This is a genomic window from Comamonas sp. BIGb0152, assembly GCF_024809975.1.
Classification (GTDB): Bacteria; Pseudomonadota; Gammaproteobacteria; order Burkholderiales; family Burkholderiaceae_C; genus Comamonas.
Window position 1 is genome coordinate 1 of record NZ_JANUDY010000012.1, and the last position, 57,671, is coordinate 57,671.

A 57,671-nucleotide genomic window follows, 5' to 3' on the forward strand; every position below is an offset into this window, starting at 1 on the left:
GATTCCTCTGAGTTGCTGAAGCGTGGTAACTCCAGTTTCCCAGACCTGTCCGGTTGAACAACCTATTGAAACATCACACCTAGGGATCCTCTGCATAACCCTCGCCAAGCGGGATGGATGCGGATCGGGATGAGCCGCAAGGCGTCTTTTGCAGTCAATAGCAGGCTATTGACAAGAAAGACAACGTAGCGGATCGCCCGAGCCCGCGTTCAGACCACGGCAGGGAGTTTTGCAGAGGGTCCCTAGAGGCGCTAACAGCGGTTATTCCACTGGCAGGCCGGCACCGGTTGGCCGTCAGCGCCGCGCCACTGCAGCGGGCTGTCATGCTCGCCAGACGGGTTGGGCGGGTTGGCCACGCCGGGCACCACCACCCCGGGCTGCGCGGATGGTGCAGCCGGTGCTGGCGCAGCCGGGTCATACAGCACTGTGCCGGTGCCCATGCCCACCCCCACCTGGGCGCCGCCCACCGAAGTGCCCACACCGACACCCGCATTGCCGCTGACCTGGCCGCGCTGGTTGACGCCCACACCCACACCGACGGGGCCGACGCCCGTGCCCACACCGGCGCTGACGCCGCCACTGCCCACACCCACCCCGACCGAGAACGGCCCGACCGGTACGCCCACCCCCACATAGGGTGAGCAAGCCGACAACGCGGCAACCGACAAAGCCGCCATGGCCGCCATAGCTGCCGCGCGGCAACGCGCCTGGATGGCGGAAGAAAGAAGGGGTAGAGGCATTCGGGTCATCGCTATTTTTAACAGCGATTGCCCCAGCAACCCCAGTTGCAAGGGCATTGCAGGCGCGGAGCTCGGCGATGTCCGACGGCCAGCCATGGGCACCGGGCCAGGGCGGCGACATACCAGACCCCCACTGCCTACAATCCCCAGCACCGCCATCCGCCTCTATCGGCCCCTATCCGCCGCTCCCCCGCTGCCCACTGCTAACCGCCGCTGGCCTGCTGCAGCCGCTGCAGCCCCGATTCAAGTTCCGATCATGAAATACCAATGGCCTCCCTACCTCTGGGTGTGCTTCTCGATGTGCGTCGGCGTCATGGGCACGGCGCTGGCCAGCCCGCTTTATCCGCTCTACCAGGCCCAGTGGCAGCTGCCGCCCAGCGCCATCACCCAGGTGTTTGTGCTCTACATGGCTGCGGCACTCACCAGCCTGATGCTGCTGGGCGCGATCACGACGCGCTATGGTTTTTTCCAGGTGCTGCGCGCCGGGCTGATGCTGATGACCGCTGGCGTGCTGCTCTCGGCACTGGCCTGGAACATGCAGGTCTTTGGCCTGAGCCGCATCCTCATTGGCCTGGCCTCGGGGATGATCACCACCTCGGCCTCGCTGGGGCTCACCCAGCTCAACACCAGCGGTGACACCCAGCGCGCCGCCGCCACCACCAGTTTGACGATTGCCTTTGGCTTTGGCCTGGGGCCCATCGTCGGCGGCCTGGTGGCGCAATGGGCGCCGTTTCCGCTGCGCAGCGCCTATGTGCCCTCGCTGCTGCTGAGCGCCTTGGCCATTTATTCGCTGTTCCAGGTGCAGTTGCCGGCCCATTTGCAGCCAGCACCGTCCACCACAAGTTTCCACCTGCGCCAGCTGATGCCGCGCCTCACCTTTCCCGAGCGCGCCGCGCTGCGCCGCTACGGCCTGGCCTCCATGGGTGCATTCTGCGGTTTTGGCATGTTCAGCCTGTTTGCCTCGCTGGCGCCCAGCTTTATGCAAAGCATGCTGCCCTGGCATGGGCCGGCCATCAGCGGGCCGTCAATCGGATTGATTCTGCTGCTGTCGGCCGCCTCGCAGTTTGTGGCCAAGGGCTTTGCCACCCGCAAGGTGCTGATCACCGGCTATGCGGCGCTGGCGCTGTGCAATCTGCTGCTGATTGCCAATGTATTTGCCAGCTCGGCACTGCTGTTTTTGCTCTGCGTGATGACTGCCGCGCTGGGCCATGGCCTGTGCAACCTGGGCGGTATCTCGGTGGTCAACCGGGTGGCGCGGGCCGACAACCGCGCCGGACTGCTGGCCACCTACCTGGTGATTGGCTATGTGGGCACCATCCTGCCCATCCTGGGCGTCGGCTGGCTGTCCGACCATGCAGGGCTGTCGCGCGCGCTGCTGGCCTTTTGCGCCGTGTTTGCGCTGCTGGCAGCGGCGCTGGCGCTGGCCACCTGGCGCACGCCAGCGCCGGCCCCCCAAAACTAAAAGCCCCTGGGCCTTATTTGCGCGGCGGCAAGGTGATGCTGATCTCGTGCGAAATCTCGGGCCCGCTCTCGGCCGGGCGAATCACCTGCTCAGGCGGAGGTGGTGGAGGTGGCCGCAGCACCGCAGGGCGCGGCGCCAGCTTGGGCTGGATGTTTTTCTTCCAGGCCTCGACCAGCACCTCGTTGACAAACTGGCGGTCCAGCCACAGCCACAGCAAAAACGGCACCAGGGTCGGCAGCACCAGGCTGCCCAGCTGGTAGCCATAGGCCAGCATGTCCAGCTGGGTCTGCGATATTTTGAGCAGGCGCAGGTCGAGGTTGGTGGCCAGCACCATCTGCATCAGCAGGCTGGTGGAGATGCTAAAGGCCTGGAACGGCAGCAAGATCACATAGCCCAGCACCGCACGCCAAATGCGGCCCTTGCGCCAGGCCGCCAGCAGCAGCGCCAAAAAGATCGGGAAGCCGTAGGCATAGCGGCCGGGGTCACCGTCCACCGAAATCTCGGCCCAGCGGCCACCGGTGTTGGCATTGGCCACGCCCACCGAGGTATCGACCTCGATCTTGCCCGGTGCAATATGCACTTGCTTGACCCAGCCAGCCGCCAGATCCAGCATGCCCTCCTTGGAGAGTACCGCCACGGGGTAGCTCATCCAGGGTGACAGCTGCACCCACAAGGTGGTCAGCACGATGATGCCGGCAAAGGCCAGCAGCGAAAATCGCTGTATCGGGGTTAAGCGCTTCATCCCTCTTCCTCGGTCTCGGCCCTTGGGGGCCATGTGCTTCTTGTGGTGCCAACGGAAAAAAGCCAGCAGTGCTTGCACTGCTGGCCGGTTCAGATCAGGCAGCGGCCAGTGTTGGGCCCGCCCCTGAGCCGGAAGGTGGTAGATCGTCCGAGCCATCCTCGGCCCGCTTGGCCCGCTGGCCGGCACGCACCCAGACCAGCCAGACCACCAGCACGTCCAGCATGATCAGCGCCTGCCACAGGTACTCGTGGGCAAAGTTGAAAGCCGTCATGTTCCACTGGCCCAGGTAGAACAGGCTGATCACGCGCACGATATTGACTGCTTGCACCGCCATAAAGCCCAGCACCAGGCCAATGAGTTTGTGGCGCCAGCTCGACGGGAAAGCCATGATGGCCGCAAACAGCACAATGCAGGCCTCGATGCCATTGCAGCCGGCCTCGATGGAGACGCCAAAATTGGTGGCATGGTTCCACAGCACCTTGCCTTCGGCCACGGCCGATTTGTCGAACCAGGTCACCAAAAAGGCACAGATCTTGGCGAGCAGCGCCGTCCAGGGCTCCACCAGGTGCTTTTGCACCCAGCTCAGCATATTGAGCCCGAACAAAGTGAGCTGGAGCCCCAGAAATACAAAAAAGAAGCGAACCATGGTGCCTGCCTGCAGTCGTCGAAGTGGACGTAGGAGCAAATATAGCCGTTAAAGTTCTCACCGGGTGTAAATGCCTCTGTCAACAACTGGTGATCATGCGGCCAATACGCACGTAAAAAAGCCGCGCAAGCTGTGCGCGGCTTTGGTTTTAGCGCCTATGGAGCGGCTCAGTGGTTGTGGCGCCGGTTCAGACGAAGGGCGGCCAGGCCAGCCAATGCCAGGGCCATCAGCACCAGTGCCCCGTCCGCCATGGCAGGAACGGGCACGGGCACGGGTTGGCCACCCGGTGGTTTTTCCTCGCCACCCGTATTCTTGCCGGGGATGGTCGTGGTGGCCGAGCTTTCGTTGTTGCTCGGGTCGTTGTCGCCGGGCAAGTCCACCACGGCGGTGTTGACCAGGCTGGCCGGGCCTTCCAGCGCAGCATCCACCGTGGTCTCGACCGTCAAAGCGACTGTTTCACCAACAGCCAGGGGCTCGAGCGCACAGCTGAGCGTGCGGCTGCCAGCCTCAAAGCTGCAGGCCGGCGAGGCTTGCACAAAGACCAGGCCTTCGGGCAGCACATCGGTAACGCTGGCATTGCGGCTTGGCGACGGCCCATGGTTCACTACCGTCAAGGTATAGGTCAGCGCATCGCCTGCAGCCGCCTGCGCCTTGTCTACCACCTTGTTCAGCGCCAGGTCTGACAGCGCCAAAGGCGTTTCGGTGCTGCTGTGGTTGTTGGTCTCGTCGGTGTCGCCAGGGCTGGTCAGGCTTGCGTCATTGACAACACGGGTCTGCCCCTGCGAGCGCGACAGCAGCTTGACGGAGAAGGAGAAGGCCAGCTCGTCGCCTGCATTGAGCGTGGCAATCTCGCAGCGCAAGGTACGCGATGCATCCTCATAGCCGCAGCCAGCCGGTGCAGCGCCTTCCAGCGCCAGGCCTTCGGGCAGCACATCGCTCAGCACCGCCTGGCCATTGGTCAAATCGCGGCGCGGGTTGGCCGCTGGGTCTTCCTCGTTCTTCACCGTCAAGGTGTAGCCAATCACATCGCCCACCTCTACGGCATCTGTCACCGATGAGGTCTTGGTCAGCGACAAGTCCACATAGCGCAGCTTTTCCAGGTCCTCGGGCGAGATTTGCGCCGGGTCATAGGTCGAGGTGCGGTCCGTGGTCTGGTTGTTCTTGCTGACATCCACCCCAGCCAACTCCTCCACATCCGCGCTGACCGCAGCACGGTGGTTGATGGTGCCGACGGCGCGGCCATCCAGCAGCGATGCGGGCTCCATCGTGAACTTGATCGCCACCGATTCGCCCGGAGCCAGCCAGGGGAAATCACAGGCCAAGGTTCCTGCGAGTGCGCCAACGGCGGGCACAACACAGCTGTCTGGACCAATGCGGGCATCGCCATTGCTCACCTGCACGCTGTCGAGCGAGACAAAGCGGAAGTCGGCCGTCGAGCCTGGTGCCGGGAACTGGTCGATCATCTGCACACCGGTGGCATAGGACTGCGATGCCCCGCTGTTGGTGACCGTGATCGTGTACTGGGTTTTGCCGGTATCCAGCGGAATGCCGTCATTGGTGTGGCGCATGTTCACCAGCACATCAACCTGGGGCCGGTCCAGCGGCACCGTCTCACGGGCGCTGTTGTTGGTCTTGTCGGTCTCTGGCGTGACGGATGCCACCACCAGGCTGTTGTCCAGCTGGTCGGGGTAGTCCTTGGTGCGCGAGCGCAGCTGATACGTCACCGTGTTTTGCGCGTTTTCAGCCACCGCATCGGTCCACGTACAGGTCATCGTGCGATTGGCCTCGGTGATCTCCAGCCCCGCCGCAAATGCGGCGCCACCGCTCAAGACACAGCTGCCGCCGGTGATGCTCGGGGCTTTGCCCACCCAAATGCTGGCCAACGGCAAGCTATCGGTCACGCTGACCCGGCGGGCCTGCGAGGGGCCGCTGTTCTTGGCCGTCAAGGTATAGGTGATCGCCTGGCCAGCGGCAGCGCTCTCGGGCGCGGCCTGCTTGCTGACCGTCAGGTCGGTCAGCGCTTCCAGCTCCACCGAGGCCTGATCGCTGTTGTTGTCAGGGTTGAACTCTGCCGTGTCGGGCGAGCTAACGGTGGCCAGATTCACGATGGTATTGGTCTGCGTGTCGTTGTCCTTGGGGTCGACATACTGCCGCGCCTTGATGACGATCACATACTCCACCGCCGGGTTTGCGGGCAGATTGCGGAAGTTGCAGGTCACCGTGGCAGACTTTTGGTTGTTATTGCCCGAGATGAGGCAAGGGTCCGACTCCGCACCGTTGGCTGCCGGCATCGTTACCTCGGCCGTCAGATAGCGGTCATTGGCATAGGCACCCACGTTCAGCACGCCCGCGCTGTAAGTGGTCAACAGGTTGTTGATGGTGTCCGTCACCGTGACGGTCTTGGCCATTTGCAGGTCTTCATTGAGCGCATTGGCAGGCACATCGTTTTTAACGCGCAGGGTGTAGACCACCTCGGCACCCGAGGCCTTCGAACCACCAGGGATCGCTGCTGACTTGCGGATCGACAGATCGGCCTTGGTTTCCGAGATGTTGACTTTGTTGCTGTTCACGATCTGGTTCAGGGGCGCACCGTCACGTCCGTCCATACCCGCCAACGCAGCGCCGTTGGCGATGGATGCAAACTTGCCGTTTGCCGCATCGATATGGGCCACCACGTTGAGCACCAACTCCGAGGTGCTGCCAGCGGCAAGGCCATCTTTGAAAGTGCAGGTCAGCAGTTTTCCCAGCTCAGCGGCTGTCGTGCTTTCTGGGCTGCAGACCCAGGGCGAGCCGGCAGCAACTCCCCGAAACTGCAGCTGGGGGTCGAGCTGGTCGGTCACCGTCATGGTCTGGCCTGGCAGCACGGCCAGCGGGCCATTGTTCTTGATCCGGATGGCGTACTGGTACTCCTGGCCGGAGGCGATCACCGAGGCCGAGGTGCTTTTGCTGACCGCCAGGTCTACCTTGTTGCTGACCAACACGCTCGCCTGCGCCTGGTTGTTGGCGCCCACATTGGCGGGCGATTCGTTGCTCGCAGACACGGTTGCCGAGTTGTTGATCACGCTCTCTGCTGCCACCGAGGACACATCCACCGACGCCTTGACCGTGATCTGCGGCAGGTTCGTTGTAAACGTTCCGCTGAACTGGCAGCGGATGACTTGCGCGTTGTGGCGGCAATCCCACCCCGTTCCACTCGCGGACTCAAAGCTGACACCGACAGGCAGCGTATCGGTCACGACAAGGTCCTGCGGCTGCAGCTCGCCCGCCACCCGCTTGGCGCTGAGCGTATAGGTCACCGGCACTGCGCCAGCGGCTTGCTTGTCAATCACCGTGGGACTGACCGCCTTGGTCAGGGCCATGTCCAGGTTCACATTGGGCTGCACCTGAATGCGAACATCATCGGTATTGTTGTCGGGGTCGGCATCCAAAAACAGCTGTCCGGTCGCTGTTTCGCCGGAGACGGCCACCACGCTCGCGACCTGGCCATTGCTGGTCTTAATCAGCAAGGGAACGCTGAGCGCAGGCAGATCGCTGTTGCGTGGCACAGACTGGCCTGCGGGTACGGTATAGCTGCAGTTCCACACCGGCACGGGCTGGCCGGCGCTGGTATCTTGCGCCTTGGCACACACCCAGCCATCGCCCGTAGGACTGCCCTGGAACTCGGTTCCCTCGGGCTGCGGAAAGCGCACATGGGCTTTTTCGCCGGTCTTCAACGCAAAGGCATAGGGCGAATCGGCATTGCGCACCTGGAGCTGGTAGTCGACCTTGTCGCCCTGGATGTGGGTCGAGCCATCACCCGGGGCAAGAATATGCACAGACAAATCAGCGCGTTCATACGTGGTGATGGTGCGCTCGATACGGCTGTGGTTGGGGGACTCGTCGTTTGCATCCGGGTCCAGGTTGTCCGGGCTGGAGGCCGAGGCCTCGGCGGTCCAATCGGTGCCTGCGCTGGGGAGCTTGACGCGGAAATCGACTTCTACAAAATCCGTCGCCGTGACCCGTGGAAGGCTGCAGGTCAACGGGGCGTTCGCCGCGATGGTATCGCCGGGCTTGGGCAGCGGCGCTGCGCAGCTGACACCGGGCGGTGCCACGATGCCTTCAAAAATGGCACCCGCAGGCAGCAACTGCAGCAGCGACACATTCGTCACCTCTCCGCTGCTGCCGTTGAGCTTGACTTTGGCACGGTAGACAAAGTCCGCGCCGGCCGGGCCATCCACTGAACCCATCTCACCGACAGCGCCGGTCTGGGCCGCAAAGGCATCATGGTTCACAAAAATGTCGTATTGGGTCGACTGCGCACATGCAATCGCGGGAAGCAAGCCAGATACCAAGGCAAGGGCAACACGGCATCGCATCTTTGCGAGCAGTGCGGCTGGCCGATAAGGATTTAACACTTTCAATGTCCTGCAAAAAGAAGGCAAAGCTTCGCCCTCCCCGAAAAAAACAGGGATAACAGCTTGCGTATTGAGTGGCTGAAAGGACTACCGATTAAAGGGCGATGATTTTCCCGGCCATGGCCTGGACATCCCAACGGTAGAAACTGGTCTTCAAGACCTCTTGATGCGTCAAACAACAAGGGGGCCGAATTTAGCATCGACACTGATCGTATATACCCAATAAACTTTCAATAAAATTATTAGATATAAAGAAATGATATACACAAACAATGGATAGAACCCCATAGTATTTGCATACCCTGAAAATACACGCAACCCAGCGCTACCGCTTTTACAGCGGGAGACCAAGCGGCACAAGGAGGCCGGGCTCAGAAAAAAGACGGGCGCCCTCAGGCCGCTTGTAAGAAAGCTGCGCAGGCAATCGTCTGCCCCGAGATCAATTCAATATGTTGATTTATTTATCAAAAAAATTAATTGAGAGGGGCATCATCACGGCCTGTTGACCCCAAAGGAAGGCATGGCGGGCATGCAATCTGCGTCTTTTTAGGGCGCCAAGGCCTAGGCCAACGCTGGCGTGCAAGCCCTCGAAAATCCTCAATCTTGGCAGGCCCAAGCAAGGAAAAAGCGATGCTTTGCGGCCGATCCTGACGTCTTTCTCGACCACCGTCCATGCAGAAGAACTATGCACCTGATATGTTAACAATTCTTAACAGCATTTTAATCGGGTATTTTCTCGGGATTTTCTTTCCCAAGTGAGCGCTTCCTCCACTGATTTATCAGCTCAGAATGCAGCCATTCAATACGGGGTTCATCATGGTATTCACCCCGATCCCCATTGAATATCTTCGGATTTGTTTGGTATTAATACACCGGGGCATGGAGCATAAAAAATCCCCGCCAGGTTGATTTAACCCGGCGGGGATTTATGGCAAAGAATCGCTTGCTTTACACCAGCAGCGCGTTCACCCGTTTGACATAAGCGGCAGGGTCTTCCGGCAGGCCGCCTTCGGCCAGCACGGCCTGGTCAAACAAAATCTGCGCCAGGTCGTGGAAGTGCACCGAGCCGTCCAGCTTCTTGACCAGGGGGTGGTCGGGGTTGACTTCGAGCACGGGCTTGGATTCAGGTGCGGCTTGGCCGGCCTGCTTGAGCAAACGGGCCAGTTGCAGGCTCATGCCGCTGTCCGAGACCACCAGGCAGGCAGGAGAGTCCACCAGGCGGCTGGTGGCACGCACGTCTTCGGCGCGCTCCTTCAAGGCATCCTTGAGTTTGGCCAGCACGGGCTTGAAGGCCTCGGCGGCTTCTTCAGCGGCCTTCTTCTCTTCTTCGTTTTGCAGCTTGCCCAGGTCTACCGCGCCCTTGGCCACCGACTGCAGCGGCGTGCCATCAAAGTCTTGCAGGTAGTTCAGCGCCCACTCGTCCACGCGGTCGGTCATCAGCAGCACCTCGATGCCTTTTTTCTTGAAGACTTCCAGCTGGGGGCTGCTCTTGGCGGCGGCCAAGGTATCGGCGGTGATGTAGTAGATGGCCTCCTGGCCTTCTTTCATGCGCGCCTTGTAGTCGGCAAACGAGGTGTTCAGGCCTTCCTGCGTGGTCGATGCAAAGCGCAGCAGCTTGGCGATGCGGTCCTTGTTGCCAAAGTCCTCGCCCAGGCCTTCCTTGAGCACCGAGCCGAACTCGCTGTAGAAGCGGCTGTACTTGCCTTCCTTGGCCTTGTCGTCTTCGCTGACCACATCGACCACGCCGTCACTGCCTTCGGCGGCAGCGGCCTGCGGCTTGTCATGGCGGGCCAGGTCTTCGAGCATGGACAGCACGCGCTTGACCGAGCCATCACGGATCAGGCGCACATCGCGGCTCTCTTGCAGCAGCTCGCGGCTCACGTTCAGCGGCAGGTCGGCCGAGTCGATCACGCCTTTGACAAAGCGCAGGTACTGGGGCATCAGCGCCTGGGCATCGTCCATGATGAAGACGCGCTTCACATACAGCTTGATGCCGGCATGCTTGCCCTGCTGGTACAGGTCAAACGGAGCCTTGCCGGGGATGTAGAGCAGCTGGGTGTACTCGGTATTGCCTTCAACCCGGTTGTGGCTCCAGGTCAGCGCATCTTCGTAGTCGTGGCTGATGGCCTTGTAGAAATCCTGGTACTGCTCGGGCGTGATGTCCTTTTTGGCACGGGTCCACAAGGCGCTGGCCTTGTTCACGGTTTCCCACTCGCCGGTCTTGACCATCTCGCCGGGCTGCTCGTTCTCGCCCTCTTTCCACTCTTCCTTCTCCATCAGGATGGGCAGGCTGATGTGGTCGGAGTACTTGGCGATCACTTCCTTGAGCTTGTAGCCATTGAGGAAGTCCTGGGCATCGTCGCGCAGGTGCAAGATGATGCTGGTGCCGCGCTGGGCGCGCTCAATCTGCTCGACCTCGAAGTCGCCCATGCCGCCACTGGTCCAGCGCACACCTTCCGAGGCCTGGGTACCGGCGCGGCGCGACTCGACGGTGATCTTGTCGGCCACGATAAAGCCGGAGTAAAAGCCCACGCCGAACTGGCCGATCAACTGCGAATCGGCCTTCTGGTCGCCACTGAGCTTGTCCATGAAGGCCTTGGTGCCGCTCTTGGCAATCGTGCCCAGGTTGTCAATGGCCTCTTGCGTGGTCATACCGATACCGCTGTCGCTGATGGTCAGGGTCTTGGCCTTGCTGTCAAACGACACGCGCACTTCCAGATCGGGCTGGTCGCCATAAAGACCACTGTCGTTGAGTGCCTCAAACCGCAGCTTGTCGCATGCATCCGACGCGTTGGAGATCAGCTCGCGCAAAAAAATCTCCTGGTTCGAATACAGCGAATGCGTCACCAGGTGGAGCAATTGGGCCACTTCGGCCTGGAAAGAATGGGTTTTTTTGGTCATGGGAGTCCGTCTTCTACAACACAAGTCAAGGGCATATATGGGTGCGGGCCGCGCCGCTTCAAGGCGCGCTGCTATTTATTAAATGCTTATCCAATTCATCTATATCCACAATAGATTTATCGCATAGCGATCTCGACCTTGGCCGCTTCGTATACATAGACAACGCTTCAAGTTTCTTTACAAAGAGTGCCGCTCCACTTTGTCATCCTCTCTGACACACTTAACGTTAAGTATCAAATTTTGTCAGTTGATTGATTCCACCCACACACAGCCATCGCCCGCGCAATTAACTCCTGTTTACAAATGAAAGTTGTTCACCTGCCTTCCTCAGACAGCGGAACTGGTCCATTCCAGTCCCTGCCGGGGCAAGCCATGTGGGGTTTGCTGGTGCTGGGTGCAGGTCTGCAGGCCGCGGCGGCACAAAACCCGCCCGAGGGTGCGGCCAGCACCCGGGTGGAATCGCTCAGCCCCGCCCAGGCCGAACAAGCCAGGCTGCGCGCCACCATCGAGGCGGCACCTGTTGCTTATGAGGACAACTTCATGAGCGCCGACGATCTGACCGCCCTGCGCGCAGGCCAGGCCGATGACATCGACCCCAGCAGCTTGCCGCTGGGGCTGCGCAGCTGGGTACTGGAAAGCCGACTGGGCATTGCGCAGTCCGACCACCGCGAGCTGGGCAGCCAGCGCGGCACTGAACTGGGCCAGCGCATCCAGTACCGCCAGCAAACCCTGAACTATGGCGACTGGCTGCTACAAGCCGATGTGCGCAGCATGCATGGCGGCCAAGACAGCTTCAACGGCATCGGCGCACTGGGCTATGCCCGCAAATCCGACAGCCAGCGCATCACCCTGCGCAACCTGGCCATGCCGATCACACCAGGCATTCGCATGGATACCACCATCGGCGACGGCTACAGCGAGCTGACCACCGGCCTGGGCCAAAACTACCGCCTGATGCTGGGCACCAGCACCTTGCGCGGCCTGTCCACCCGCCTCTATGGCGCAGACTTTGACATCAGCGCCGGCATGGGCGAGCGCGGCGATCTGCGGGGTGGTCCCTACCCCGGTTTTGAAAAAGCCCAGGGCACGCTGGCCTGGGTCGGTGTCACCCAGCGCCTCAGCGGTGCCTGGTATGCCGCCGGCCAGCTGAACCAGGCCAACCACATCCCGGCTGTGGATTACGGCCTGGGGAACAACGACGGCGCCGGCAGCAAGCGGGTCAGCAGTTGGGCTGCCGCGCTGGGCTATGGCTCACCCACGCAACAAGATGGCGCGCTGCGCGGCCGGCTCACCGCGTTGGGCAGTTCGACAAGCAGCGACGCGGCGCAGTCTGCTGGCGGCAGCGCGCAAGGCCTGTACCTGGAGGCGGACACCAAGCTGGGCCGCTACCGCCATGCCTGGGGCGCCTATGTGACCCGGCCCAACCTGCATTTTGGTGATTACCTGCTGCCATCGGGCACCCAGGGCGCCTACTGGCGCATGGACCACAGCACCAGCCGCCTCAGCTGGGGCACCGGGCTGGAGGCCGAGCGCATGCGCGCCAGCAGCTGGCCGGCACAGCAAGGCCAGACCCGCGTGGGTGTCAGCGGCCATCTGCACTACCAGCTGGACCGCAGAACCGCGCTGGGCGGCAACCTCAACCTCTACCAAACCCGCTATGAAGGTGACGGCCAGGGCGGCGGCCTGAACGGCAAGATGCGCAGCCTCTATGCCTACGCCTTCTACCAAACCCGCTTTGGCGAGCTGCCGCGCTCGCGCTTCAGCCTGAGCCTGCGCAGCAACGAGCAAATCGTGCTGGGCGACGGCACTGCCACCGGCCGCGAGCTGCAGTGGGAGCAAGACTGGATTGCCGCACAGCGCGAAACCATGCGCCCCGAGCTGATCACCACCTTGGGCTGGGCCGATGACCGCAGCAACGGCAGCACCCAGCACTACCCCACGGCCGGCGTTCAGGGCCGTTACTGGGCCAGCAACACGCTGAGCTTCTCCGGCAACCTGCGCTACAGCTCGCAAAGCGGCGGGCTCTCTACCAGCCGGGGCCTGTCAGGCAACCTGATGGCTGAAAAGCAATGGGGCAATGGCTGGAGCATGGGACTGGGCGTGCTGCTCAACCAGGCGCGCCTGGCCACCACCCAGGTGCTCAGCTGGACCAGCCCGCAGATCTACCGCAGCAATGACAAGACCGCCTATGTCTACCTGCGCTGGGAAGGCGGCACCGGCCGGCCCTTCGCCGTGGCCGGCGGCATGCCCGGCAATGGCAGCGGCAGCGTGACCGGCCGGGTGTTCTACGACGCCAACAAGGATGGCCGCATCCAGCCCGATGAAACCGGCGCGCAAGGCATCGAGGTGGTGATGGACGGGCGCTACCGCACCACCACCGATGCCGAAGGCCGCTTTTTATTCCCGATGGTCGGCGTAGGCCGCCATCAGCTCAGCCTCACGCTCGACAGCGTACCCCTGCCCTGGGGCGCTGCCGACGGCGCGGTGCTGGGCGTCGATGTTCCGCTGCGTGGCGAAGCCCACGCCGAGATCCCCATCACCAAGGTGGAGGACTGACCATGCAGCAGAACCCCTGCGCACCCGCGCTTTGCTTCTCCCTCCCTTTAGGAACCACTATGAAACACCCAAAACTCAACGCCTTGGCCCTGGGCACTGCCCTGGCGCTGGCTTGCACCGGCCAGGCACTGGCGGAAAGCCAATACGGCTTCTCCTCGACCGGCACCGGCACCGTGACCGCCACCGCCAAGGTCAACCTGAGCGTCGTCATTCCCAAGCTGATCTTGCTCAAGGTGGGCACCAGCAATGCCACCCAGGACACCGTCTCCTGGGCTGCCACGCTGAGCATTCCCGCCGTGCCGACCACCCCCACCACCACGGCCAACAACACCGTCGTGCCTTGGGATGGCACCGCCCCCACGGTCACCACCACCCCAACTGGCAACACCCTGAATGTGGCCGCTTGGACCAATGCCGGCTCTGCCACCATCAACTGCGCCATCGGCACCTGGAGCGCCACTGGCGGCCCTGCCAATGCCAACTTCGCCGTGACGACCGTCGGCACCCTGCCTCATCCCGGCGGCAATCTGGGCTCCTGTGCATCCACCACGATCGGCTCCAACACCTTGTTGAGCGGTACCTGGACCTATGCACTGGGCGGCACGGCCAGCAGCTGGACGGCCGGCACCTACACCAACGCCGTCACCTACACGGCCACGGGCGTCTGATGCACCAGCGCGATGCAACCACCACCGTGCGTGCCGCCTTGCGGGCAGCACGCGCACCGCTGAATGCGGGGCTGGTGCTGCTCGCCTGCGGCATCAGCGTGCCTGCCAACGCCGTCATCACCACCGTCAGCGACACCGGCAGCAGCTATGCGCTGTCGCTGCAGGTGGGGTCGGCCGCCGGCGTGGATACCGTGCAGTTCAATGTCACAGGCAACAACGTGGGCCTCACGCCCGCGCCGGTGACAGGCACGCCCGCCATCGATATCTCAGTCACGCCGATGCGTCCGGTCTCCACCACGTCAACGGCCAGACCGGTGACCTTGCGGGTGGATTCCAGCACCGGCCTGAGCTGCCAAAGTGGCGGCTGCGGCGGCACCATCATCCCGTTCAGCAAGATCAGCTGGACCGCCAGCAACAGCAGTGGCGGCGGCGCTGGCGATATCCAGAACGGCCAATTCACCGGCGCAGCCAACCAGCAGCTGGCCAGCTTCAATGCCAATGCCACCTACTGTTCAGCGCCGTTTTTGTTTCTGTGTTTCGGCTGGACCTACCAGTCCAATGCGATGAATGCCACGCGCTTGACATTCAGCTTTGCCAACGACACGATCTACCCGGCAGGGACCTACCAGGGCACGGTGTATTTCACCGCGTCGATGGAATAAAGGAGGCATGGGCCATGCCAAGTTTTCGCACTCCGTGTTTAGCCGCTGTTCTGGCCGCAGCCTGCGCCTGGGGCCCGGCTGCGCAGGCCCAGGGCAGCCGGCTGGACGACTCCACCTCCCCGCGCTCGCAGGTCAGCGCCGATTTCCGCCAGGCGCAGATGCTGGACAACCAGACCATCAGCCTGCCTTTCGGGCACGTCGAGTACCGCCTGGCTACCGCCGCCTATGTGGGCAAGCAGGCACGCATTTATTACGTCATCCCGCTGGCCGTGGCCGGCCTGCGCTCGCCCACGGGCATGCAGGTGCAGTGGCGCAGCAGCGGCCAGTTCCAGCCTGGTATGGGCCGCCCCGGTGACCGCGTTCTGGTCTGGACGGGCGTGGTGCGCGCGCCCTGGATCACCGAGAGCTTTGACCTGCAGCTGCGCATTGACCGCCGAGAGCTGCAGATTGGCCAGGGCGGCAACCTGCGCTTTGAATCCTATTTTGAAATCGAGACCCAGCCATGATCTTTTCCACCTTGCTGCGCCGTGCCCTGGCGCTGAGCTTGCCGCTCGTCACCTGCCTGGCACAAGCGGCCCCTTTCGAGATGGCGGTATCCCCCTCGCGCTTTGAGCTGGCTGCCAAGAGCGGCGAGCGCCTGGGCCAGTCCATCGATCTGCACAACCTGGGCTCAACCGCCACCGCCTTGTCGGTCCGCACCCTGGACTGGAGCTACTCACCCGAAGGCCAGATCACCTACCACGACGAGCTGCTGCCCGGCAGCTGCCGCCCCTGGGTGGCGCTGGAGCGCCGCAGCCTCAAGGTGCCGGCCCAGGCCAAGCAGGCTTTTCGCTTCCAGGTCACGCCCCCGGCCGATGCGCCGCGCGGCGAGTGCCGCTTCATGATCGCCATCGAGGGTGTGGAGCCGGCCCAGCAGACCATCATCCAAAGCGGCGGCGCAAGCCTGAGCCTGCCCGTGACCGGCCGCATTGCCGTGGCCGTGTATGTGATGCTGGGCGGTGCCGAGCCCAAGCTCGAAGTCCAGCAGATCGGCATGCGCGATGTGGCCGGCAAACGCAGCCCCTCCATCACCGTGCGCAACACGGGCGACGCCCATGGCCGGCTCGATGGCACCGTCGACGCCAAGGATGCGCAGGGCCGCAGCTTTATGCTGGCCGTTGAGGGCACGCCCATCATGCCCGGCCAGACCCGGCACCTGGCCCTGGTGCCCAAGGCCGAAGATGGCCAGACTGCTCTGCAGCCCAGCTACCCGGTCAAGGCCAGCGGCATCCTGGACTGGGACAAGGGCAGCTTCAAGCTGAACGCGGAGTTCCCATGAGCACGCAGCGCCATCGGCGGCTTGTGGTGCACTACGCGGCGCGGCCGCTGGCCCTGGCCCTGGCGATGGCCAGCGCGGGTGCCTACGCTGCCAGCGCCAGCTCGGGCACCGGCAGCCTGCCGCGCACCACGCCCGCCGTGGCGCTGAACTTTTCCATCCAGGTCGACAAATTCCTGTTCTTCCGCGTCGGCGATGGTGCCTGGCCCACGCCGGGCGGCACCACCTCGCAAGTCGGCTTCACCCTGAGCCCGTCGATACCGGCGGTGCCGACCACGCCGGTCAATGGCAGCAACACGGCCGTCAACTGGAGCGGCACGGCGCCCACATTTGCGGTCGCCGCCAGCGGCAATGTGCTGCCCGTCGAGGTGCGCAGCAATGGCGGCCAGGTCAGCGTGTTCGCCACGGTGACCACCGCGCTGACCAGCGGGGCCAACACCATTCCGATGAACGTCATCAATGTGACCAGCAGCGACGCAGCCCTGCCCCCGCCCCCCATTCCGGCCAGCGGCACGGGTACCAGCGTCAACGTCACAGGCGGCGGCGCCGGCACGGTCAACAGCCTGGTCACCATCCGCAATGCCAACTGGACCTTTTCTTACAACAGCGGCACCAGTCGCACGGCGGGCAACTACAGCGGGCAGCTGAGCTTTACCGCCACGGTGCCTTGAGGGGACTGCCTAGGCCTTGCGCAGCCTGGTTATTGGTTACGATGGCAATCCCATCTGATTTTTGAATGATCCCGCCATGCCCACCAGCGCCGAACGCCTTGCCCACAGCCTGCAGACCCTGACCTCGCTGGGTGACGAGGCGCAGCGCATCTTTACCCAGCTCTACCCCGAGGCCGCCCAGGAAGCCGCGCAGGCGGCAGACCAGCGCGCAGCACGCGGCCTGTCGCTAGGGCCGCTCGATGGCAAGCTGGTCTCCGTCAAGGACCTGCTCGATGTGGCTGGCCAGGTGACCACCGCTGGCGCGGCCATGCGCCGCAACAGCGCGCCAGCCACGCAGGATGCCCCTGTGGCGCAGCGCCTGCGCGCCGCTGGCGCGGTGATTGTCGGCAAAACCAATATGACGGAGTTCGCGTTCTCGGGCGTGGGCATCAACCCCCACTTTGGCACCCCCGGCAATGCCGCCAACGTGCTGCACATCCCCGGCGGCTCCTCGTCGGGTGCGGGGGTCAGCGTCGGCCGGGGGCTGGTGGATATTGCGATTGGCTCGGACACCGGCGGCTCGGTGCGCATTCCGGCCGCCTTCAACGGCGTCACGGGCTTCAAGCCCACCCAGGCGCGGGTTTCGCGGCAAGGCGCCTTTCCGCTGTCTTTCACGCTCGATGCGCTGGGCCCGCTGGCGCTGACGGTGGCCGACTGCGCCGCAGCGGACGCCACCATGGCCGGTGCCATCCCCCAGCCTCTGCCCCTGCGCAGCCTGCAAGGCCTGCGCATTGGCCTGCCCCAGGGCCTGCCCTGGACCGATTGCAGCGACGAGGTGCTGGCCCAGACCGACAGCGCCATCGCCGTGCTGCAGGCCCAGGGCGCAGCCATCCGCAAGCTGCCCTGGCAAGATTTGATGGCCGCCCCCGCCCAGTTGCAAAGCGAAGGCACTTTGATTGCGGCCGAAGCCGCCGCCATCCACCAGCAAGCGCTGGTACACGAGCGCGAGGCCTTTGATCCGCGCGTGCTCTCGCGCATGGACAAGGGCCGCACCTTGACCGCGCCCTACTACATCCAGCTGCTGCAGCAGCGCCAGCAACGCATGGCGCAGATGGATGCCGCCATGCAGGAGGTGGACCTGCTGCTGCTGCCCACCATCGCCATCACCGCGCCGCGCATTGCGCCGCTGCTGCAAGACGACAGCGCCTTCTTCGCGGCCAATGCGCTGATTTTGCGCAACACCTCGATCTTCAACTTTTACGACCTGCCCGCCCTCTCGCTACCGCTGCCGCGCAGTGCCGGCAGCCTGCCCGTGGGGCTGATGCTGGTCGGCGCGCGCATGCAAGACAGCGCCTTGCTGGCCATGGCCGCCGCTGCCGAGCAGGCACTGGCAGCCCACTGAGGCCGTAGCATGGGACGCGCAAGCCTGGTATGGACCGAGGAGATGCTGGCCGCCTTGGGCAGCGACAAGGACGCGGTACTGGCCGAGCGCTGGGGCACCAGCGCCAAGACCGTCAACCTCAAGCGCAATAGCCTGGGTATCGCCGCCTTTGGCCATGTGGACTGGACGCCGGACATGCTGGCCGCGCTGGGCCAGGAGAGCGATGCCAGTCTGGCCACCCGCTGGGGCATCAGCAAGGCCAGCGTGGTGGCCAAGCGCGGAGTGCTGGGGATCGCGCCGCAGGACAGCCGCCGGGGCAAGCACACCCAGCACAGTTGGCAGCCCAACGAGGTGCTGCTGCTGGGCACCGCATCAGACGCCGATGTGGCCGCGCAGCTGGGGCTGACGGTGGCAGCGGTGCGCAATGCCCGGATCGCCCGGGGTATTGCAGCGGCGCGCCCCGACAAACCGCCAATCGCCCAATAAGAAAACCCCTCCAGTGCCCGATTCAAAGGCACAAAGAGGGGTTCATGCGGCGCCGCAAACCCAAGGCTTGCGGCAGCGGATCAGCGCTTAGAACTCTTCGTTCTCGCCCAGGTAACGCCACTGGCCCACCGGCAGATTGCCCAGCACCACCTTGCCGATGCGGATGCGCTTCAGGCCCACGACAAACAGGCCCACGGCTTCGCACATGCGGCGGATCTGGCGCTTCTTGCCTTCGCGCAGCACAAAGCGCAGCTGCTCGGGGTTCTGCCAGTCCACCTCGGCGGGCAGCAGGGCTTCGCCATCCAGCGACAGGCCATGGCGCAGCAGCGCGAGCCTGTCTTCTGGGAAGTGCTGCTGCACATCCTTGTCGATCGCGTCATAGGTCACGCGCACCAGGTATTCCTTCTCGACCTCGGAGTTCTCGCCAATCAGGTGCTTGGCAATGCGGCCGTCCTGGGTGAGCACCAGCAGGCCGATTGAGTCGATATCGAGCCGGCCGCAAGGGGCCAGGCCCTTGAGCTGGCTGAAATTGAAGCGGGTCTTGCTGTGGTCCTCGCGCCAGTGGTTGGGCGGGTTGAGCAGCACCATCGCGGGCTCATGGCCGTCTTCGGCCTGGCCGCTGACATAGCCCATGGGCTTGTTGATCAGAATCGTGACCTGCTGGGCCTGCAGATCCTGCGCCTCGCGCTGGATCTCGATCTTGTCGGTCAGCTCCACCATCTGGCCCATGGTGGCGACTTCGCCATTGACCAGCACCCAGCCGTTTTCGATCCAGGCATCACCCTCGCGGCGCGAGCACAGCCCCAGATCGGACATGCGCTTGTTCACCCGCACCTGGCCTTCGGCCTTGAGCTGCTCATTCTGGGCCTGGGCCTTGGCGGTCTGCATGGTGCGGTGGGGCGCATCAGCGCGCCAGACGTTGGATGGCATCTCGCGGCGCGGGGCTTCATCGCGTGGGCGGTCCGAGCGGAAGCCATCCTGGCGGGGGCCTGCGCCAAAGGAACGGGGTCCGCCCTCGCGGGGGCCGCCCTCGCGGGGTCCCTCCGAGCGTGGACCAAAGCCACGCGGGCCGTCATTGCGGCGGTCATCCTGGCGTGGGCCTGTGGGTCGACGGTCATCCTGGCGCGGGTCGCGCGATCCAGGGCCTACCGAGACAAAGTCACCGCGACCGGCATAGGGGCGGCCCGCGTCAGGGCGACCGGCATAAGGGCGGCCCTCGCTAGGGCGGCCCTCGCTAGGGCGGCCCTCGTAAGGGCGATTTTCATAGGGACGTCCGGCATCACGGCGGTCATCACGCCGGTCCTGGCCGTAGCCACCGGGACGGGCGTCGCCACGGCCAAACCCACCATCGCGGTTATCGCGGCCTGCCCAGCTGTCACGGCTGCCCCGGTCATCACGCCGGTCGCCGCCATCACGGCTGTAATTGCCGCCACGGCCCTCAGGGCTGAAACGGCTGTCTCCCCCGGCGCGTGGCCCTGCTGGGCGGGGCCCACCGGCTGAACGCGGGCGGTCACCACCAGGGCCTCTGTCACGGCCTCGCGCCACAGGTGCGGGCGCGGGTTTGCGGGTCAGGGTGAGTTTTTTGCGGCCATCGCCATCGTCGGCGGCAGGCGAATCAGCAGGAGAGCGGGGATTTGACATAGCCCGCTATTGTCGCGTGTATTGCCATTCCAAGCGGGGCGCACGGCTATGGCGACTGTGGATAAGCCTGTGTACAAGCTGCCAAGGACCAGCTGCTGCTTTTTTCAGCAGTGTTTACAATTTGGCCCGTTTCTTACGTTGATAGATGCTCTGCGGCTGTAGGGCCTGCTTCAGCAGTCGATGTCCCTGGCTGCCCGGGCCTGCCCGCCTCTGCCCATGCGGCCCTTGGCGATTTGCATCGGAATGCGTACAGATGTGAGCACTGCAAACAGGCTCAGAAACCGGCAGTTATTGAGGCGTAGCATGGATTTATTCATTTCAAGGAGATATCCATGGCATTCACCACGACCACCCCCCTCACCTCCCGCTATGCGCTGCGCTGGTTGCCTGCTGCAGCCTTGGTGCTTGGCGTTGCAGCCCTGAGTGGTTGTGACCGTGGTGCCTCCACCCCACCGATGCCACGTGCGACGCCGGATGGCACCACCCCCGGTGGCGCCATGCCCGCACCGCCGCCCAGCGGCGTGACGCCAGAGGCACCGGCAACGCCGTCGAACAAGCCCTGAACCCGCCAGCGCCGGGCCTACAAATCAAAATCCGCGCGCTGCGGCTTCACCAGCCACCCTTGCCCGCGCAGGGCCTGCAGATCGAGCACCCGCAGGCCGCCATATTCGATACGGATAAAGCCCTGGTGCTGCAAAGCGGCCAGGGCTTCGTTCACCCGCTGGCGTGAGAGGCCGACCAGGTAAGCCAGCTCCTGCTGGGTGATGCGCAGCACATCGCTGACCCCTGGGCAGAGCACGGGGTTGAACAAGGCAGCCAGGGTGCGCGCGACCCGTTCTTCGGGGCGGTTCAAGCGGTCAATCTCGCGGGCGCTGATGAACTGCGCCAGCCGCTCATTGAGCTGGTGCATCACAAAGCGGTTAAAGCCCAGCGAATGGTCGAGCAGCCAATGGAAGGCATCGACCGGAATGCCGCAGACCGAGCTTTTGCGCAGCGCCTGGATGTCGTAGCGGTAAATCTCGCGCTTGAGCGCCGTGCCCTCGCCAAACCAGCCGGTGCGGGGCAGACCGGCAAAGGTCATCGTGCGGCCCTCGCTGTCTTCGGCGCTCATCTTGAGCAGACCCTCGATCACGCCAAACCAGTAGGTCACCGGCTTGCCCACCCGGCACACATACTCGCCCGGCTCGGCCTCGGTCACCATCAGCTGGCGCACGGCGTAGTCGCGCTCGGCGGGCTGCAGAACGGGGATCCAGGGAATATCGGCCACTTCCGCAGCATGCGGGGCTCGGCGGCGTTGGTAGAGAGAGGCATGCGGGCTCATGGCGGCCAAGAATGCACCAGGCGGCACGGACTGCAAAGAGGGGCGCTACCAGGGTGGGCCCTGCACTTGTCACCTGCGCAGCAAGTCGCATCTACCCAACAGGGCGCCCGCTAAACTGGCCCATTCGCCGCTCACCCCCTTTAGAAAGCTGCCATGTCCCCTTCGACCACCGCCCTTCGCCCTGCCGCTCTGGCCTTGGCCGCCGCACTGCTGGCCCCCGGCTATGCCCTGGCAGCCCCGGCTTGCACCGGCGCATCACCCGATGCCAAAGTGCTGGCCGACAAAGCCTGGCTCACCACCGCCGTCTACGAAGGCGATGACCGCAGCCAGAACCTGGTAGAGCGCTACCCCGGTGTCGTCGGCATCTCGCTGTGGGATGCCTGCAGCAACCGCTACGAGTACTTTGACCCTGCCACCGGGCGCTCACGCGGCGCGCAAGGCGGCGCCGGCTGGTTCTTCTTTACTGGCGACCGCCAGTACCAGCACACCGTGTCCGACAACGGCACCCAGCTGCGCCGCAAGATGGAGGTGATCCACCCCGCTGAGTTCACCTACTCGCGCCAGGTGCCCAAGGACATGCGCGAGGGCCAGCCGCTGGTCACCGTGCATGTCGTGCACACGCCTTATACCGGCGCCTTCCAGGTCCAGCCCAGCCCGGGTATCGGCCCCAAGTAGCGCTGCCTTGCAAGCCTGCGCACTGCCCATCGCAGGCTAAACTGGCAAACTTCTTGCCCTACTTCCTGACAACGAGGTCCCCATGTCCGATCTGAACACCGCCTTTGAAGCCGCCAAAGAAGCCGCCCTGAACATGAGCGAGCGCCCCGACAACCAGACCCTGCTCAAGCTCTATGGCCTGTACAAGCAAGGCGCGCACGGCGACAACAATGAGCCCAAGCCCGGTTTTACCGACTTTGTGGCGTCCGCCAAGTGGAACGCCTGGAACCAGTGCAAGGGCATGGCGCAAGATGACGCCAAGCAGCAGTACATCGACATGATCCAAGAGCTGCTCTAAGCATCCCCCCCCACCGCAGGTGCTGGCCCGCGCTCGCCAGCCCTGCTGTCTCGGTTGCCGTCAAAAAATCTGGCGACAACCGCCCGCCGCATCCCTGCCTCTGTCGGGCATGGCGTATTCGGCATCGTGCGCCTAGCGGCCCCTGTGCAAGCACAGCTTGCGCTCTGCGGCTCGCAGCAGCTGCGCTTTTCTCCCTCGCTACGTTTCTGCCGTGGCTCCCTGCCCGCAACGCAGTAGGCCGCTGCTTGCGCCTACGCCCGCCATAAAGATGGCAAATCTCTATCGGATGGCCCTTGCAGCGCAGCACCCAGCCAGGGATAGCGGCCAGCCGCAGGAAAGTACCTACAACGTTTTCCCGCAGATTGTCGTCATAAAGACAAAACAACGTCAAAGCTGAACCTACATTCGGTTTCAACAGGACGCAAGGCATGGCACTTGTGATCTACAAAAAACGGCATAGGAGACAACCATGTCATCGACATTTCCCAAGCTATTGCTGCAGCATGCGGCCCATCGGCCCGAGGCCGCTGCGCTGCGTGAGAAGGAATACGGCATTTGGCAAAGCTACAGCTGGTCGCAGCTGGCCAGCCTGGTGGCCAAGATAGCCGCTGGCCTGTCGCAAGCCGGTCTGGTGCGCGGCGAACACCTGGTGCTGATGGGTGCCAACCGCCCCCGCCTTTACGCCAGCATGCTGGCCGCCCAGTCGATTGGTGCCATTCCCGTGCCGCTCTACCAAGATGCCGTGGCGGCCGAATGCGTCTTCCCGCTGAACAATGCCGAGGTGCGCTTCTGCCTGGTCGAAGACCAGGAGCAGGTCGACAAGCTGCTGGAGCTGCGCGAGCACTGCCCACAGATCAGCCATATCTATTATGACGACCCAAGGGGTCTGCGCAACTATGAAGAGCCGGGCCTGGCCTCGCTCGACAGCCTGATCGCCAGCGGCGAGACCCTGGTAGCCGCCAACCCCGGCTGGTTCAACCAGCAGGTGGAGGCCACCCACAACGGCGATGTGGCGGCGATGTTCTTCACCTCCGGCACCACCGGCAACCCCAAGGGCGTGGTGCACACCCACCGCTCGCTGCTGGAGAGCGCATCGGCAGGCGCAGAGTTTGAAAACCTCAGCCATGCCGAGGAAGTGCTGGCCTACCTGCCGCCGGCCTGGATTGGCCAGAACATCTTCAGCTACTCGCAATGGCTGGCCTGCGGCTATGTGGTCAACTGCCCCGAATCCAGCGCCACCGTGCAGATCGACCTCAAGGAAGTCGGCCCCACTTACTACTTTGCGCCACCGCGCGTGTTCGAAGGCATTCTGACCAGCGTGATGATCCGCATGGAAGACGCGGGCCTGATCAAGCGCAAGATGTTCCAGCACTTCATGAGCGTGGCCAAGCGCGTGGGCCCGGCGCTGCGCGACGGCCAGCCGGTGAGCCTGCTGGACAAGATCAGCTACAAGCTGGGCGACCTGATGGTGTTTGGCCCGCTGCGCAACAACATGGGTTTCAGCCGGGTGCGCGTGGCCTATACGGCGGGTGAGGCGATTGGCCCGGATCTGTTCAGTTTTTTCCGCTCCATCGGCATCAACCTCAAGCAGCTCTACGGCTCGACCGAAACCGCTGTGTTCGTCTGCATCCAGCCGGACAACCAGGTGTTTGCCGATACCGTGGGCAACCCGATCCGTGGCGTCGAGATCAAGATGGCCGACAACGGCGAGATCCTGGTCAAGTCGCCGGGCCTCTTGAAGGAGTACTACAAGAACCCCAAGGCGACGGCCGAGGTGCTGAGCGAAGACGGCTGGTACCACACCAGCGATGCCGGCTTCCTGGACAAGAGCGGCCAGCTCAAGATCATCGACCGGGTCAAGGATGTCGGCCGCCTCAAAGGCGGCCCCAACGACGGCGCGATGTTCGCCCCCAAGTATGTGGAGAACAAGCTCAAGTTCTTCCCCTTCATCAAAGAGGCCGTGGCGCTGGGTGATGGGCGCGAGAAGGTCTGCGTGATGATCAATATCGACTTCGAGGCCGTGGGCAACTGGGCCGAGCGCCAAAACCTGCCCTACGCCGGCTACACCGACCTGGCACAAAAGCCGCAGGTCTACACCTTGATCCAGAACTGCGTCGAGAAAGTCAATGCCGATCTGGCCACCGACGCGATGCTGGCCGGCAGCCAGGTGACGCGCTTTTTGATCCTGCACAAAGAGCTGGATGCCGATGACGGCGAGTTGACCCGCACCAACAAGGTCCGCCGCGGCTTTATCGCCGACAAGTACGGCGTGCTGGTCGAGGCGCTCTATGCCGGCCTCAGCGAGCAGTTCATCGAAACCCAGGTGAAGTTCGAGGACGGCCGCAGCGGCAGCGTCAACGCCACCTTGAAGATCTCCGACAGCAAGACCTTCGCCGCACTGAAGTCGGTTGCCTGAGCGCCCAGCCAAGAGAAAGCCACCCATGAGCAAAAAAATCGGTGACGTCATTCTTGACATCAAGAACATCAGCCTGCGCTTTGGCGGCGTCAAGGCGCTGACGGATATCTCCTTCAACGTCAAAGAGCACGAGATCCGCGCCATCATCGGCCCCAACGGCGCCGGCAAGAGCTCCATGCTCAACTGCATCAACGGCGTCTACACCCCTTCGGAGGGCGCGATCAGCTTTCGCGGCCAAACCTTTGCGCACATGAACAGCCGCCAGGTCGCCGAGATGGGCGTGGCCCGCACCTTCCAGAACCTGGCGCTGTTCAAGGGCATGAGCGTGATCGACAACATCATGACCGGCCGCAACCTGCAGATCAAAAGCAACCTGCTGCTGCAGGCGCTGCGCCTGGGCCCGGCCCAGCGCGAAGAGATCCAGCAGCGCGAGTTTGTCGAACGCATCATCGACTTTCTGGAGATCCAGGCCTTTCGCAAAACGCCCGTGGGCCAGCTGCCTTACGGCCTGCAAAAGCGGGTGGACCTGGGCCGCGCACTGGCCATGGAGCCCAAGGTGCTGCTGCTCGATGAGCCGATGGCCGGCATGAACGTTGAGGAAAAGCAGGACATGTGCCGCTTCATCCTCGATGTGAACGACGAGTTCGGCACCACCATCGTGCTGATCGAGCACGACATGGGCGTGGTGATGGATATCTCCGACCGGGTGGTGGTGCTGGATTACGGCAAGAAGATCGGCGACGGCACGCCCGAAGAAGTCCGCAATAACGAAGATGTGATCCGCGCCTATTTGGGCGCAGGCCACTGAGCACAGACCCCAGGGGACCGCAATGGCATTTTTTCTTGAAACTTTGTTTGGTGGCCTGATGGTCGGCATGCTCTACGCGCTGATTGCGCTGGGCTTTGTGCTGATCTTCAAGGCCTCGGGCGTCTTCAACTTCGCCATGGGGGCCATGGTGTTGTTTGCCGCGTTGGCCATGGCGCGCTTTTCGGAATGGATTCCGAAATGGCTGGGCATGGAGCCCGGTGTGCTCAGCATTGCGCTGGCGCTGATCGTCGCCATGGTCATCATGGTCGGCGTGGCCTGGGCGATTGAGCGTTTTGCGCTGCGCTACCTCGTCAACCAGGAGCCCATCGCGCTGCTGATGGCCACCTTGGGCATCGCCTACTTCCTCGATGGCCTGGGCCCGATGATCTTTGGCTCGTCGGTCTACAGCATCAATGTGGGCATGCCCAAGGACCCCATGTTCGTTCTGGAAAACATGTTCCAGGGCGGTGTGCTGATCAGCCAGGAAGACCTGTATGCCGCCGGCATTGCCGCCGTGCTGGTGCTGGTGCTGAGCGTCTTCTTCCAAAAGACCAAGACTGGCCGGGCGCTGCGCGCAGTGGCCGACGACCACCAGGCGGCCCAGTCCATCGGTATTCCGCTGTCCCGCATCTGGGTCATCGTCTGGTCCGTCGCTGGCAGCGTGGCCCTGGTCGTGGGCATCATCTGGGGCTCCAAGCTGGGCGTGCAGTATTCGCTGTCGCTGGTGGCCCTCAAGGCTTTGCCGGTGGTGATTCTGGGTGGCCTCACCTCCGTGCCCGGCGCCATCGTCGGCGGTCTGATCATCGGCGTGGGCGAGAAGCTCTCCGAGGTCTACCTGGGCCCTTATGTGGGCGGCGGCATCGAGACCTGGTTCGCCTACGGCCTGGCGCTGTGCTTCCTGCTGTTCCGTCCCCAAGGTCTCTTTGGAGACAAAATTATTGACCGCGTGTAATTGGAGAACTGACCTATGTTTTATCGTGAAAATGGCCAGTTCAAGACCAGCTACGCGGCCGACCAGCAGATCTTCCCGGTGCTGCAGGACAAGTGGGCCATGCTCGGCCTCTTGCTGGTGGCCTTTGTGCTGGTGCCCTTCATGTTCAGCGACTACACCTTCAAGGCGGTGCTGATCCCCTTTCTGATCATGTCGCTGGGCGCCATCGGGCTCAACATTCTGGTCGGTTATTGCGGCCAGATCTCGCTGGGCACCGGCGCCTTTATGGCTGCAGGCGCCTACGCGGCCTACAACTTCCATGTGCGCTTTGAAGGCATGCCGCTGATCCTGTCGCTGATCGGTGGCGGCTTGGTGTCCATGCTAGTGGGTGTGCTGTTTGGCCTGCCCAGCCTGCGCATTCGCGGCCTGTACCTGGCGGTGGCCACCTTGGCGGCCCAGTTCTTCATGGACTGGCTCACCAGCCGGGCGGCCTGGGTCAGCAACTACTCCTCGTCGGGCTCGGTAAGCGCGGGCAAGCTGTCGGTGTTTGGCATGTCCATCGAGACGCCCGTGCAGAAGTACCTGTTCTGCCTGGCCATCCTCTGCGTGCTGGGCCTCATGGCCAAGAACCTGGTGCGCAGCGCCGTGGGCCGCGAATGGATGGCCATGCGCGACATGGATGTGGCTGCCAGCGTGATCGGCATCCGCCCCATGTACGCCAAGCTCTCGGCCTTTGCAGTCAGCAGCTTTATCGTCGGCATTGCCGGCGCGCTCTGGGGCTTTGTCCACCTGGGCGCCTGGGAGCCCGCAGCCTTCAGCCTGGACCGGTCCTTCCAGCTGCTGTTCATGATCATCATTGGCGGCCTGGGCTCCATCGTCGGCAGCATCTTTGGCGCCGCCTTCTTTGTGCTGCTGCCCATCTTTTTGACCCAGGTGCCGCACTGGCTGGGCCTGCCGATCTCGACGGCGACTGCCACCTACCTGGAGCACATGGTGTTTGGCGCGCTGATCGTGTTTTTCCTGATTGTCGAGCCCCATGGATTGGCCAAGCTCTGGGCCACGGCCCGCCAGAAGCTGCGTCTGTGGCCGTTCCCGCATTGAGTGTTTTTTCGAAGAGAGCAACGCAGAGTGTTCGCAAAGTGGGGGTCATCAGCCCCAACAACCTAAGGAGATAAAACCATGTCTTTCAAGAAAGCTGTGATCGCCGCTGCTACGGCAGCCCTGGGTCTGGGGGCCATGATGGCTGCCCCAGTCGCACAAGCCCAGGAGCAGTTTGTTCCGCTGCTGGTCTACCGCACGGGCCAGTTTGCACCGCTGGGCATCCCATGGGGTGACGGCAAGCAGGACTACCTCAAGCTCGTCAATGCCAAGGGCGGCATCAACGGCGTGAAGATCAAGTTCGAAGAGTGCGAAACCGCGTACGACACCGCCAAGGGCGTGGAATGCTATGAGCGCCTCAAGGGCCGCGACGGCGGTGCTTCCGGTTTTGACACGCAATCGACCGGCATCACCTTTGCCGTGACCGACAAGGCCGCTGGCGACAAGATGCCCGTCATCACCCCCGGCTATGGTCTGTCGCAATCGGCCGACGGCAAGGTGTTCGAGTGGAACTTCCCGCTGCTGGGCAACTACTGGACGGCTGCTGATTCCATCGTGCAGGACATCCTGAAGAAGGAAAAGGGCAACCTCAAGGGCAAGAAGATCGCCCTGGTCTACCACGACTCGCCCTACGGCAAAGAGCCTATCGCCCTGCTGCAAAAGCGCGCCGCCAAGGATGGCTTTGAGCTGATGCTGCTGCCCGTGACCGCCCCTGGCGTGGAGCAAAAATCCACCTGGTTGCAGATTCGCCAGAACCGCCCCGACTACGTGCTGCTGTGGTCCGCTGGCGTGATGACGCCGACGGCTGTGCGCGAAGCCCAGGCCACCGGCTACCCCCGCGAAAAGATGTACGCCATCTGGTGGGGTGGCTCGGACCATGACGTCAAGGACATCGGTGCCGGCGCCAAGGGCTACAACACCGTCACCATCCACAACACCGCCGAGCGCGACAAAGTGCATGACGACGTGAAGGCCACGCTGTACGACAAGGGCCAGGGCACGGCATCCGACGTCAAAGAGCTGGGCCAGCTGGCGCACACCCGCGGCATGATGATCGCGATGCTGCAGGTCGAAGCCATCCGCACCGCCCAAGAGAAGTACGGCAAGGGCAAGGTCATGACCTCCGAACAAGTCCGCTGGGGCCTGGAGAACATGAACATGACCCAGGAGCGCTTGAACGAGCTGGGCTTTGGCAAGATGATCCGCCCCTTCAAGACCAGCTGCGAGAACCACCTGGGCGCTGACTGGGCCCGTATCGCCACCTGGGACGGCAGCAAGTTCAACGTGAGCTCCGACTGGTACCAATCGGACAAGACCTTGATCGACCCGCTGGTCAAGGAATACGCCGAGAAGTACGCCAAGGAAAAGAACGTCAAGGTGCGTTCCTGCAGCTAAGACCTGCACGGTTCCGGGCCCCGGCGGCCCGGAACCTTTCGTGGCAGCCCCCTGGCGCCCTCGCTTTGCGAAAGCGCCTGTTCCCCGGGGCGGCCCGCCCTCTATTTTGTTGAGAGACCAGGTGACGGCATGACCGATTCCCCGCAAACAGCTTCCACCCCACCCGCAGCGGCCCCGCTTTTGGTCGTCAACGGCATCGAGGTGATCTACAACCATGTGATCCTGGTGCTCAAAGGCGTCTCGCTGTCGGTGCCGCGTGAATCGATTGTGGCCATCCTGGGCGGCAATGGCGCCGGCAAGACGACCACCTTGCGCGCCATCTCCAACCTGCTCAAGGGCGAGCGCGGCGAAGTCACCAAGGGCAGCATCGAGCTCGAAGGCGAGCGCATCGAGGCGCTGAGCCCCTCCGACCTGGTCAAGCGCGGTGTCGTGCAGGTCATGGAAGGCCGGCACTGCTTCGCCCATTTGACCATCGAAGAAAACCTGCTGACCGGCAGCTACACCCGCACCGACAAGGGCGAGATCGCTGCCAACCTGGACAAGGTCTACAACTATTTCCCCCGCCTCAAGACCCGCCGCACCAGCCAGGCGGCCTACACCTCGGGCGGCGAGCAGCAGATGTGCGCCATTGGCCGCGCGCTGATGAGCAACCCGCGCCTGGTGCTGCTCGATGAGCCCTCGATGGGCCTGGCCCCGCAGATCGTTGAAGAAGTCTTCAACATCGTGCAGGACCTCAACCAGAAGGAAAAGGTCACCTTCGTGCTGGCCGAGCAGAACACCAACATGGCGCTGAAGTACGCCGACTACGGCTACATCATGGAGAGCGGCCGCATCATGATGGACGGCGCCGCCAAGGACCTCGCCAACAACGAGGACGTCAAGGAGTTCTACCTGGGCATGGGCGGCGGCGAGCGCAAGAGCTTCAAGGACGTCAAGAGCTACAAGCGCAGAAAACGCTGGCTAGCCTGAGCCCCATCCACTGACGATTCAATCACCGCGCCGGCTGGTGCCCACCAAGCCCGGCGTCTGCGGCAGATTCCGCCCCCAAAAATACCGATCACCCGTCCCGGAGAAACCGCATGAGCCAGCATTACGACGATCTGGAGACCCGCGCCCCAGCGGCCCGCGAAGCCGATCTGATGGCCCGCCTGCCCGCCCAGATTCGGCACGCCCAGCAACACGCCCCCGCCTTTGCCAGCATCCTGCAAGGGGTGGATGCCGCCAGCATCAGCAGCCGCGCCGCGCTGGCGCAGCTGCCCGTGACCCGCAAGCATGAGCTGCTGGAGCGCCAAAAGGCCGAGCGCGCCCAGCACCCGGGCCGCGCCATTTTTGGCGGCTTCAACACCGCGCCGTTTGGCCGCGCCATGCCGCGCATGTTTGCCAGCCCCGGCCCCATCTATGAGCCCGAAGGCCAGCGCAGCGACTACTGGCGCATGGCCCGCGCCATCTATGCGGCCGGCTTCCGTGCGGGCGAGCTGGTGCACAACAGCTTTAGCTACCACTTTGTGCCCGCCGGCTCGATGATGGAATCGGGCGCCCAGGCGCTGGGCGCCACCGTGTTCCCCGCCGGCACCGGCCAGACCGAGCAGCAAGTGCAGGCCATGGCCGACCTGCACCCGCACGGCTACATCGGCACGCCCAGCTTTTTGAAGATCATCCTGGAGAAGGCCGAGGCCCAGGGCCAGCGCATTGCCTCGCTGACCAAGGCGCTCGTCTCGGGCGAGGCCTGCCCGCCTTCGCTGCGCGACTGGTTCAGCGCCCGGGGCGTTGCCGCCTACCAGTGCTATGCCACCGCCGACCTGGGCCTGATCGCCTACGAAACCGAGGCCCGCGAAGGCCTGGTGCTCGATGAGAACGTGATTGTCGAGATCGTGCGCCCCGGCACCGGCGACCCGGTGGCTGAAGGCGAGGTCGGCGAGCTGGTCGTCACCACCCTCAACACCGACTACCCGCTGATCCGCTTTGGCACCGGCGACCTGTCGGCCGTGCTGCCCGGCCACTGCCCCAGCGGCCGCACCAACACCCGCATCAAAGGCTGGATGGGCCGCGCCGACCAAACCACCAAGGTGCGCGGCATGTTTGTGCACCCCGGCCAGATCGCCGAAGTCGTCAAACGCTTCCCGCAGGTGCAAAAGGCACGCCTGGTCGTCAGCGGCGCCATGGCCCAGGACCAGATGAGCCTGCAGGTGGAAACCACCGAGCTGGGCGCCGGCCTGGCCGAGCAGATCGCCGACGCCGTGCGCGAAGTCACCAAGCTGCGCGCCGACATCGCGCTGCTGCGACCGGGCGAGCTGCCCAATGATGGCAAGGTGATTGAGGATGCGCGGAGTTACGACTAGAAGGTGACAGGCGCTGGACAGGGTTCAGCGCCTGTCGCATCTCCTGGCTCGCGCAAGGCGCTACACAGGGCTGAGCACATAGCTTGTGCTTCGTCCTCCAGCCGCTTCTTTGCCCAATACGCCGAGCGCCAGCAACTCGTTGATATCGCGCAGCGCTGTATCGCTGGAGCACTTGGCAATAGCCGCCCATTTCCCGGTCGTGAGTTTTCCTTCAAAGCCATTGAGCAAGCGGTTCAGCACTTTGATATGGCGCTCATTCATCGGTGTCATGGCCCAGTGGCGCCAGAATCGTGCCTTGTACAGCACGGCCTCCAAGCCCTCGTTCGCTTGCAGGACCGACTGGTGCAAGGTTTGCAGAAACCACAGCAGCCATGGCGTCACATCCAAGCCGCCCTTTTGCGTACGCTCCAAAACCTCGTAATAGGCCTTGCGCTCCCGCTGTATCTGGGCAGACAGGCTGTAAAAGCGCTGCGCACTGCCATCCGCTCGCGCCAACAGCAGGTCACCTATGGCCCGCGCCATACGGCCATTGCCGTCGTCAAAAGGGTGTACGGTCACAAACCACAGATGGCCCAAACCTGATTTGAGCAATGCCGGGAGCGTGGAGGGCGCCGGGTCATTGATCCAGGCCAGCAGCTTGGCCATCTCTGCAGGCACTTGGGGCGCCGGAGGCGCTTCGTAATGCACTTTCTGGCGGCCGATCGGGCCTGATACCACCTGCATGGGGCCCGCTGCGTCATCCCGCCACGTGCCCACCGCTATCTTGCTCATGCCCGAGTAGCCGGTCGGGAACAACGCAGCATGCCAGCCATAGACACGCTGCTCCGTGACCGCTTGCTGGTGGTTTGCCGTCGCATCGAGCACCATCTCGACCACACCTTCCACATGGCGGTCTACCGGTGCCAGCGCCCCAATGTCCAGCCCTAACCGCCGGGCGATGGACGAGCGCACGGAGGCCACATTGAGGGACTCGCCTTCGATCTCGGAGGTCTTGAGCACATCCTGCGTCAGCGCAGCCAGACTCGCCTGGTCCCGCAGGCCCATGCCGACATCCGCCAAGCGGCCCAGCAGCATGCCTTGCGCCTGACTGACCTGCGCCAGGGGAGCAGCCAGGGCATGGCTATCGAACTGCCACTGAGGCCAGTGCGGGGATTGCCAGATATATTCACCGCTAAACATGCGGTGAATAATAGACTTAAACGCCGCAAATGTCTATTGCGCTCCCAAAACTGACACGGCGTTTGTACAAATGCATCCCTGACCCGAGCCCCTCAGTGGCTAATCATCCAAGGCCGATTCCCCACCTGGCTTTTGAGCGCCGGCTGCGCCCCAGCCGCTGCCGCGCCAGTTTTGGCGCCCCCACTGCAGCAGCCACAACCACTCGGATGCCGCAGCCGCCCATAGTTGCCCGCAGCAGGGTCGTTGTCGCGGGACATACGCGGCGCATGGCGGGCGCGTTCGTTGACCTCGGCGGCGCGGCGCTGCTGGGGCGATGTGCAGGCCAGGCGCGGGGCCTGGGTGATGATGCGCTCGGCATCAGCGCCGCAGCGGGGGCAGGCGCAGGCCAGGTTGCGGTCGGCCAGGCGGCGCAGCGCGTCGAACTCGCCGCAGTGCTGGCAGGCGTAGTCATAGGTGGGCATGGGGGCTCCGGCACTAAAAGGTGAAAGCGGGCAGGCACTGCGGCCCGCTCAGGGCTCCTCTGCAGAACCCTTGATATCTGCAGAGGATCGCTAGGACTTACTTGTCGTACGAGATCGGCATATCGATGCTGCCATCCAGGTACTTGACCGGGCCGGCGGCATTGGGGTTGATGTCGAACTCAAAGATCTGCGTGGGCAGCCACAAGGTGGCGCAGGCGTTGGGGACATCCACCACGCCGCTGATATGGCCCTGCACCGGGGCGGTGCCCAGGATGGAATAGGCCTGTGCGCCGGAGTAGCCAAACTTCTTCAGGTACTCGATGGCGTTGAGGCAGGCCTGTTTGTAGGCCACGTTCACATCCAGGTAGTACTGCTTGCCTGATTCGTCAACGCTGATGCCTTCAAAGATCACATAGTCGTTGTAGGTCGGCACGATGGGGCTGGGCTTGAAGATGGGGTTCTTGATGCCGTACTTGGCCATGCCGCCCTTGATGATCGAGACCTTCATGTGTACCCAGCCGGCCATCTCGATGGCGCCGCAGAAGGTGATTTCGCCATCGCCCTGGCTGAAGTGCAGATCGCCCACCGACAGGCCCGCGCCATCGACATAGACCGGGAAGAAGATCTTGGAGCCGCGCGAGAGGTCCTTGATGTCGCAGTTGCCACCATGCTCGCGCGGGGGTACGGTGCGCGCGCCGGTGGCTGCTGCCTTGTCGCGGGCCTCGCCCTTGAGCTGGCCCATGTGCGCCGTCGCCATAAAGGGCGGGTTGGCCAGGTTGCCGTCCGGGTTGGTGTCGATCAGCGCCTGCTCGCGGGTGTTCCAGATGTCCAGCATCTTGGGGTCGGGCAAGGTGCCGATCAGGCCCGGGTGGATCAAACCCGCATAGCGCACGCCGGGGATATGGCGCGAGGTGGTGAACATGCCCTGGAAATCCCAGATCGACTTCTGCGCCGACGGGAAGTGGTCGGTCAAAAAACCGCCGCCGTTTTTCTGCGAGAAAAACCCGTTAAAGCCCCACTGGCTCTCGTCCTTGGCGCCGATGTCGAGCAGGTCCACGACCAGCAAGTCGCCAGGCTCTGCCCCTTTGACGCCGACCGGGCCCGAGAGGTAATGCACCGTGGTCAGGTCCACATCGCGCACATCGTCGGCGCTGTCGTTGTTCTGGATGAAGCCCCCCGTCCAGTCGTAGGTCTCCAGCACAAAGTCATCGCCAGGGTTCACCCAGCAGGCCATCGGAATATCGGGGTGCCAGCGGTTGTGCACCTTCTCGTTGGAGGGGGCCGGTTGGGACAGGTCAACCTTGATCAGGGTTTCGGGCATGTGCAGCTCCTGTATTGCAGTCAATGAAACGAAAAAACGCGGGGCCGGCGGCCGTGCTTGCGGCCACCGGGGCCTCAAACCGACAGATAGGACTTGATATGGGCTTCGTTGGTGTTGGCGCGGTCGGTCTCGTGCACGATGCGCCCGCCCTCGATCACGAACAAACGGTCGGCCACCTCCATCGCAAAATGCAGCACCTGCTCGGAGACCACGATGGTGATCTCGCGCATCTTGCGGATCTCGTTGAGCGCCTTGGCGATGTCCTTGATGATGGACGGCTGGATGCCCTCGGTGGGCTCATCGAGCAGCAGCACCTTGGGGTTGGTGACCAGCGCACGCGCAATGGCCAGCTGCTGCTGCTGCCCGCCTGAGAGGTTGCCGCCCTTGCGCCGGCGCATGTCCCACAGCACCGGGAACAGCGCATAGATCTCATCGGGGATCTTGCGGTCGCGGGCGTTTTCCAGACCGGTTTCGATGTTCTCCTCGACACTCAGGGTCGGGAAGATCATGCGGCCCTGGGGCACATAGGCAATGCCCTTGGCCACGCGCAGATAGCTCTCGTCGCGCGACACATCCTGGCCGGCGACCTGCACCGCACCGCTCTTGAGCGGCAGCACGCCCATCAGCGCCTTGAACAAGGTGGTCTTGCCCATGCCGTTGCGGCCCATGATGGCCAGGGTTTCGTTGGGCCGGCCTTCGAAGGAGATGCCGTGCAGCGCCTCGCTTTGTCCGTAGGCCACGTGGATATCGTTGACTTTCAGCATGTACGGCTCCTCAGTGGCCCAGGTAGACATCGATGACTTTGGGATCGGACTGCACGGCCTCCATCGAGCCTTCGGCCAGAATCTTGCCCTGGTGCATGACGGTGACCTTGTGCGCAATGCGGGCCACAAACGCCATGTCGTGCTCAATCACGATCACCGAGCGCCCCACGCAGATGCGCTTGAGCAGCTCGGCCGTCAGCTCGCGCTCGCGGGCGCTCATGCCGGCGATGGGCTCGTCCAGCATCAGCAGCTCGGGCTCTTGCATCAGCAGCATGCCAATCTCCAGCCACTGCTTTTGCCCGTGCGACAGCAGGCCCGATTCCATCTCCAGCACATGGTCCAGGCCAATCTCCTGGGCCACCGTCTGCACGCGTTGCTGCACGGCCGGGCTGCACTGAAAGCGCAGTGCCCCAAACACCGAACGCCCCTCCGGGTAGGAGACCTCCAGGTTCTTGAACACGGACAGGTTCTCGTAGATCGACGGGGTCTGGAACTTGCGGCCTATGCCCTTGCGCACGCGCAGGTACTCGTCCATGCCCGTCAGCTCTTCGTTCTGGAACTTGATGCTGCCGCTGCTGGCCTTGGTCTTGCCGCAGATCAGGTCGAGCAAGGTGGTCTTGCCGGCGCCATTGGGGCCGATGATCACGCGCAGCTCGTTCTTGTCCACATACAGGGTCAGGTCCTCGATGGCCTTGAAACCGTCAAAGGAGACCGTCAAGCCCTCAACAGCCAGTGCAAAGTCGGTATTGCTCATTGCGCGCTCCTGGTTCAGACGGCTTCGGCAGCAGGCTTGCCGGCGACCGGCTCCTGGGCTTTGCTGCTGGTGGTGATGGGCTTGGTGCTGGCGTTGCCCGCGCTGCTGCTGGGCATGCTGGCCGGTTTGGCCGAGCGCTTGGCCAGCAGCGGCTTGAGCTTGCTGGCATACAGGCCCGCCAGGCCATTGGGGAAGAACATGGTCACGCCAATGAACAGGCCGGCCATGCAGAACATCCACAGATCAGGGAAGGTCTCGGAGAAATAGGTCTTGCCAAAGTTGACCAGCAGCGCGCCGTACACGGCCCCCACTAGGCTCATGCGGCCGCCGACGGCGGCAAAGATCACCATCTCGATCGAGGGAACAATGCCGACGATGGACGGCGACATAAAGCCCACCTGCAGCGCAAACATCGCGCCGCCAATGCCCGAGATGGCAGCGGCCAGGCAGAACACAAACACCTTGAACATCGACACGTCATAGCCCGAGAAGCGCACCCGGTCTTCCTTGTCGCGCATGGCCAGCAGCAGGGTGCCCAGCTTGCTCTTCTGGATCCACAGGCAGGCGGCCACCGACAGCAGCAGCAGGCCGCAGCAGACGTAGTAGAGGATGTACTTGGCACTGTCGGTGCGGATGTCCCAGCCCAGCATCGTGCGCAGGTCGGTCATGCCGTTGACGCCGCCGGTGTAGCCCTGCTGGCCAATGATCAGCACCGTCAGAATCAGCGCCACAGCCTGGGTGATGATGGCAAAGTAGACATCGCCCACCCGGCGGCGGAACATCGCAAAACCGATGATGAAGGCCAGCAGCGCGGGCGCGGCCACCACGGCAAACAAGGCAAACGGCAGGTGCTCAAACGGCGTCCACCACAGCGGCAGGGCGGTGAGCTGGTTCCAGTCCATAAAGTCGGGGATGCCGGGGGTGGACTGGATGCTGGTGCTGGCCTTGTCCGAGGCTTCGAGCTTGAGGAACATGGCCATCGCATAACCGCCCAGGCCAAAGAAAACGCCCTGCCCCAGGCTCAGCACGCCGGCCCAGCCCCAGAGCATCACCAGGCCCACGGCCACAAAGGCGTAGCACAGGTACTTGCCCACCAGGTTCAGGCGGAACGAATCCAGCGCCAGCGGGAACACCAGCAGCAGCACGACGGCCAGCAGCGCCACATGTCCCAGGCCGGTTCTCTCCAGCCACACACGCATGTTTTTCATGGTTGTCATCCTTTGCACCGGCTTTAGCGGCGCACCTTGCTGGCAAACAGGCCTTGGGGCCGGAACATCAAGACCACCACGATGAAGGACAAGGTCAGCACCTTGGCCATCGAGCCGCTCAGGAAGAACTCCGTGATCGACTGCACCTGGGCAATGCCAAAGGCCGATGCCACAGTGCCCAGCAGGCTGGCCGCGCCGCCAAAGGTGACGACCAGGAACGAATCGACGATGTAGAGCGAGCCGGAGGTGGGCCCCGTGGAGCCAATGGTGGTGAAGGCCGCGCCGGCAATGCCCGCGACCCCGCAGCCAATGGCAAAGGTCAGGCGGTCGGTCTTTTTGGTGTTGATGCCGATGGCGTTGGCCATCACCCGGTTGCTGACCGTTGCCCGCACCCGCAGGCCCCAACGGCTGCGGTAGAGCGCAATCAGCACGCCAGCGGTCACCAGCAGCGCCAGCGCCAGCACAAACATGCCGTTGATCGGAATGTCCAGCCCCTCGCTGGGCGACCAGGAACCCATCAGCCACTCGGGCAAGGTGGGGCTCACCTCTTTGGGGCCGATCACCGTGCGGAACACCTGTTGCAGCCCCAGGCTCAGGCCCCAGGTGGCCAGCAGGGTATCGAGCGGGCGCTTGTACAGGTGCCGGATCAGCGCCCACTCAGCCATCCAGCCCAGCACAAACGCCAACACAAAGGCCGCCACGATCGACAAGGGGAAGTAGTAAGGCATCCATGCCGGGGCATGGGCCTCCACCAGGGTCGAGGCCATGAACACGGTGTAGGCACCAATGGTCATGAACTCGCCATGCGCCATGTTGATGACCCCCATCTGGCCAAAAATAATCGCCAGGCCCAGGCCCATCAGCAGCAATACGGCAAACAAGCTGAGGCCCGCAAAGCCCTGCATCAGCCCGATGTTCATCATTTCAGAAAAGGTCATGGCGCTCTCTTGTCGGGTGGGTGGTCGGCAGCATCGCGGGCCTCAGGGCAATGCCCCGGGGCCCGCTCTCGGGGTCCTGATTTACTGATAGCCCTTAGGAAACGGATCCGGCTTGATCAGCTCCGGCGACTCCGACACCACCTTGAAGGTCCCATCGGGCTGGCCCTGCGCAATGCGGGATTTGCTCCAGAGGTGGTGGTTGGCGTCAATCTTCACGTAGCCTTCGGGCGCCGTGTTCAGCTCGATGCCCGGCGAGGCTGCGGTGACCTTGGCCACGTCGAAGCTGCCAGCCTTCTCAACAGCCGCCTTCCACAGCCAGGGGCCCAGGTAACCGGCCTGGGTCACATCGCCGATGACGGACTTGGGGCCGTACTTGGCCTTGAAGGCCTCGACAAACTTCTTGTTGTTCGGGTTGTCCAGCGACTGGAAGTACTTCATGCTGGAGTAGAAGCCGGCAAAGTTCTCGCCACCAATGCCCAGCATTTCGTCCTCGGTCACCGACAGGGTCACCAGGAACTGCTTGTCGCCGGTGATGCCGGCGGCCTTGAGCTGCTTGTAGAAGGCCACGTTGGAGCCGCCCACGACCGCTGCGAAGATCAGATCGGGCTTGGCCACCTTGATCTTGTTGATCAGCGAGTTGAAGTTGGTGTTGCTGAGCGGGTAGTACTCCTCGCCCACGACCTTGCCCTTCTGGAAGGTTTCGATGTGCTTGCGGGCAATCTTCATCGAGGTACGGGGCCAGATGTAGTCCGAGCCCACCAGGAACACCTTGGAGGCGTTCTTTTCCTTCTTGGCCCAGTCGAGGCTGTACAGAATCTGCTGCGTCGCTTCCTGGCCGGTGTAGATGACGTTCTTGCTTTGCTCCAGGCCTTCGTAGAAGGTGGGGTAGTACAGCAGGCCGTTTTCCTTCTCGAAGATCGGCAGCACCGCCTTGCGCGATGCCGAGGTCCAGCAGCCGAACACGGTGGCCACATGGTCGCTGATGAGCAGCTTCTTGGCCTTTTCGGCAAAGGTCGGCCAGTCCGAAGCCCCGTCTTCCTTGATCACGCGGATCTTGCGGCCCAGCACACCGCCCATGGCGTTGATCTGGTCAATGGCCAATTGCTCGGCCTGGATGGAGCCGGTCTCGGAGATCGCCATGGTGCCGGTCGACGAGTGCAGCTGGCCCACCACCACCTCGGTATCGGTCACCGCGAGCTTGGTGGTGTTGACCTGGGCGGTGGGCGGCGTCTGGGCGCGGGACAGCAGGGGCAGACCGGCCATGCTGATGGCACCCAGGCCTTGCAAGAGACGGCGGCGGCGGAGCGACTGTTGGAAATCCTGAGACATGCTTTTCTCCTCAAGTGGTTCAGATGGCTGAACTGGTAACGGGTTGAAACCTGAGCCCACTCTAAAAGTGCCGCCTCCAAACACCCATACGTCATTTGACGTAGGCCCTGCGTACGCAGGCCGGACTAAGCTAGATTGCCGGCCGCACCTCGCCGGCCGCACCAGCCTTGCCGTGGCCTGAATATTGCTTAGTCTGCGGATCCCATGCCCCCGGCGCCTGCGCGCTGCCTGTGATGAACAAGCCCTCCCAAAAGATCTTCCCGATCCGCCGCGAATACAACGCCTGGGTGGCTGACGAAACCATGGAGGACTACGCGCTGCGCTTTACCCCGCAGAAGGCGCGCCGCTGGAGCGAATGGCAGCTGCTGAACACAGCGATGGGCGGGCTGTCCTTTCTGGCACTGGAGGCGATTGGCGCGACCATCACGCTGGCCTATGGCTTTAGCAGCGCCGCCTGGGCGATTGCGGTGATGGGCATCGTGATCTTTCTGACCGCCTGGCCCATCTCGGTCTGCGCGGCGCGCTATGGGCTGGACATGGACCTGCTCACCCGGGGCGCCGGCTTTGGCTACCTGGGCTCGACCATCACCTCGCTGGTCTATGCCACCTTCACCTTTATCTTCTTTGCGCTGGAGGCGGCCATCATGGCGCTGGCCGTGCAGATGGCGCTGGGCTGGCCGCTGGTGGTCTGCTATGTGCTGTGCGCGCTGGTGGTGATACCGATGGTGCTGTATGGCGTCACCTTTATCTCCAAGCTGCAGGCCTGGACCCAGCCCGTGTGGGCGCTGATGCTGCTGGCCCCCTACCTGTGGCTGGCCTTCCAGCAGCCGCAGTTTGTGCAGCAGCTGCCCGGCCTGTCGGGCCTCACCTCGGGCAGCGCGGATTTCAACTGGCTGTATTTCGGCTCGGCCAGCACCGTGATCTTTGCGCTGATCGTGCAGGTGGGCGAGCAGGTGGACTACCTGCGCTTTATGCCGCGCAAGACGGCCAACAACCGTGCCCGCTGGTGGTTTTGCGTGCTGATGGGCGGGCCGGGCTGGATTTTGATGGGCGCCGCGCGCATGCTGGGCGGTGCCTACCTGGCCTATGTAGCGCTGCAGTTTGGCTCGACGGTGGCCGAGGCCTCGGACCCCACCCACCTGTACCTGACGGCCTTTGGCAAGATCTTCGCCGACCAGAGCACGGCGCTGTGGGTCACCCTGGTGTTTGTCGTCATGGCGCAGATCAAGATCAATGTGACCAATGCCTATGCCGGCTCGCTCGCCTGGTCCAATGTGTTCTCGCGCATCACCCGCAGCCACCCGGGCCGCGTGGTCTGGCTGGTGTTCAATGTGATGATCGCCATGCTGATCATGACCCTGGGCGTGTTCAGCGCGCTGGAGAAAGTGCTGGGCATCTACAGCAATATCGCGGTGGCCTGGGTGGGCGCGCTGGTGGCGGACCTGGTCATCAACAAGCCGCTGGGGCTGAGCCCGCCGGGCACCGAGTTTCGCCGCGCCTACCTGCACGACCTCAACCCCGTGGGCCTGGGCGCCATGGGCATTGCCGCCGTGGCCGCCGGCATTGCCTATAGCGGCCTGCTGGGCGAGCTGGCCAGCGCCTTTGCGCCCTATATTGCGCTGGCCATTGCGCTTTTGGTATCGCCGCTGCTGGCCTGGGCCACCGGCGGGCGCTGGTACATCGCCCGCCAGCCCGCGCAGTTCGAGGCCGCGCAGCTGCAGTGCGCTGTCTGCCAGAACCAGTTCGAGCGCGCCGACATGGCCGGCTGCCCCGCCTATGGCGCGCCGATCTGCTCGCTGTGCTGCTCGCTCGATTCGCGCTGCCATGACCGCTGCAAGCCCAGCACGGCACGCGCCCAGGTGCAGTGGCGCAGCCTCTACGAAAGCCTGCTGCCCCAGCGCATCCAGCGCAGCATCAACTTTCGGCTGGCCTCCTATGCGGGCACGGTGCTGCTGCTGACCAGCCCCATGGCGCTGGCCTTGTTCGTGGTCTATATGCAGCAAAGCCTCTCGCCCGGGCAGACGGATCTGCGCTGGGCCTTTGTGCGCGCGTTCTCGCTGCTGGCGCTGCTGTGCGCGCTCTACGCCTGGTGGCTGGTGCTGGCCAAGGACAGCCGGCGCATGGCGCGCGAGGAGTCCGAGCGCCAGACGCAGATGCTGATGCAGGAGATCGAGGCCCACCAGCGCACCGATGCCCAACTGCAAGCCGCCAAGGAGCATGCCGAGGCGGCCAACCAAGCCAAGTCGCGCTATGTGGCCGGCATGGCCCATGAGCTGCGCACGCCCCTCACCAGCATCCTCGGCTATGCCCAGCTGCTGCTGCGACGCAGTGATTTGCCCGGCCCCGCTCATGAAAACATCAGCACCATGCTGCACAGCGGCCAGCACATGCACTCGCTGATCGACGAGTTGCTGGACCTGGCGCGTATCGAGGCCGGCCGGCTGCGGCTGGATCCGGCGCCGCTGCAGTTCCCCGAGTTTCTCGAAGCCGTCAACCGCATGGTGCGGCCCCAGGCGGAGGCCAAGGGCCTGCAGTTCGAGTTGCAGACGCAGGGCCGCATCCCAGCGTGGGTGCGCGCCGATGCCAAGCGCCTGCGCCAGATTCTGATCAACCTGCTGGGCAATGCCATCCGCTTTACCGACAGCGGCAGCATCCGCCTGCAGGTCAACTGCCACAGCGATGTGGTGCGCTTTGACATCTGCGACACCGGCATTGGCATTGCGCCGCAGGACCATGAACGCATCTTTATGCCCTTTGAGCGGGGCAGCGCCGGGCGCCGCGCCGCTAGCACCGGCACCGGCCTGGGGCTGACCATCACCCGCATGCTGACCCTGCTGATGGGCGGCGAGCTGCAGCTGCAGAGCACGCCGGGCCAGGGCAGCACCTTCTCGGTACGGCTTTACCTGAGCGAGGTGCACAACCCGCCACGTGCGCTGGCCGGGCAGCCACAGGCGCGGCCCTTTATTGGCGGCTACCTGGGCCCGCGCCGAACCCTGCTGGTGGTCGATGACCAGCCCATCCACCGCCAGCTGCTGGCCGGGGTGCTGATCCCCCTGGGCTTTACCGTGCGGGAGGCGGCCAGCGGCCAGGAGTGCCTGGAGATCATCCGCGACGCCCCGCCCGATGCCCTGCTGCTGGACCTGAGCATGGATGACCTGAGCGGCTGGCAGACCGCCGCGCTGGTGCGCCAGCAATACAGCGCCGCGCACCTGCCCATCGTCATCGTCTCGGCCGACCTGTTCGAGAACCAGCCCGAGCAACTGGAGCGCGCCGGCTGCCAGGCCTTTGTGGGCAAGCCGGTGCTGGAATCCGAGCTGATGGACACCTTGGCCTGGTTGCTGAAGCTCGAATGGCTGGAGGACACGGCAGCACCCCCGGCCCCTGCAGCGCTGCTGCCCAGCGCGCAGCCACTGCAAGAACAACCCCCACTGCCGCCCGAGCTGCATGCAGACATCACCCGCCTAGCGCGCTTTGGCGATGGCGCCGGCTTGCGCAAGCTGCTGGCGGCGGCCCAAACCACCCATCCGGATTGCCGCAGCACGCTGCAGGCGCTGGACGCCGCTGCCCAGCGTTTTGATTTCCCCGCCATCCTGGAGAGCCTCGCGGCCTCCTCGCCCGATACCTAGCCATGCCTCATCACACGCCCCATGCCGGCGTCGTCCTGGTGGTCGACGATGCCATCGAGACCCTCGGCTTTCTCTGCGAAGCGCTGAGCCAGCAGGACTACACCGTGCTGGTGGCCCGCAACGCCGTCGAGGCGCTGGAGCGGCTGGACATGGCCACCCCGGATGCCGTGCTGCTGGACTGTGTCATGCCCGGCGAGAGCGGCTTCTGGCTGTGCCGCAAGATCAAGGCCCACCCGGCCTGGGCCCATGTGCCGGTCATCTTCATGACCGGGCTGTCCGAGACCGACCATATCGTCGAGGGCTTTGCCTGCGGCGGGGTGGACTATGTCGTCAAACCCTTGAAGCTGCCCGAGGTGCTGGCGCGCCTGGCCCGCCATATGCACAACGCCCATGTGGGCCGCATGGCCCAGGCGGCGGTGGATGTGGGCGGCATGGGGGTGGTGGTGCTGGACCGCCAGGGCCGCATCGCCTGGCGCTCACCCCAGGCGGCGCTGTGGCTGGAGCAGGCCTTTGGCGCTGCCCCGCCTGCCGCAGCGGCCTGGCTGCAATCGGCCCGCGACCAGACCGCCCAGCAGGCGCTGGGGCAAGCCAGCCTGCTGGCCCAGGATGTTGGCGAGGTGGGCATTGGCGAGCGCATGCTGGTGCTGCGCCTGGGCCATGAAGGCCTGCGCGCCAGCACCCAGCGCCTGCAGGATGCGGCACTGACCCCGCGCGAGACGGAGGTGCTGGGCTGGCTGGCCAAGGGCAAGACCAACCGCGACATTGCCCAGATCCTGGGCATGAGCCCGCGCACCGTCAACAAGCACCTGGAGCATGTGTTTGAAAAGCTGGGCGTGGAGACGCGGGCAGCGGCGGCGGCCATCGCCAGCGGCTCGTTCACGGCGTAAGCTGGGTGAAAGCCATAGGAAAGCTATGGACATTGCGGGGCTTGGCGGCCCTGGTTGCGGCCCGAACGGCTTGCGCCAACGCAAATAACTGTCCATTTCAGCGCTAGGCCACCTACCATTCCGACATTGCTTAACAACATTTCGACTATCAATATTGATAGCATCTATGACAGCCCAGGTTTGCCCCGGGCTGGCATTTGGCTTTAAGTTCTCGAAAAGCATCACCGACAAAACCCGGAAACACGCTGGAAAAACAAGGGTTTACCTTAGAAAAAACCGAAGCCTGATCTCGTTAGGATGGCAGTCTTTTTCCCCTTCAAAGAGACAAGCCGTTATGAACAAGATGATGCAATGGAGCGCACTGGCCCTGGCGGCCGCCACCGCCACTGGCGCCTATGCCGACGCCTCCTACCCCAACAAGCCCATCACCATCGTCGTGCCCTTCACCGCAGGTGGCCCTACCGACCGCGTGGCACGCGATCTGGCCGAAGCGCTGCGCAAGCCCCTGAATGGCGTGACCGTGGTCATCGACAACGCCGACGGCGCTGGCAGCACCATCGGCATGGCCAAGGCGGCACGCGCCAAGCCCGACGGCTACACCCTGCTGCTCAACCACATTGGCGTGGCCACGGCCCCCATCCTGTACCGCAAGCTGTCCTTTGATGTGACCAAGGACTTCGAGTACCTGGGCATCATCAACGACGTGCCGATGACCCTGATCGGCAAGCCCACCCTGGCGCCGAACAACTACAAGGAACTGGCCGCCTACCTGAACAAGGAAAAGGACAAGGTCAACCTGGCCAATGCCGGTATTGGTTCTGCCTCGCACCTCTGCGGCCTGCTGCTGCAAAGCACCTTGAAGATCCCGCTGACCGCCGTGCCTTACAAGGGCGCCGCACCGGCGATTGCCGATCTGATGGGCAACCAGGTCGATGTGCTCTGCGACCAGACCACCAACACCACCGGCCAGATTGAGGGCAAGAAGGTCAAGGCCTATGCCGTGACCACCAACAAGCGCCTGACCACCCCTTCGCTCAAGGACCTGCCGACTTTGCAAGAAGAAGGCCTCAAGGGCTTTGAAGTGACGATCTGGCACGGTCTGTACGCCCCCAAGGGCACGCCGGCCGACATCCTGAAGAAGGTCAACGACGCGTTGAAGGTGGCCTTGAAGGACCCCGAGTTCATCAAGAAGTCGGAGAACCTGAGCGCCGTGGTCGCCACCGACCAGCGCATCACGCCCGAAGGCCACAAGGCCTTTGTGCAGGCCGAAATCGCCAAGTGGACGCCGATCATCAAGGCCGCCGGCACCTTCGCCGACTGACCAACGCCTGCATGCAAAAAAGACTGCCTCGGCAGTCTTTTTTTCGTCTTGGCGCGGGGGAGTTAGCGCGTCTCAGGCACCCCAGACCACATCGGCCTGCTCGGCCGCACTGCGGCGCAGCATCTCGATAAAAGGCACGGCCCGCTGCTTGAGGCCAACGCTGGGCTTCACATCCTGGCCGTCGGCGTCTTCGGGGTCCTTGTCCAGATCCTGGGCGCTGTCAGCCTGGGCGCGTTCGTCCTCGGCAGCCACGGCCGCCTGCAGCGCAGCAATGGCCTGGGGGATTTGCGCAGTGGTGATGATGCCGCGCGGCGAGGCATCCTTGCCGATGATCTGCAGCACCTTGCGGGCATCGGGCTCCAGCATGATCATGTCCGCAGTCGCCTGCGATTTGAATTTGAATAGCACGGCTGTCTCTCCTTATCGATACATATAGTCCCGGGTGAAGGGATAGTGTGATTGTGCACCAGGCATGCTGCCTGTCGTCATCGATCCATCGGGCATGACAGCCAGCATCTGGTGCAAGGCCACCCAGCCATGCTCAAAGCCCGTGGCGCAGCCGGCCAGGTAGAGGCGGTAGGCGCGCAAGGTCTTGGCCGCCTGCGCGGGCTCGCCCTTTTGCGCCAGGATGGCGAGTGCCTCGTCCAGTTGCGCCTCCAGCGCATCGGACCAGGCCCACAGGGTTTTGGCGTAATGGGGGCGCAGGTTGTCGGTATCGACCATCTCCCAGCCTGCATGGGCCATCTCCTGCAGCACGGCGCTGACATGGATCAGCTCGCCCCCCGGGAAGATGTACTTTTCTATGAAATCGCCCATGCCGGCACCCAGCTGCTCGTTGTCGGTGCCGCCGGCGGTGATGCCATGGTTCATCAGCAGGCCACCCGGCTTGATCAGGCGCTTGAGCACCGTGAAGTACTCCTGCATATGGGCACGGCCCACATGCTCGAACATGCCGACCGAGGCCAGCTTGTCAAAGGGCTGGTCCACCTGCAAATGGCGGTAGTCGCTCAGCAGCATCTGAACCCGGCCCTGCAGGCCTTTCTCCTCAATCAGCCGGTTGACATGGGCATGCTGGTTTTTCGACAAGGTGATGCCCGTGCCCTGCACGCCATAGTGCTCGGCCGCCCACAGCAGCAGGCCGCCCCAGCCCGCGCCCACATCCAAAAAGCGCTCGCCGGGTTGCAGCTGCAGCTTGCGGCAGATCAGGTCAAGCTTGGCCTCTTGCGCCTGGGCCAGGCTGAGCGCGGGCTGGGCATAGTAGGCGCAGGAATAGACGCGGCGCGGGTCCAGCCACAGGCCGTAAAACTCGTCCGAGACGTCGTAGTGGAACTGGATCTGCTCGGAATCTTTTGTCAAGGTGTGCAGCGCCGCCGAGCGCGAGCGTGCCAGCATCCGGCTCCACCAGGTGGAGCGCGCCGCCACCGGGTCTGCGGGCACCAGTGCCGCGGCTGCGGCCATGGCATCGCGCATGCTGCCATCGATCTCCACATGGCCTTCGACAATGGCTGCGCCGACCACGCCGATATCCCCGGCCGCCAGCGCGGCCAGCGCTGCCGTATTGCGGCAATGGATGCGTATTTGCGCCTGGTCGGGTGGGCCGATCCATCCGCCCTGGGGCATCGCGATGGCCATGGACACTGGCAAACCCGCCAGCTTCTCTTCCAGCTTGGACTGCAGGATATTCATAGCAGTTATTGTGGTGTGCCGGTCGTCGCCGTCAATGGCATTTGTCCGACACACCTACTGACAGCATATGTATAAAAGATACAGCAAGCAGTCCCGCTCGCGTGGGCCTAGCATTGCTGAGCAACCATGACACCATCCTTGCCCTCTACCCCCTCGCAACCCGCAGCCCTACTGGCTTTGCCTGCGCTGCAGGCCCGCTACCCGGACCATGGCTGGGTGGTGCTGCAGGCCGATCCGGATGCCAGCCAGGTCTGGCGCTTTGCGCGGGAAACCACGTCACCTATTCGACACCACCTGCCCCTGGGCTATGGCCAATTGGCAACACAGTACCTGCGCCGCCCGCCGGTGACCGCCGGCCATGTGGAACAGGTGATTGAGTTGGTGGAAGACCAGATCATGCCGCTGACCCGCAGCTGGCCAGCGGCGGGGCCCAGCTTGGGCCTGCTGTGCAGCGCGCCCGACATGGCGGCGCTCATCGCGCAGCTGCCCGATCCGCAGGCCGCCTTGCAGCACACGGACACCATCGAGCAGCTCTTTAACCGCTATGCCAACCACATGATGGGCGGCGGCCACAGCGGCCTGCAGCTGTCGCCAGCGCAAGCCGCTTTGCTGATCCTGCTGCGCGAATGCCTGCACCACTGGGGCTGCGAACAGGTGGCGCTACAGGTTGCAGCGCCCTAGCCATCAGCGTGCTTCGCTGCCGAGCCCATCCACGGTCTGGAACAGCACCTGCCGTGCCTGGCTGATGATCTGCCCCTTCCAGGCCAGGCTCTCGTCATAAAAGGCCTCGCGCATCTGCTGGTGGATAGCAGCCTGCTGGGCAGCCGGCGCCTCGGGGTGCTGGTGCAACCAGTGGTCGGCGCGCAAGGCATCCAAGGTGGCATGCACCGGCAGCACGCCGTACTCCAGCGCCATGCCGGTAAAGGCCGCCTGCGGGCATTCCTGCGCCACGCTGTTCCACAGCAAACCCGTCAGCGGCGGCGATGAGGAGCTGCCGTCATCGATGGAGGTGACCGGCGTGGCGCCAGCGCCATCCCACCAGCGGCGCGCCCGCGCCAGCATGGCCGCATCGCCGGGCGGGCCGGTGAAGATGCGCTCGCCATAGCCATTGGGGCCCAGGCCGGTGTGGACATCGATCCAGGCAATCTGGCGCGCCTGGCTGCCATGCTGGCGCAGCACCTGGCGCAGGGTCTGGTTGCTCCAGGTGGGGGCCTGGCCACCAAAGAACACCCCTTGCGGATGGCGGTACTGGCCCTGGGCGACAGCCGCCTGCCAGGCCTTCAAGCCATGGGCCGCGATAAAGGCCTGCATCGCCTGCTCGGCCTCGGGGCCCGGCGGCCACTGCGCGGGCACGATCACCTCGTGCAGCTGGTCATAGGCCGCGTTGCCCGGCAGCGGCTGGGAGAAATCGACAAAGTTGCGGTTCAGGTCCACGTTCTCTTGGGTGACACGCCGGCCGTAGGAGAAGCCATGGGGATTGAGCGCATGCACATAGAGGACGGCCACACCAGCGCTGCGCGCCTTGTCCAGCCACTCGGCATCGCGCAGCGCATGCACCTGCACGCCGCTGCCGCAGTAGCCTTCGATGCCATGGCAGGCGCTGCTGAGGATCAGCAGCTTGTCGGCATCGGCCGGGCCATCACGGGCCACATCCATGGCCAGTGCTTCGCCGTCCACGCCTGCCAAAGGATGGGCTTGCGACTGCAATGCCATGCCTGCCGATGCGGCGGCCTCCAAAAACTGCTGGCGGGCTTGCGCGTAACTGCGCGAAAAGGCTTGTTCCACAGCGCTCATGCGGCGATTCCTCCGTTGGTGATCTCTGCTGGGGCCATGCGCTCAACCTGCACCGCACAGTCGTAAAAGGACGGTGCGCGTCCGATATCGGTCAGCTGCTGGTGGGTCAGCTCATTGACATTGGTGCCATTGGGCCCATCCTTGCGCCACCAAATGCCCAGCCCCACCACCACGCCGGGCCGGGCGCGGCCATTGATGCTGGCATGGCAGACATGCTCGCCCCGGCTGTTGAAGACGCGCACCATGTCGCCATCGGCAATCTCGCGGCTTTGGGCATCGCTGGGGTGCATCTCCAGCATCGGTCGCACCTCGGCACTGCGCAGCTGGCGCACGTTGACGAAGGTGGAGTTCAAAAAATTGCGCGCCGGCGGCGAGATCATCGCCAGCGGGTGGCTGGCCGTAGGCAGCTCATGGTTGGGCAGGTAGTCGGGCAAGGGGTTGATGCCCAGGGCCTCAAGCGCCGCGCTGTGGAACTCGCACTTGCCCGAAGGCGTCGCAAAACCGCCGTCGGCAAAAGGGGCGTCGGGCAGGTCTTGTGCGACAAAGCCCTGGTCCAGCAGCTGCTCGAAAGGGATGCGCGTGGGGTCCACCGCCTGGCGGCACAACGCCTCGTCGCTGTCGGCAAAATGCGGCGCGGCAAAGGCGCTGTCGTAGCGCGCCATTTGGGCGGCCAGGTCGCGAAAGATCTGCGCATTGCTGCGCGCCTGGCCCAGCGGCGCAATCGCCGGGCGGTTGAGCAGCACATCGGTGTGGCCGTAGCTGGTGTGGATGTCCCAGTGCTCCAGCTGGCTGGTGGCGGGCAGCACATAGTCGGCGTAGTCCGCCGTATCCGTCATGAAGTGCTCCAGCACGACGGTGAACAGGTCCTCGCGGGCAAAGCCTTGCACCACCTTGGCCGAATCGGGCGCAACGGCTACCGGGTTGCTGTTGTAGCAGATGAGCGCGGCGATCTGCGGGCCAAACTCGGCACTGGCGGGCTTGAGCAGCGCATCGCCAATGGTGCTCATGTTGACGGTGCGGGGCTGGCGCGCGCCCAGCAGTGCCGGCATTTGCAGCGCGCCCCGGCGTGCCGGTGCCGACGAGGAGCTGGACAGCAGCAGGCCGCCCGCGCGGTGGCGCCAGGCGCCGGTGAGCGCTGGCAGGCAGGCGACGGCGCGCACGGCATTGCCGCCGCCACGTGTGCGCTGCATGCCGTAATTGAGGCGAATGGCGGCCAACTCGGTGCTGCCGTAATCACGCGCCAGGCTGCGGATCTGCTCCGCATCAATGCCGCAAACCTGGGCGGCGCGCTCGGGCGGCCACTGCAGTGCCCGCGCTTTCAGGTCGTCCCAGCCCAAGGTGTGCTGGGCGATGTAGTCGTGGTCGAGCCAGTCGTGGGCGATCAGCTCATGCATCAGCGCCAGCGCCAACGCCGCATCGGTGCCGGGCAGCAGCTGCAGGTGTTCATGGCATTTGTCGGCGGTCTCGCTCTTGCGCGGATCGATGCAGACCAGCTTGGCGCCATGGCGCTTGGCCTCCATCGCATAACGCCAGAAATGCAGGTTGCTGCCAATGCTGTTGCTGCCCCAGATCAGGATCAGCCGGCTCTCGGCAAAAAACTGCACCCGCATGCCCAGCTTGCCGCCATAGGTGTGGAGCAGCGCTTCAGACCCCGCGCTGGCGCAAATGGTGCGGTCCAGCAGCGAGGCGCCCAGCTGGTGGAAAAAGCGCCGGTCCATGCTCTCGCCCTGCACCAGGCCCATGGTGCCGGCATAGCTGTAGGGCAGGATGGCCTGCGGATCGGTCTGGGCAATGCCGTGCAGCCGGGCGCTGATATCGGCCAGCGCCTCGTCCCAGCTCACCGCTTCAAACTGGCCCGATCCCTTGGGGCCCACCCGCTTCATCGGCTGCAGCACGCGGTCGGCATGGTAGCTGCGCTCGGTGTATTTGCTGACCTTGGCGCAGAGCACGCCGCCAGTGTGCGCGTGCAGCGGGTTGCCGCTGACCTTGGTGGCTACGCCATCGACCACCGTGGTGACCAGCGAGCAGGTGTCGGGGCAGTCATGGGGGCAGGCCCCCAAAACGGTGGTGGCGGCGGCGGTGGTGGTCATGGCAGTGGCAGGCGCGGGGTTGGGCGCCAATTCGGGGGGAAATGTTGTTCCGCACATGGTAGCGCCAGATGGCAGGGGCTGGCGTCGCCTGCAGCACGTTCCTGAGTGCGGCCCAGGCGCAAGGGATGCTCTGCACAACCTTCGCCCCAAGGGGATGGACGCGCTACACAGCGTCCCCAGGGTTATTCCCAGGGCATTTCGGCGCAGACCTGCCCTGCTTTGCTGCACCATAGAGGGCTTGGCATGCCGCCCGCCAACGCCTTGGCCCCCAGCGCGCGCCGCCAGACAGATACACCCCATGTAGCCAACAGGATTTTCCATGAAGCTGATTGATTCCATCGTGGCCGAAGCGGCCAGCATTGCCCAGATCCGCAAAGACATCCATGCCCACCCGGAGCTGTGCTTTGAAGAAGTGCGCACGGCCGATCTGGTGGCGGCCAAGCTGACGGAATGGGGTATCCCCATCCACCGCGGCCTGGGCACCACGGGCGTGGTCGGCATCGTGCACGGCAAGGATGGCGGCGCCAGCGGTTTGGCAGTAGGCCTGCGTGCCGATATCGATGCACTGCCGATGCAGGAGTCCAACACCTTCGACCATGCCAGCCGCCATGCCGGAAAAATGCATGCCTGCGGCCATGACGGCCACACCGCCATGCTGCTGGCCGCTGCCAAGCACTTCTCCAAGTTCCGTGACTTTGATGGCACCGTCTACCTGATCTTCCAACCCGCCGAAGAAGGCGGCGGCGGTGCACGCGAGATGATCAAGGACGGTTTGTTCGAGAAATTCCCGATGCAGGCCGTGTTTGGCATGCACAACTGGCCCGGCATGGCCGCTGGCAATATGGCGGTCAGCTCCGGCCCGGTGATGGCCTCCAGCAATGACTTCAAGATCACCATCACCGGCAAGGGCGGCCACGGCGCCATGCCGCACATGGGCAATGACCCGGTGCCCATCGCCTGCCAGATCGTCACCGCCTTCCAGACCATCATCACCCGCAACAAAAAACCGCTGGATACCGGCGTGATCTCCGTCACGATGATCCACGGCGGCGAAGCCAACAACGTGATCCCCGACCGGGTGGAGCTGCAAGGCACGGTACGCACCTTCAACACCGAAGTGCTGGACCTGATCGAAGCGCGCATGCGCCAGGTGGCCGAAGGCTGCTGCGCGATGAACAATGCGAAGTGCGACTTCCACTTCAACCGCAACTACCCGGCCACCGTCAACAGCGCCCCCGAAGCCGCCTTTGCGCGCCAGGTAATGGTCGACATCCTGGGCGAAGACCGCGTCAAGGCGCAAGAACCCACCATGGGCGCCGAAGACTTCTCCTTCATGCTGCAAGCCAAGCCCGGCGCCTACTGCTTTATCGCCAACGGCGAAGGCGACCACCGCGCCATCGGCCACGGCGGTGGCCCCTGCACCTTGCACAACCCCAGCTACGACTTCAACGACGACCTGATCCCCCTGGGCGCCACCTACTGGGTAGAGCTGGCCACCAAGTGGTTGGCGCAAGCGAAGAAGTAAGCGACGCAAACCAAGCAAAAGGCGCCCGAGGACACCCCGGGCGCCTTTTGCTTGGAAAACAGCTGAAACCGCCCCGCCACGTCCCGTCCACCAAGGCGATACCTGAAATCAACCGGCATGCCGGAGCGGGCCCAAGAAGCGTGCACATCGCTCAACCCACCATCCCAACGCCGAGATAGGGTTTGAGACGAGGCGCGCAGGCGCAGACAGTACGCCTGTACGGCAAGCCTGCGCAACGAAGGATCAAGCCCTATATCGGCGCCTCCGCACGGGTAGCAGCCCACTGCCAGCAAATAAAACAATCTGAACAAGGCGTCGCCGGCGCAGACAGTACGCCTGTACGGCAAGTCTGCGCAACGAAGGATCAGGCCCTATATCGGCGCCTCCGCACGGGTAGCAGCCCACTGCCAGCAAATAAAACAATCTGAACAAGGCGTCGCCGGCGCAGACAGTACGCCTGTACGGCAAGTCTGCGCAACGAAGGATCAAGCCCTATATCGGCGCCTCCGCACGGGTAGCAGCCCACTGCCAGCAAATAAAACAATCTGAACAAGGCGTCGCCGGCGCAGACAGTACGCCTGTACGGCAAGTCTGCGCAACGAAGGATCAAGCCCTATATCGGCGCCTCCGCACGACTAACAGCCAAAAGCCAACAAAGCACACAGCATCAACACCCCAGCTGATCAGCCAAGTCGAGAAGATTTAGACAGTGGTAGGTGTTGTCTGGTTGGGGGGTCACATCTTTGGGTTGGTTGGCTCCGTATTCAAGCGGCCGCTGTATATACGCCGTCTGCAACCCACACCCCCGAGCCGCCGCCAAATCACTGTGATGGGCAGCGACTAGCATCACGGCGGCAGGCTCCACCTCAAAAACATCCGCCACCCCCAGGTAAGCCGCAGGATCGGGCTTATAAGCCTGAAACACCTCCGCCGACAACACACAATCCCAGGGCAGCCCGGCGTTCTTCGCCATATAGGTCAGCAAAGCAATATTGCCGTTGGACAACGGCGTAATGACAAAGCGGCTTTTGAGCCGCTGCAGCCCGGCAACGCTATCGGGCCAGGGGGAAAGCCGGTGCCATACCCGGTTCAGTTCAGCGCGCTCGGCCTCCGGCATGTCGCCCAGCCCAAACTGCGGCAGGATGCCGTCGAGAATGCGGCGGTGCAGCGCATCCATGCGCGTCCAGCCCAGCTTGCCCTGCCGCACCAGGTCCATCGCCGGCTGGTAACCCTTGCGCCAGGCCAGCGCAAAGGCGTCGCCATCGACCTGGGGGTAGCGCGCAGCCATCTCGCGCTCAATGCTGCCGTGCCAGTCCACAACGGTGCCAAATACGTCAAACGCCAGAATCTGGGGGTGCGCTACAGCCATGGGTGGGTTTCCAACAAAGAAAAAACACGGCCGAGCATGCGCCAGCACAGGCAGGCGCCCTATCACGCAGGCGTCAGCCCAGGGATTCTTCTAGCGCGCAGGCACAAAAAAAGCGCGATGTCTAGGACATCGCGCTTGGTGACTTAACTTTTTTACCCATGGAATGGTTAACCAACTGGCGCTTCGATTTTAACGCAATTCCACAATTTTTAACTAATCTAATTGGATATTGTTGCTTTTTATCACGGGACCCAGCTTATTACGCTCTGTCACCAGGAATTTCTCCATCTCGGCGCGGCTCGTAGACGTCACTTCCAACCCCATGTCTTCCAGCCGCTTGACGACAGCCGGGTCCTTCAAGGTGGCCTGCAGCTGCTCGCTCAGCCGCTTGACCCGGTCCTCGGGCGTGGCCTTGGGGACGACCAGGCCCTGCCAGGCATAGGCCTCAAAGCCCTTGAGCCCTTGCTCATCGAGGGTGGGCACATCGGGGAAAACTTTGGAGCGCTGAGGTGTGGCTATGCCAATGGCGCGCAGCTTGCCCGCCTGGATGTTCTGGAAACCGGCGACCGAATCGACAAACATAAACGGCACCTGACCGCCCAGCACATCCTGCACGGCAGGCGCAGCGCCCTTGTAAGGCACATGCACGAGGCTCAGCTTGGCCTGCTCACGAAAAATCTCGGTCGCCAGGTGGTGGGGCGAGCCTGCGCCGGGGGTCGCATAGCTCACACCGCCCTGCTGGGCCTTGGCCCAGGCGTTGAACTCTGCCAGGTTCTTGATCGGCAGCTTGGGGTTGACCACCAAGATCAGCGGAAAGCGCACCAGCATGCCCACGGGCGCAAAGTCCTTCTCGGCGCTGTAGCTGAGCTTTTGGTACAGGTAGGCGTTGGCCGCCAGGGTGCCGGTGTCGCCCGTCAGCAGGGTATAGCCATCGGGCTTGGCACGGGCGGCGTAATCGGCACCAATATTGGTGGCCGCGCCGGGCTTGTTGAGGATGATGATCGGCTGGCCCAGGGCCTTGGCCATGGGCTCGGCGACCACACGGGCCACGACATCGGAGCCGCCGCCTGCCGCATAGGGCACCACCCATTCAATCGAATGGTCGGGGTAGGCCGCCTGGCTGAGGGCCGGCAGGGCCAGCGCGGCTGCGGCCAGCAGCTGGCGCAGGGAAAAAGGGGTGGGCATGGGTTTGTCTCCTATTGGGAATCGTTGTTGTCTCTGCGGCTCGGGGCTTGGGGCGCGGGGCTACGGGCACCAGGCCCGGGCCAGATGGCATTGTCCACCTGGCCACAGCCCGCCACCTGTCGCTCAGAGCGTACGCGCCGGCAGCATCTGGCCTTCGCAAATGCCAAAGCCGATGCGGGCAGCGCCAGGCCGCTCGCACCAGCCGCGCAGCACCACGGCGTCGCCATCCTCCAGCCAGGTGCGGGTCTCGCCATTGGGCAGCGCAATGGGGTTCTTGCCGCCTACGGTCAGCTCGATCAGCGCGGCGGCCTGGTCCAGGCTCGGGCCGGACAAGGTGCCGGTGCCCAACAGGTCACCGGGCTGCAGGTTGCAGCCGTTGACGGTGTGGTGGGCCACCAGCTGCGCGACGGTCCAGTAGGCGTGGCGGTAGTTGGTCTGCGTGATCTGCACCGCTGGCTCACCGGCGGCGCGCATCTTGGGGGTCTGCAGGTCCACGGCCAGCGCAATGTCGAAGGCACCCGCCTCGCGGTTGTGTGCGCTGTCCAGGTAGGGCAGCGGCTGCGGATCGCCTTCGGGGCGGGCAAAGGCCACCCGGTACGGCGCCAGCGCCTCCAGGGTCACCACCCAGGGGGAGAGGTGCGAGGCAAAGTTCTTGGCCAAAAAGGGGCCCAGCGGCTGGTATTCCCAGGGCTGGATGTCGCGTGCCGACCAGTCATTGAGCAGGCACAGGCCGAACACATGGTCTTCGGCTTCGGTGATGCCCACAGGCTCACCCAGCGCATTGGCCTGGCCCATGAAAATGCCCAGCTCCAGCTCGATATCCATGCGCGCGCTGGCCTTCACCGTCGGCACGGCCGCATCAGGCGCCTTGGTCTGGCCCACCGGGCGCTTGAAAGGCGTGCCCGAGACCACGATGCTCGACGAGCGGCCATGGTAGCCAATCGGCACCCACTGGTAGTTGGGCAGCAAGGGGTTGTCCGGGCGGAACTGCTTGCCGATGTTGGTGGCGTGGTGGATGGAGGTGTAGAAGTCGGTGTAGTCGCCAATCCGCGCGGGCAGCTTGTACTCGGCCTGGGCCTGTGGCAGCAAAAAACCCTGCCACTGCACCTGCTCGGCCGCACCTGCGCGCAGGCCCCGCGACAGCGCCAGGCGCAAGGCGCTCCAGGCCTGGGGGCCCAGGGCCATCAAGGCGTTGAGCGCTTCTTGCGAAGCGGCCTGCGCGGCGCGCTGTGCATCGCCCGCCAGGCTGCCGCTGGCGGCCAGCGCCTGCAGGTCAACAATCTGGTCGCCAATGGCCACGCCGCCGCGCCAGGCCTCTTGGCTGCCTTGGCGGCGGAAGCTGGCAAACGGCAGGTTCTGCAGCGGAAAATCGCTGCCAGCGGCCTGGGCGCTGCTGACCCAGCTTTGCAGCGCGGGATCGTGGGTTTCGTTGAGCATCGTCATTCTGTGGTGTCTCCAAATGGGGTGGCTGCGGCCTCAGTGGCCTCAAGCCTTGTCCTGCGGCTTGAAATGCTTTTGCAGCCCTTGCCAGCAGCGGTAGTACTCGTGCTGGAGCTGCACCGTCTCCATCGCATAGGCGCTGGGCTGGATGACGGCCGGCGTCTCGAACATAAAAGCCATGGTGTTGTCGATGTAGTGCGCTTGCTTGGTGTCGGCCTTGCTGGCCTTGTCGAAGGTGTCGGCGTCCGGCCCGTGGCCGCTCATGCAGTTGTGCAAGGAGGCACCACCGGGCACAAAGCCTTCGGCCTTGGCGTCGTAGGCGCCCTCGATCAGGCCCATGAACTCGCTGGCGAAATTGCGGTGGAACCAGGGCGGACGGAAGGTGTCCTGCGCCACCAGCACGCGCGGCGGGAAGATGACAAAGTCCAGCGCATCCACGCCCGGCAAGGCCGTGGGCGACTGCAGCACCAGAAAAATCGACGGATCGGGGTGGTCGTAGCTGATCGAGCCGATGGTGTTGAAGCGGCGCAGATCGTATTTGTAGGGCGCGTAGTTGCCGTGCCAGGCGACCACATCGAGCGGCGAATGGCCGATGCGTGCCGTCCAGAAATGGCCGCGCAGCTTGGCCACCAATTCAAAGTCGCCTTCCAGGTCTTCATAGGCGGCGACCGGTGTCTGGAAATCACGCGGGTTGGCCAGGCCGTTGGAGCCGATCACGCCCAAGTCAGGCAGCTTGAGCAGCTCGCCATAGTTCTCGCAGACATAGCCGCGCGCCGTGCCATCGAGCAAGGTCACCGCAAAGCGCACCCCCCGGGGCACCACGCAAATCTCCTGGGGCTCCACATCCAAGGTGCCTAGCTCGGTGGCAATCTGCAGCCGCCCTTGCTGGGGCACGATCAGCAGCTCGCCATCGGCGTTGTAGAAGTAGCGGCCTTCCATGCTGCGGTTGGCGGCATACAGGTGGATGCCGCAGGCGGCATTGCCAGCCATGCTCACCATGCCTTGCAGAAAATCGCAGGGCGCATCGGGCAGCGGCAGCGGATCCCAGCGCAGCTGGTTGGGCGGCGTGGGCACCTCGTCAAATCCGCCCGTGACATGGCTTTTCCAGCGCGGCAGGGCCAGCGGCGCAAAGGGCTCGTGCATGGCGCCAGGGCGGATGCGGTAGAGCCAGCTGCGGCGATTGCTGTGGCGCGGCGCGGTAAAGGCCGTGCCCGACAGCTGCTCGGCATA

47 protein-coding genes (1 of these 47 running past the window's edge) are annotated in these 57,671 nt (G+C 63.8%); 24 read left to right on the forward strand and 23 right to left on the reverse strand.

Features of this window, described 5'->3' with window-relative positions:
- Window positions 1-251 precede the first annotated feature (251 nt).
- Window positions 252-740, reverse strand: a complete 489-nt coding sequence (locus tag M2375_RS20055; protein ID WP_404979355.1) for a hypothetical protein — start codon at window positions 738-740, stop codon at window positions 252-254.
- A 256-nt stretch (window positions 741-996) separates the two neighbouring features.
- Between M2375_RS20055 and M2375_RS20060 the strand changes: the two genes are divergently transcribed.
- Complete coding sequence (locus tag M2375_RS20060; protein ID WP_259169884.1) at window positions 997-2,202, forward strand: MFS transporter; 1,206 nt, start codon at window positions 997-999, stop codon at window positions 2,200-2,202.
- A gap of 13 nt (window positions 2,203-2,215) precedes the next feature.
- Here M2375_RS20060 and M2375_RS20065 read toward each other — a convergent pair whose 3' ends face one another.
- From M2375_RS20065 to htpG, 4 genes are all read right to left on the reverse strand, one after another.
- Complete coding sequence (locus tag M2375_RS20065; RefSeq protein WP_259169885.1) at window positions 2,216-2,944, reverse strand: exosortase H-associated membrane protein; 729 nt, start codon at window positions 2,942-2,944, stop codon at window positions 2,216-2,218.
- Between the two features lie 94 nt (window positions 2,945-3,038).
- Window positions 3,039-3,590, reverse strand: coding sequence for an exosortase H (xrtH, locus tag M2375_RS20070; protein ID WP_259169886.1), 552 nt, complete (start codon window positions 3,588-3,590; stop codon window positions 3,039-3,041).
- A gap of 167 nt (window positions 3,591-3,757) precedes the next feature.
- The gene (locus tag M2375_RS20075) at window positions 3,758-7,861 is read right to left on the reverse strand and encodes a DUF11 domain-containing protein (RefSeq protein WP_259169888.1); all 4,104 of its coding nucleotides are present in this window, start codon (window positions 7,859-7,861) and stop codon (window positions 3,758-3,760) included.
- Window positions 7,862-8,932: 1,071 nt separating this feature from the next.
- The gene (gene htpG / locus M2375_RS20080) at window positions 8,933-10,885 is read right to left on the reverse strand and encodes a molecular chaperone HtpG (protein ID WP_259169889.1); all 1,953 of its coding nucleotides are present in this window, start codon (window positions 10,883-10,885) and stop codon (window positions 8,933-8,935) included.
- A gap of 372 nt (window positions 10,886-11,257) precedes the next feature.
- Between htpG and M2375_RS20085 the strand changes: the two genes are divergently transcribed.
- From M2375_RS20085 to M2375_RS20120, 8 genes are all read left to right on the forward strand, one after another.
- Window positions 11,258-13,441, forward strand: a complete 2,184-nt coding sequence (locus M2375_RS20085) for a hypothetical protein (RefSeq protein WP_259169890.1) — start codon at window positions 11,258-11,260, stop codon at window positions 13,439-13,441.
- A 59-nt stretch (window positions 13,442-13,500) separates the two neighbouring features.
- On the forward strand, window positions 13,501-14,109 hold the full coding sequence (locus M2375_RS20090) for a hypothetical protein (RefSeq protein WP_259169893.1): 609 nt from the start codon (window positions 13,501-13,503) through the stop codon (window positions 14,107-14,109).
- On the forward strand, window positions 14,109-14,771 hold the full coding sequence (locus tag M2375_RS20095; protein WP_259169895.1) for a hypothetical protein: 663 nt from the start codon (window positions 14,109-14,111) through the stop codon (window positions 14,769-14,771). Before M2375_RS20090 ends, M2375_RS20095 begins: the two co-directional genes overlap by 1 nt.
- Before the next feature lie 14 nt (window positions 14,772-14,785).
- Window positions 14,786-15,277, forward strand: a complete 492-nt coding sequence (locus tag M2375_RS20100) for a hypothetical protein (protein WP_259169896.1) — start codon at window positions 14,786-14,788, stop codon at window positions 15,275-15,277.
- A complete protein-coding gene (locus M2375_RS20105; protein WP_259169899.1) occupies window positions 15,274-16,089 on the forward strand; it encodes a hypothetical protein in 816 nt (271 codons plus the stop codon). The genes M2375_RS20100 and M2375_RS20105 overlap by 4 nt, the downstream gene beginning before the upstream one ends.
- On the forward strand, window positions 16,086-16,757 hold the full coding sequence (locus M2375_RS20110; RefSeq protein ID WP_259169900.1) for a hypothetical protein: 672 nt from the start codon (window positions 16,086-16,088) through the stop codon (window positions 16,755-16,757). The genes M2375_RS20105 and M2375_RS20110 overlap by 4 nt, the downstream gene beginning before the upstream one ends.
- Before the next feature lie 76 nt (window positions 16,758-16,833).
- Window positions 16,834-18,138 (forward strand): amidase, encoded by a 1,305-nt coding sequence (locus M2375_RS20115; RefSeq protein WP_259169901.1) that lies wholly within the window; start codon window positions 16,834-16,836, stop codon window positions 18,136-18,138.
- Between the two features lie 9 nt (window positions 18,139-18,147).
- Window positions 18,148-18,603 (forward strand): hypothetical protein, encoded by a 456-nt coding sequence (locus M2375_RS20120; RefSeq protein WP_259169904.1) that lies wholly within the window; start codon window positions 18,148-18,150, stop codon window positions 18,601-18,603.
- Window positions 18,604-18,690: 87 nt separating this feature from the next.
- Here the strand turns inward: M2375_RS20120 and M2375_RS20125 are convergent, their stop codons facing one another.
- On the reverse strand, window positions 18,691-20,244 hold the full coding sequence (locus M2375_RS20125; protein WP_259169905.1) for a pseudouridine synthase: 1,554 nt from the start codon (window positions 20,242-20,244) through the stop codon (window positions 18,691-18,693).
- A gap of 332 nt (window positions 20,245-20,576) precedes the next feature.
- Here M2375_RS20125 and M2375_RS20130 point away from each other — a divergent pair, with 332 nt between their 5' ends.
- The gene (locus tag M2375_RS20130; RefSeq protein ID WP_259169906.1) at window positions 20,577-20,807 is read left to right on the forward strand and encodes a hypothetical protein; all 231 of its coding nucleotides are present in this window, start codon (window positions 20,577-20,579) and stop codon (window positions 20,805-20,807) included.
- A 17-nt stretch (window positions 20,808-20,824) separates the two neighbouring features.
- Here the strand turns inward: M2375_RS20130 and M2375_RS20135 are convergent, their stop codons facing one another.
- Entirely contained in the window at window positions 20,825-21,565 is a 741-nt protein-coding gene (locus M2375_RS20135; protein ID WP_021028675.1) for a Crp/Fnr family transcriptional regulator, read from the reverse strand.
- A 153-nt stretch (window positions 21,566-21,718) separates the two neighbouring features.
- Here M2375_RS20135 and M2375_RS20140 point away from each other — a divergent pair, with 153 nt between their 5' ends.
- From M2375_RS20140 to M2375_RS20180, 9 genes are all read left to right on the forward strand, one after another.
- Window positions 21,719-22,240, forward strand: coding sequence for a DUF4822 domain-containing protein (locus M2375_RS20140; protein WP_259169907.1), 522 nt, complete (start codon window positions 21,719-21,721; stop codon window positions 22,238-22,240).
- Window positions 22,241-22,322: 82 nt separating this feature from the next.
- Complete coding sequence (locus tag M2375_RS20145; RefSeq protein WP_021028674.1) at window positions 22,323-22,577, forward strand: acyl-CoA-binding protein; 255 nt, start codon at window positions 22,323-22,325, stop codon at window positions 22,575-22,577.
- A 469-nt stretch (window positions 22,578-23,046) separates the two neighbouring features.
- A complete protein-coding gene (locus M2375_RS20150; protein WP_259169910.1) occupies window positions 23,047-24,993 on the forward strand; it encodes a long-chain fatty acid--CoA ligase in 1,947 nt (648 codons plus the stop codon).
- 25 nt (window positions 24,994-25,018) lie between these two features.
- A complete protein-coding gene (locus tag M2375_RS20155; protein ID WP_259169911.1) occupies window positions 25,019-25,801 on the forward strand; it encodes an ABC transporter ATP-binding protein in 783 nt (260 codons plus the stop codon).
- A gap of 22 nt (window positions 25,802-25,823) precedes the next feature.
- Complete coding sequence (locus tag M2375_RS20160) at window positions 25,824-26,753, forward strand: branched-chain amino acid ABC transporter permease (RefSeq protein WP_259169912.1); 930 nt, start codon at window positions 25,824-25,826, stop codon at window positions 26,751-26,753.
- 15 nt (window positions 26,754-26,768) lie between these two features.
- Window positions 26,769-27,833: a branched-chain amino acid ABC transporter permease gene (locus tag M2375_RS20165; RefSeq protein ID WP_259169914.1), complete on the forward strand. Its 1,065-nt coding sequence runs from the start codon at window positions 26,769-26,771 to the stop codon at window positions 27,831-27,833.
- A gap of 78 nt (window positions 27,834-27,911) precedes the next feature.
- Entirely contained in the window at window positions 27,912-29,225 is a 1,314-nt protein-coding gene (locus M2375_RS20170; protein WP_259169915.1) for an ABC transporter substrate-binding protein, read from the forward strand.
- 129 nt (window positions 29,226-29,354) lie between these two features.
- Window positions 29,355-30,194, forward strand: coding sequence for an ABC transporter ATP-binding protein (locus M2375_RS20175; RefSeq protein WP_259169916.1), 840 nt, complete (start codon window positions 29,355-29,357; stop codon window positions 30,192-30,194).
- 110 nt (window positions 30,195-30,304) lie between these two features.
- Entirely contained in the window at window positions 30,305-31,564 is a 1,260-nt protein-coding gene (locus M2375_RS20180; RefSeq protein ID WP_259169917.1) for a phenylacetate--CoA ligase family protein, read from the forward strand.
- Window positions 31,565-31,624: 60 nt separating this feature from the next.
- Here M2375_RS20180 and M2375_RS20185 read toward each other — a convergent pair whose 3' ends face one another.
- From M2375_RS20185 to urtA, 8 genes are all read right to left on the reverse strand, one after another.
- The gene (locus M2375_RS20185) at window positions 31,625-32,743 is read right to left on the reverse strand and encodes a Fic family protein (RefSeq protein WP_259169918.1); all 1,119 of its coding nucleotides are present in this window, start codon (window positions 32,741-32,743) and stop codon (window positions 31,625-31,627) included.
- A 92-nt stretch (window positions 32,744-32,835) separates the two neighbouring features.
- Window positions 32,836-33,204: a zinc ribbon domain-containing protein gene (locus tag M2375_RS20190; RefSeq protein ID WP_259169920.1), complete on the reverse strand. Its 369-nt coding sequence runs from the start codon at window positions 33,202-33,204 to the stop codon at window positions 32,836-32,838.
- A 97-nt stretch (window positions 33,205-33,301) separates the two neighbouring features.
- Entirely contained in the window at window positions 33,302-34,525 is a 1,224-nt protein-coding gene (gene fmdA, locus M2375_RS20195) for a formamidase (protein WP_259169922.1), read from the reverse strand.
- Window positions 34,526-34,599: 74 nt separating this feature from the next.
- A complete protein-coding gene (gene urtE, locus M2375_RS20200; protein WP_259169923.1) occupies window positions 34,600-35,289 on the reverse strand; it encodes an urea ABC transporter ATP-binding subunit UrtE in 690 nt (229 codons plus the stop codon).
- Between the two features lie 10 nt (window positions 35,290-35,299).
- Complete coding sequence (gene urtD / locus M2375_RS20205) at window positions 35,300-36,043, reverse strand: urea ABC transporter ATP-binding protein UrtD (RefSeq protein ID WP_259169925.1); 744 nt, start codon at window positions 36,041-36,043, stop codon at window positions 35,300-35,302.
- A 14-nt stretch (window positions 36,044-36,057) separates the two neighbouring features.
- Window positions 36,058-37,251, reverse strand: a complete 1,194-nt coding sequence (urtC, locus tag M2375_RS20210; RefSeq protein ID WP_259169926.1) for an urea ABC transporter permease subunit UrtC — start codon at window positions 37,249-37,251, stop codon at window positions 36,058-36,060.
- A 23-nt stretch (window positions 37,252-37,274) separates the two neighbouring features.
- Window positions 37,275-38,189, reverse strand: coding sequence for an urea ABC transporter permease subunit UrtB (gene urtB, locus M2375_RS20215; RefSeq protein ID WP_259169948.1), 915 nt, complete (start codon window positions 38,187-38,189; stop codon window positions 37,275-37,277).
- 81 nt (window positions 38,190-38,270) lie between these two features.
- Window positions 38,271-39,518, reverse strand: a complete 1,248-nt coding sequence (gene urtA / locus M2375_RS20220; RefSeq protein ID WP_259169949.1) for an urea ABC transporter substrate-binding protein — start codon at window positions 39,516-39,518, stop codon at window positions 38,271-38,273.
- 233 nt (window positions 39,519-39,751) lie between these two features.
- Here urtA and M2375_RS20225 point away from each other — a divergent pair, with 233 nt between their 5' ends.
- The 3 genes from M2375_RS20225 to M2375_RS20235 all read left to right on the forward strand — a co-directional run bounded on the left by M2375_RS20225 (window position 39,752) and on the right by M2375_RS20235 (window position 45,352).
- Entirely contained in the window at window positions 39,752-43,144 is a 3,393-nt protein-coding gene (locus M2375_RS20225; RefSeq protein ID WP_259169951.1) for an ATP-binding protein, read from the forward strand.
- A gap of 2 nt (window positions 43,145-43,146) precedes the next feature.
- Window positions 43,147-44,031 (forward strand): response regulator, encoded by an 885-nt coding sequence (locus M2375_RS20230; RefSeq protein ID WP_259169952.1) that lies wholly within the window; start codon window positions 43,147-43,149, stop codon window positions 44,029-44,031.
- A 334-nt stretch (window positions 44,032-44,365) separates the two neighbouring features.
- Window positions 44,366-45,352, forward strand: a complete 987-nt coding sequence (locus M2375_RS20235; RefSeq protein WP_259169953.1) for a tripartite tricarboxylate transporter substrate-binding protein — start codon at window positions 44,366-44,368, stop codon at window positions 45,350-45,352.
- Window positions 45,353-45,424: 72 nt separating this feature from the next.
- Here the strand turns inward: M2375_RS20235 and M2375_RS20240 are convergent, their stop codons facing one another.
- Both M2375_RS20240 and M2375_RS20245 read right to left on the reverse strand, forming a co-directional pair.
- The gene (locus tag M2375_RS20240) at window positions 45,425-45,760 is read right to left on the reverse strand and encodes a DUF1840 domain-containing protein (protein WP_259169956.1); all 336 of its coding nucleotides are present in this window, start codon (window positions 45,758-45,760) and stop codon (window positions 45,425-45,427) included.
- A gap of 12 nt (window positions 45,761-45,772) precedes the next feature.
- Entirely contained in the window at window positions 45,773-47,038 is a 1,266-nt protein-coding gene (locus M2375_RS20245) for a class I SAM-dependent methyltransferase (protein ID WP_259169957.1), read from the reverse strand.
- A 126-nt stretch (window positions 47,039-47,164) separates the two neighbouring features.
- On the opposite strand from M2375_RS20245, the gene M2375_RS20250 reads away from it, so the two are divergent.
- Window positions 47,165-47,719, forward strand: a complete 555-nt coding sequence (locus tag M2375_RS20250; RefSeq protein WP_259169959.1) for a hypothetical protein — start codon at window positions 47,165-47,167, stop codon at window positions 47,717-47,719.
- Between the two features lie 3 nt (window positions 47,720-47,722).
- Here the strand turns inward: M2375_RS20250 and M2375_RS20255 are convergent, their stop codons facing one another.
- Together M2375_RS20255 and M2375_RS20260 are read right to left on the reverse strand one after the other, a co-directional pair.
- On the reverse strand, window positions 47,723-48,832 hold the full coding sequence (locus tag M2375_RS20255; RefSeq protein ID WP_259169961.1) for a M14 family metallopeptidase: 1,110 nt from the start codon (window positions 48,830-48,832) through the stop codon (window positions 47,723-47,725).
- A complete protein-coding gene (locus tag M2375_RS20260; RefSeq protein ID WP_259169965.1) occupies window positions 48,829-50,922 on the reverse strand; it encodes a molybdopterin-dependent oxidoreductase in 2,094 nt (697 codons plus the stop codon). The genes M2375_RS20255 and M2375_RS20260 overlap by 4 nt, the downstream gene beginning before the upstream one ends.
- Window positions 50,923-51,241: 319 nt before the next feature.
- Here M2375_RS20260 and M2375_RS20265 point away from each other — a divergent pair, with 319 nt between their 5' ends.
- Window positions 51,242-52,447 carry a M20 aminoacylase family protein gene (locus tag M2375_RS20265; protein WP_259169967.1) on the forward strand — a complete coding sequence of 402 codons (1,206 nt, stop codon included), beginning with the start codon at window positions 51,242-51,244 and terminating at the stop codon, window positions 52,445-52,447.
- 667 nt (window positions 52,448-53,114) lie between these two features.
- Here M2375_RS20265 and M2375_RS20270 read toward each other — a convergent pair.
- The 4 genes from M2375_RS20270 to hmgA form a co-directional block, all read right to left on the reverse strand.
- The gene (locus M2375_RS20270; protein ID WP_259169969.1) at window positions 53,115-53,816 is read right to left on the reverse strand and encodes a haloacid dehalogenase type II; all 702 of its coding nucleotides are present in this window, start codon (window positions 53,814-53,816) and stop codon (window positions 53,115-53,117) included.
- Window positions 53,817-54,029: 213 nt separating this feature from the next.
- Window positions 54,030-55,001, reverse strand: coding sequence for a tripartite tricarboxylate transporter substrate binding protein (locus M2375_RS20275; protein WP_259169971.1), 972 nt, complete (start codon window positions 54,999-55,001; stop codon window positions 54,030-54,032).
- Between the two features lie 123 nt (window positions 55,002-55,124).
- On the reverse strand, window positions 55,125-56,444 hold the full coding sequence (fahA, locus tag M2375_RS20280) for a fumarylacetoacetase (RefSeq protein ID WP_259169976.1): 1,320 nt from the start codon (window positions 56,442-56,444) through the stop codon (window positions 55,125-55,127).
- Window positions 56,445-56,486: 42 nt separating this feature from the next.
- Window positions 56,487-57,671: the 3' portion of a homogentisate 1,2-dioxygenase gene (hmgA, locus tag M2375_RS20285; RefSeq protein ID WP_259169977.1), read on the reverse strand. Its footprint extends 126 nt past the window's final position; only the last 1,185 of its 1,311 coding nucleotides appear in the window; its start codon lies off the right edge, out of view; the stop codon is at window positions 56,487-56,489.

Bases quoted from the DNA above. Each gene is read 5' to 3' on its own strand.
- htpG (WP_259169889.1), bottom strand. From the start codon at position 10,885: ATGACCAAAAAAACCCATTCTTTCCAGGCCGAAGTGGCCCAATTGCTC.
- M2375_RS20155 (WP_259169911.1), top strand. From the start codon at position 25,019: ATGAGCAAAAAAATCGGTGACGTCATTCTTGACATCAAGAACATCAGC.
- M2375_RS20180 (WP_259169917.1), top strand. From the start codon at position 30,305: ATGAGCCAGCATTACGACGATCTGGAGACCCGCGCCCCAGCGGCCCGC.
- M2375_RS20100 (WP_259169896.1), top strand. From the start codon at position 14,786: ATGCCAAGTTTTCGCACTCCGTGTTTAGCCGCTGTTCTGGCCGCAGCC.
- M2375_RS20275 (WP_259169971.1), bottom strand. From the start codon at position 55,001: ATGCCCACCCCTTTTTCCCTGCGCCAGCTGCTGGCCGCAGCCGCGCTG.
- M2375_RS20235 (WP_259169953.1), top strand. From the start codon at position 44,366: ATGAACAAGATGATGCAATGGAGCGCACTGGCCCTGGCGGCCGCCACC.
- M2375_RS20255 (WP_259169961.1), bottom strand. From the start codon at position 48,832: ATGAGCGCTGTGGAACAAGCCTTTTCGCGCAGTTACGCGCAAGCCCGC.
- urtD (WP_259169925.1), bottom strand. From the start codon at position 36,043: ATGAGCAATACCGACTTTGCACTGGCTGTTGAGGGCTTGACGGTCTCC.
- M2375_RS20185 (WP_259169918.1), bottom strand. From the start codon at position 32,743: ATGTTTAGCGGTGAATATATCTGGCAATCCCCGCACTGGCCTCAGTGG.
- M2375_RS20165 (WP_259169914.1), top strand. From the start codon at position 26,769: ATGTTTTATCGTGAAAATGGCCAGTTCAAGACCAGCTACGCGGCCGAC.
- M2375_RS20135 (WP_021028675.1), bottom strand. From the start codon at position 21,565: ATGAGCCCGCATGCCTCTCTCTACCAACGCCGCCGAGCCCCGCATGCT.
- M2375_RS20140 (WP_259169907.1), top strand. From the start codon at position 21,719: ATGTCCCCTTCGACCACCGCCCTTCGCCCTGCCGCTCTGGCCTTGGCC.
- M2375_RS20145 (WP_021028674.1), top strand. From the start codon at position 22,323: ATGTCCGATCTGAACACCGCCTTTGAAGCCGCCAAAGAAGCCGCCCTG.
- M2375_RS20110 (WP_259169900.1), top strand. From the start codon at position 16,086: ATGAGCACGCAGCGCCATCGGCGGCTTGTGGTGCACTACGCGGCGCGG.
- urtA (WP_259169949.1), bottom strand. From the start codon at position 39,518: ATGTCTCAGGATTTCCAACAGTCGCTCCGCCGCCGCCGTCTCTTGCAA.
- M2375_RS20085 (WP_259169890.1), top strand. From the start codon at position 11,258: ATGTGGGGTTTGCTGGTGCTGGGTGCAGGTCTGCAGGCCGCGGCGGCA.
- M2375_RS20065 (WP_259169885.1), bottom strand. From the start codon at position 2,944: ATGAAGCGCTTAACCCCGATACAGCGATTTTCGCTGCTGGCCTTTGCC.
- M2375_RS20260 (WP_259169965.1), bottom strand. From the start codon at position 50,922: ATGACCACCACCGCCGCCGCCACCACCGTTTTGGGGGCCTGCCCCCAT.
- urtB (WP_259169948.1), bottom strand. From the start codon at position 38,189: ATGACCTTTTCTGAAATGATGAACATCGGGCTGATGCAGGGCTTTGCG.
- M2375_RS20130 (WP_259169906.1), top strand. From the start codon at position 20,577: ATGGCATTCACCACGACCACCCCCCTCACCTCCCGCTATGCGCTGCGC.
- M2375_RS20115 (WP_259169901.1), top strand. From the start codon at position 16,834: ATGCCCACCAGCGCCGAACGCCTTGCCCACAGCCTGCAGACCCTGACC.
- M2375_RS20265 (WP_259169967.1), top strand. From the start codon at position 51,242: ATGAAGCTGATTGATTCCATCGTGGCCGAAGCGGCCAGCATTGCCCAG.
- M2375_RS20250 (WP_259169959.1), top strand. From the start codon at position 47,165: ATGACACCATCCTTGCCCTCTACCCCCTCGCAACCCGCAGCCCTACTG.
- M2375_RS20095 (WP_259169895.1), top strand. From the start codon at position 14,109: ATGCACCAGCGCGATGCAACCACCACCGTGCGTGCCGCCTTGCGGGCA.
- M2375_RS20190 (WP_259169920.1), bottom strand. From the start codon at position 33,204: ATGCCCACCTATGACTACGCCTGCCAGCACTGCGGCGAGTTCGACGCG.
- M2375_RS20230 (WP_259169952.1), top strand. From the start codon at position 43,147: ATGCCTCATCACACGCCCCATGCCGGCGTCGTCCTGGTGGTCGACGAT.
- M2375_RS20170 (WP_259169915.1), top strand. From the start codon at position 27,912: ATGTCTTTCAAGAAAGCTGTGATCGCCGCTGCTACGGCAGCCCTGGGT.
- M2375_RS20270 (WP_259169969.1), bottom strand. From the start codon at position 53,816: ATGGCTGTAGCGCACCCCCAGATTCTGGCGTTTGACGTATTTGGCACC.
- M2375_RS20055 (WP_404979355.1), bottom strand. From the start codon at position 740: ATGCCTCTACCCCTTCTTTCTTCCGCCATCCAGGCGCGTTGCCGCGCG.
- urtC (WP_259169926.1), bottom strand. From the start codon at position 37,251: ATGAAAAACATGCGTGTGTGGCTGGAGAGAACCGGCCTGGGACATGTG.
- M2375_RS20105 (WP_259169899.1), top strand. From the start codon at position 15,274: ATGATCTTTTCCACCTTGCTGCGCCGTGCCCTGGCGCTGAGCTTGCCG.
- M2375_RS20090 (WP_259169893.1), top strand. From the start codon at position 13,501: ATGAAACACCCAAAACTCAACGCCTTGGCCCTGGGCACTGCCCTGGCG.
- xrtH (WP_259169886.1), bottom strand. From the start codon at position 3,590: ATGGTTCGCTTCTTTTTTGTATTTCTGGGGCTCCAGCTCACTTTGTTC.
- urtE (WP_259169923.1), bottom strand. From the start codon at position 35,289: ATGCTGAAAGTCAACGATATCCACGTGGCCTACGGACAAAGCGAGGCG.
- M2375_RS20060 (WP_259169884.1), top strand. From the start codon at position 997: ATGAAATACCAATGGCCTCCCTACCTCTGGGTGTGCTTCTCGATGTGC.
- M2375_RS20120 (WP_259169904.1), top strand. From the start codon at position 18,148: ATGGGACGCGCAAGCCTGGTATGGACCGAGGAGATGCTGGCCGCCTTG.
- M2375_RS20150 (WP_259169910.1), top strand. From the start codon at position 23,047: ATGTCATCGACATTTCCCAAGCTATTGCTGCAGCATGCGGCCCATCGG.
- M2375_RS20245 (WP_259169957.1), bottom strand. From the start codon at position 47,038: ATGAATATCCTGCAGTCCAAGCTGGAAGAGAAGCTGGCGGGTTTGCCA.
- M2375_RS20225 (WP_259169951.1), top strand. From the start codon at position 39,752: ATGAACAAGCCCTCCCAAAAGATCTTCCCGATCCGCCGCGAATACAAC.
- fahA (WP_259169976.1), bottom strand. From the start codon at position 56,444: ATGACGATGCTCAACGAAACCCACGATCCCGCGCTGCAAAGCTGGGTC.
- M2375_RS20175 (WP_259169916.1), top strand. From the start codon at position 29,355: ATGACCGATTCCCCGCAAACAGCTTCCACCCCACCCGCAGCGGCCCCG.
- M2375_RS20125 (WP_259169905.1), bottom strand. From the start codon at position 20,244: ATGTCAAATCCCCGCTCTCCTGCTGATTCGCCTGCCGCCGACGATGGC.
- M2375_RS20160 (WP_259169912.1), top strand. From the start codon at position 25,824: ATGGCATTTTTTCTTGAAACTTTGTTTGGTGGCCTGATGGTCGGCATG.
- fmdA (WP_259169922.1), bottom strand. From the start codon at position 34,525: ATGCCCGAAACCCTGATCAAGGTTGACCTGTCCCAACCGGCCCCCTCC.